At 60.4% G+C, this 57671-nt stretch carries 48 protein-coding genes, 1 tRNA gene and 1 riboswitch (1 of these 50 cut by a window edge); of the genes, 23 read left to right on the top strand and 26 right to left on the bottom strand.

The window, feature by feature from the left end; all coding sequences use genetic code 11:
- Positions 1-1837 carry the 3' portion of a hybrid sensor histidine kinase/response regulator gene (locus tag HPDFL43_RS02985; RefSeq protein ID WP_007200082.1) on the top strand. The gene continues 1664 nt to the left of window position 1, outside the view, so only the last 1837 of its 3501 coding nucleotides appear in the window; its start codon lies beyond the left edge, outside the window; the stop codon is at positions 1835-1837.
- 49 nt (positions 1838-1886) lie between these two features.
- Here the strand turns inward: HPDFL43_RS02985 and HPDFL43_RS02980 are convergent, their stop codons facing one another.
- From HPDFL43_RS02980 to HPDFL43_RS02970, 3 genes are all read right to left on the bottom strand, one after another.
- Entirely contained in the window at positions 1887-2555 is a 669-nt protein-coding gene (locus HPDFL43_RS02980) for a response regulator transcription factor (protein WP_007200081.1), read from the bottom strand.
- A 69-nt stretch (positions 2556-2624) separates the two neighbouring features.
- A complete protein-coding gene (locus tag HPDFL43_RS02975) occupies positions 2625-2933 on the bottom strand; it encodes a hypothetical protein (RefSeq protein ID WP_007200080.1) in 309 nt (102 codons plus the stop codon).
- A 171-nt stretch (positions 2934-3104) separates the two neighbouring features.
- The gene (locus HPDFL43_RS02970; RefSeq protein ID WP_040449563.1) at positions 3105-3569 is read right to left on the bottom strand and encodes a hypothetical protein; all 465 of its coding nucleotides are present in this window, start codon (positions 3567-3569) and stop codon (positions 3105-3107) included.
- 142 nt (positions 3570-3711) lie between these two features.
- Here HPDFL43_RS02970 and HPDFL43_RS02965 point away from each other — a divergent pair, with 142 nt between their 5' ends.
- Both HPDFL43_RS02965 and HPDFL43_RS02960 read left to right on the top strand, forming a co-directional pair.
- The gene (locus tag HPDFL43_RS02965) at positions 3712-4059 is read left to right on the top strand and encodes a DUF952 domain-containing protein (RefSeq protein ID WP_007200078.1); all 348 of its coding nucleotides are present in this window, start codon (positions 3712-3714) and stop codon (positions 4057-4059) included.
- The gene (locus tag HPDFL43_RS02960) at positions 4056-5138 is read left to right on the top strand and encodes a quinone-dependent dihydroorotate dehydrogenase (RefSeq protein WP_007200077.1); all 1083 of its coding nucleotides are present in this window, start codon (positions 4056-4058) and stop codon (positions 5136-5138) included. Before HPDFL43_RS02965 ends, HPDFL43_RS02960 begins: the two co-directional genes overlap by 4 nt.
- On the opposite strand, the gene HPDFL43_RS02955 is transcribed toward HPDFL43_RS02960, so the two are convergent.
- A complete protein-coding gene (locus HPDFL43_RS02955; protein ID WP_007200076.1) occupies positions 5111-6487 on the bottom strand; it encodes an MATE family efflux transporter in 1377 nt (458 codons plus the stop codon). The genes HPDFL43_RS02960 and HPDFL43_RS02955 overlap by 28 nt on opposite strands.
- A gap of 133 nt (positions 6488-6620) precedes the next feature.
- Between HPDFL43_RS02955 and HPDFL43_RS02950 the strand changes: the two genes are divergently transcribed.
- Positions 6621-7526 carry a histone deacetylase family protein gene (locus HPDFL43_RS02950; RefSeq protein ID WP_040448985.1) on the top strand — a complete coding sequence of 302 codons (906 nt, stop codon included), beginning with the start codon at positions 6621-6623 and terminating at the stop codon, positions 7524-7526.
- Between the two features lie 8 nt (positions 7527-7534).
- Here the strand turns inward: HPDFL43_RS02950 and HPDFL43_RS02945 are convergent, their stop codons facing one another.
- The 3 genes from HPDFL43_RS02945 to HPDFL43_RS02935 all read right to left on the bottom strand — a co-directional run bounded on the left by HPDFL43_RS02945 (position 7535) and on the right by HPDFL43_RS02935 (position 10494).
- Positions 7535-7801, bottom strand: a complete 267-nt coding sequence (locus HPDFL43_RS02945; protein ID WP_007200073.1) for a DUF6460 domain-containing protein — start codon at positions 7799-7801, stop codon at positions 7535-7537.
- Between the two features lie 65 nt (positions 7802-7866).
- Entirely contained in the window at positions 7867-9480 is a 1614-nt protein-coding gene (locus tag HPDFL43_RS02940; RefSeq protein ID WP_007200072.1) for a cisplatin damage response ATP-dependent DNA ligase, read from the bottom strand.
- A 3-nt stretch (positions 9481-9483) separates the two neighbouring features.
- On the bottom strand, positions 9484-10494 hold the full coding sequence (locus HPDFL43_RS02935; RefSeq protein ID WP_040449561.1) for a ligase-associated DNA damage response exonuclease: 1011 nt from the start codon (positions 10492-10494) through the stop codon (positions 9484-9486).
- A gap of 104 nt (positions 10495-10598) precedes the next feature.
- Here HPDFL43_RS02935 and HPDFL43_RS02930 point away from each other — a divergent pair, with 104 nt between their 5' ends.
- Genes HPDFL43_RS02930 through pdeM form a run of 3 tightly spaced genes read left to right on the top strand, consistent with a single transcriptional unit; the run spans position 10599 to position 14974 of the window.
- Positions 10599-11636 (top strand): class I SAM-dependent methyltransferase, encoded by a 1038-nt coding sequence (locus tag HPDFL43_RS02930; protein WP_007200070.1) that lies wholly within the window; start codon positions 10599-10601, stop codon positions 11634-11636.
- Between the two features lie 57 nt (positions 11637-11693).
- Positions 11694-14234 carry a ligase-associated DNA damage response DEXH box helicase gene (locus HPDFL43_RS02925; RefSeq protein WP_007200069.1) on the top strand — a complete coding sequence of 847 codons (2541 nt, stop codon included), beginning with the start codon at positions 11694-11696 and terminating at the stop codon, positions 14232-14234.
- Positions 14235-14245: 11 nt separating this feature from the next.
- Positions 14246-14974, top strand: a complete 729-nt coding sequence (gene pdeM / locus HPDFL43_RS02920) for a ligase-associated DNA damage response endonuclease PdeM (protein ID WP_007200068.1) — start codon at positions 14246-14248, stop codon at positions 14972-14974.
- 10 nt (positions 14975-14984) lie between these two features.
- On the opposite strand, the gene HPDFL43_RS02915 is transcribed toward pdeM, so the two are convergent.
- The 4 genes from HPDFL43_RS02915 to HPDFL43_RS02900 form a co-directional block, all read right to left on the bottom strand.
- Positions 14985-15440, bottom strand: coding sequence for a DUF3429 domain-containing protein (locus tag HPDFL43_RS02915; protein ID WP_007200067.1), 456 nt, complete (start codon positions 15438-15440; stop codon positions 14985-14987).
- Positions 15441-15453: 13 nt separating this feature from the next.
- Positions 15454-16257, bottom strand: a complete 804-nt coding sequence (locus HPDFL43_RS02910; protein WP_425348851.1) for a TIGR02186 family protein — start codon at positions 16255-16257, stop codon at positions 15454-15456.
- 32 nt (positions 16258-16289) lie between these two features.
- Positions 16290-17216, bottom strand: a complete 927-nt coding sequence (locus tag HPDFL43_RS02905) for a sulfite exporter TauE/SafE family protein (RefSeq protein WP_007200065.1) — start codon at positions 17214-17216, stop codon at positions 16290-16292.
- A gap of 276 nt (positions 17217-17492) precedes the next feature.
- On the bottom strand, positions 17493-21341 hold the full coding sequence (locus HPDFL43_RS02900) for a peptidoglycan-binding protein (RefSeq protein WP_040448984.1): 3849 nt from the start codon (positions 21339-21341) through the stop codon (positions 17493-17495).
- Between the two features lie 332 nt (positions 21342-21673).
- Between HPDFL43_RS02900 and HPDFL43_RS02895 the strand changes: the two genes are divergently transcribed.
- From HPDFL43_RS02895 to HPDFL43_RS02870, 6 genes are all read left to right on the top strand, one after another.
- The gene (locus tag HPDFL43_RS02895; protein WP_007200063.1) at positions 21674-22075 is read left to right on the top strand and encodes a MerR family transcriptional regulator; all 402 of its coding nucleotides are present in this window, start codon (positions 21674-21676) and stop codon (positions 22073-22075) included.
- Between the two features lie 521 nt (positions 22076-22596).
- Complete coding sequence (locus tag HPDFL43_RS02890) at positions 22597-24393, top strand: acyl-CoA dehydrogenase C-terminal domain-containing protein (RefSeq protein WP_007200062.1); 1797 nt, start codon at positions 22597-22599, stop codon at positions 24391-24393.
- A gap of 90 nt (positions 24394-24483) precedes the next feature.
- Entirely contained in the window at positions 24484-25656 is a 1173-nt protein-coding gene (locus HPDFL43_RS02885) for an acyl-CoA dehydrogenase family protein (protein WP_007200061.1), read from the top strand.
- Positions 25657-25659: 3 nt separating this feature from the next.
- Complete coding sequence (locus HPDFL43_RS02880; protein WP_007200060.1) at positions 25660-26313, top strand: glutathione S-transferase family protein; 654 nt, start codon at positions 25660-25662, stop codon at positions 26311-26313.
- A 33-nt stretch (positions 26314-26346) separates the two neighbouring features.
- Positions 26347-27555 carry an acetyl-CoA C-acetyltransferase gene (locus HPDFL43_RS02875; RefSeq protein WP_007200059.1) on the top strand — a complete coding sequence of 403 codons (1209 nt, stop codon included), beginning with the start codon at positions 26347-26349 and terminating at the stop codon, positions 27553-27555.
- A gap of 15 nt (positions 27556-27570) precedes the next feature.
- A complete protein-coding gene (locus HPDFL43_RS02870; RefSeq protein ID WP_007200058.1) occupies positions 27571-29784 on the top strand; it encodes a 3-hydroxyacyl-CoA dehydrogenase NAD-binding domain-containing protein in 2214 nt (737 codons plus the stop codon).
- Positions 29785-29895: 111 nt separating this feature from the next.
- On the opposite strand, the gene HPDFL43_RS02865 is transcribed toward HPDFL43_RS02870, so the two are convergent.
- Entirely contained in the window at positions 29896-30705 is an 810-nt protein-coding gene (locus HPDFL43_RS02865; protein ID WP_007200057.1) for a class I SAM-dependent methyltransferase, read from the bottom strand.
- Between the two features lie 200 nt (positions 30706-30905).
- On the opposite strand from HPDFL43_RS02865, the gene HPDFL43_RS02860 reads away from it, so the two are divergent.
- The 4 genes from HPDFL43_RS02860 (at position 30906) to HPDFL43_RS02845 (ending at position 34035) form a co-directional block, all read left to right on the top strand.
- A complete protein-coding gene (locus tag HPDFL43_RS02860) occupies positions 30906-31523 on the top strand; it encodes a 2-hydroxychromene-2-carboxylate isomerase (protein WP_007200056.1) in 618 nt (205 codons plus the stop codon).
- A gap of 249 nt (positions 31524-31772) precedes the next feature.
- The gene (locus tag HPDFL43_RS02855) at positions 31773-32444 is read left to right on the top strand and encodes a S24 family peptidase (protein ID WP_040448982.1); all 672 of its coding nucleotides are present in this window, start codon (positions 31773-31775) and stop codon (positions 32442-32444) included.
- Between the two features lie 150 nt (positions 32445-32594).
- Positions 32595-33008: a tellurite resistance TerB family protein gene (locus HPDFL43_RS02850; RefSeq protein ID WP_007200054.1), complete on the top strand. Its 414-nt coding sequence runs from the start codon at positions 32595-32597 to the stop codon at positions 33006-33008.
- Positions 33009-33162: 154 nt separating this feature from the next.
- Positions 33163-34035, top strand: a complete 873-nt coding sequence (locus HPDFL43_RS02845; RefSeq protein ID WP_040448981.1) for a sterol desaturase family protein — start codon at positions 33163-33165, stop codon at positions 34033-34035.
- Here HPDFL43_RS02845 and HPDFL43_RS02840 read toward each other — a convergent pair.
- Positions 34002-34712 (bottom strand): transporter substrate-binding domain-containing protein, encoded by a 711-nt coding sequence (locus HPDFL43_RS02840; protein ID WP_245271090.1) that lies wholly within the window; start codon positions 34710-34712, stop codon positions 34002-34004. The genes HPDFL43_RS02845 and HPDFL43_RS02840 overlap by 34 nt on opposite strands.
- A 154-nt stretch (positions 34713-34866) precedes the next feature.
- On the opposite strand from HPDFL43_RS02840, the gene HPDFL43_RS21575 reads away from it, so the two are divergent.
- Positions 34867-36975 (top strand): glycosyltransferase family 2 protein, encoded by a 2109-nt coding sequence (locus HPDFL43_RS21575; protein WP_169743218.1) that lies wholly within the window; start codon positions 34867-34869, stop codon positions 36973-36975.
- Here HPDFL43_RS21575 and HPDFL43_RS02825 read toward each other — a convergent pair.
- Positions 36941-37014 (bottom strand) — tRNA-Gly (locus tag HPDFL43_RS02825). The two genes, HPDFL43_RS21575 and HPDFL43_RS02825, sit on opposite strands and share 35 nt — an antisense overlap.
- A 195-nt stretch (positions 37015-37209) precedes the next feature.
- On the opposite strand from HPDFL43_RS02825, the gene HPDFL43_RS02820 reads away from it, so the two are divergent.
- Positions 37210-38010, top strand: coding sequence for an ion transporter (locus HPDFL43_RS02820; RefSeq protein ID WP_007200050.1), 801 nt, complete (start codon positions 37210-37212; stop codon positions 38008-38010).
- Positions 38011-38015: 5 nt separating this feature from the next.
- Here HPDFL43_RS02820 and HPDFL43_RS02815 read toward each other — a convergent pair whose 3' ends face one another.
- Positions 38016-39104 (bottom strand): 2'-deoxycytidine 5'-triphosphate deaminase, encoded by a 1089-nt coding sequence (locus HPDFL43_RS02815; protein WP_007200049.1) that lies wholly within the window; start codon positions 39102-39104, stop codon positions 38016-38018.
- 80 nt (positions 39105-39184) lie between these two features.
- Positions 39185-39262: riboswitch (SAM riboswitch) on the top strand.
- A gap of 46 nt (positions 39263-39308) precedes the next feature.
- On the opposite strand from HPDFL43_RS02815, the gene HPDFL43_RS02810 reads away from it, so the two are divergent.
- Positions 39309-40493 carry an O-succinylhomoserine sulfhydrylase gene (locus HPDFL43_RS02810; protein WP_040449555.1) on the top strand — a complete coding sequence of 395 codons (1185 nt, stop codon included), beginning with the start codon at positions 39309-39311 and terminating at the stop codon, positions 40491-40493.
- Here the strand turns inward: HPDFL43_RS02810 and HPDFL43_RS02805 are convergent.
- On the bottom strand, positions 40482-41105 hold the full coding sequence (locus HPDFL43_RS02805) for a CDP-alcohol phosphatidyltransferase family protein (RefSeq protein WP_007200047.1): 624 nt from the start codon (positions 41103-41105) through the stop codon (positions 40482-40484). The two genes, HPDFL43_RS02810 and HPDFL43_RS02805, sit on opposite strands and share 12 nt — an antisense overlap.
- Positions 41106-41288: 183 nt before the next feature.
- Here HPDFL43_RS02805 and apaG point away from each other — a divergent pair, with 183 nt between their 5' ends.
- A complete protein-coding gene (apaG, locus tag HPDFL43_RS02800) occupies positions 41289-41681 on the top strand; it encodes a Co2+/Mg2+ efflux protein ApaG (RefSeq protein ID WP_007200046.1) in 393 nt (130 codons plus the stop codon).
- Between the two features lie 2 nt (positions 41682-41683).
- Positions 41684-43135 (top strand): TrkH family potassium uptake protein, encoded by a 1452-nt coding sequence (locus tag HPDFL43_RS02795; RefSeq protein WP_245271123.1) that lies wholly within the window; start codon positions 41684-41686, stop codon positions 43133-43135.
- 39 nt (positions 43136-43174) lie between these two features.
- On the opposite strand, the gene HPDFL43_RS02790 is transcribed toward HPDFL43_RS02795, so the two are convergent.
- From HPDFL43_RS02790 to HPDFL43_RS02770, 5 genes are all read right to left on the bottom strand, one after another.
- On the bottom strand, positions 43175-46612 hold the full coding sequence (locus tag HPDFL43_RS02790; protein WP_007200044.1) for an efflux RND transporter permease subunit: 3438 nt from the start codon (positions 46610-46612) through the stop codon (positions 43175-43177).
- The gene (locus tag HPDFL43_RS02785) at positions 46609-48012 is read right to left on the bottom strand and encodes an efflux RND transporter periplasmic adaptor subunit (protein WP_084594552.1); all 1404 of its coding nucleotides are present in this window, start codon (positions 48010-48012) and stop codon (positions 46609-46611) included. The genes HPDFL43_RS02790 and HPDFL43_RS02785 overlap by 4 nt, the downstream gene beginning before the upstream one ends.
- Positions 48013-48109: 97 nt before the next feature.
- The gene (locus HPDFL43_RS02780; protein ID WP_040449552.1) at positions 48110-49102 is read right to left on the bottom strand and encodes an Hsp33 family molecular chaperone; all 993 of its coding nucleotides are present in this window, start codon (positions 49100-49102) and stop codon (positions 48110-48112) included.
- A 127-nt stretch (positions 49103-49229) separates the two neighbouring features.
- Positions 49230-50153, bottom strand: coding sequence for an ornithine carbamoyltransferase (gene argF / locus HPDFL43_RS02775; RefSeq protein ID WP_007200041.1), 924 nt, complete (start codon positions 50151-50153; stop codon positions 49230-49232).
- Between the two features lie 14 nt (positions 50154-50167).
- Positions 50168-51355 (bottom strand): aspartate aminotransferase family protein, encoded by a 1188-nt coding sequence (locus HPDFL43_RS02770; protein ID WP_007200040.1) that lies wholly within the window; start codon positions 51353-51355, stop codon positions 50168-50170.
- 489 nt (positions 51356-51844) lie between these two features.
- Between HPDFL43_RS02770 and HPDFL43_RS02765 the strand changes: the two genes are divergently transcribed.
- Complete coding sequence (locus HPDFL43_RS02765) at positions 51845-52369, top strand: GcrA family cell cycle regulator (protein WP_007200039.1); 525 nt, start codon at positions 51845-51847, stop codon at positions 52367-52369.
- Positions 52370-52449: 80 nt separating this feature from the next.
- Here the strand turns inward: HPDFL43_RS02765 and phoB are convergent, their stop codons facing one another.
- From phoB to pstC, 5 genes are all read right to left on the bottom strand, one after another.
- Entirely contained in the window at positions 52450-53133 is a 684-nt protein-coding gene (gene phoB / locus HPDFL43_RS02760; protein ID WP_040449551.1) for a phosphate regulon transcriptional regulator PhoB, read from the bottom strand.
- A 27-nt stretch (positions 53134-53160) separates the two neighbouring features.
- Positions 53161-53883, bottom strand: a complete 723-nt coding sequence (gene phoU, locus HPDFL43_RS02755) for a phosphate signaling complex protein PhoU (RefSeq protein WP_007200037.1) — start codon at positions 53881-53883, stop codon at positions 53161-53163.
- A gap of 58 nt (positions 53884-53941) precedes the next feature.
- Complete coding sequence (gene pstB, locus HPDFL43_RS02750; RefSeq protein ID WP_007200036.1) at positions 53942-54757, bottom strand: phosphate ABC transporter ATP-binding protein PstB; 816 nt, start codon at positions 54755-54757, stop codon at positions 53942-53944.
- Positions 54758-54826: 69 nt separating this feature from the next.
- Complete coding sequence (gene pstA / locus HPDFL43_RS02745) at positions 54827-56188, bottom strand: phosphate ABC transporter permease PstA (protein ID WP_425348850.1); 1362 nt, start codon at positions 56186-56188, stop codon at positions 54827-54829.
- Complete coding sequence (gene pstC / locus HPDFL43_RS02740) at positions 56179-57639, bottom strand: phosphate ABC transporter permease subunit PstC (RefSeq protein WP_040448971.1); 1461 nt, start codon at positions 57637-57639, stop codon at positions 56179-56181. The genes pstA and pstC overlap by 10 nt, the downstream gene beginning before the upstream one ends.
- Positions 57640-57671 lie beyond the last annotated feature (32 nt).

Below are 57671 nucleotides of genomic sequence, written 5' to 3'. Positions count from 1 at the left end.
GCAGACCATCAGCCGCTATCTTGGAAAGGAGCGGACCGAGCGTTCGTTTCATTCCCATGAGCGGGCCATCGGACGCTGGATCAATGATGATGACCCGGCCGATATGGGGCTGTTGCGGTTTGCCGAGCAACTGCTTGGCAGCGCCATCGGCTCGGCCTCGGCGCGGCTTGTGCTTTCGCTGCTGTTCGAACGTGCCGATGACATGCCCGGCGATACGGCGCGGCTGCTCGACGAAGCCTCGGAAGCGCTGCAGTACAACCGGGATCTGCTGCAGACAGCTTTGGGCCAGATGGATCAGGGCATCACCGTGTTTGACAGCTCCAACCGGCTGACGGTTTGGAACAAGCGGTTTCGCGGTCTGCTGGAACTCCCTGAAAATGTCGGCCAGGTCGGGTTTCCACTGGAAAGCATCATTGCCATCCTCGTGGCCCGTGGCGACATCGAGGCCGGTCAGGAACAGGCTGCACTGGCCAGGTTCCTGGTGATGGATGAAACCTTCTCGCTGACCATTGGGCCCGACCGCCGGATCATCGAAATCCGCTCCAATCCGATGCCTGACAGCGGGATCGTGACGACCTATGCCGACATCACCGAGCGCGTTGCGGCTGATATGGCGCTCAAACAGGCCAATGAAACGCTGGAACAACGGGTGAGCGAACGCACCGCCGAACTCACCCGGGTCAACCAGGAACTGGAGAAGGCACAACTGACCGCCGAAGAAGCCAATATCGGCAAGACCCGCTTTCTCGCTGCTGCCGGGCACGACATCCTGCAACCTCTCAACGCCGCGCGGCTCTATTCCTCAACGCTGGTCGAGCGGCTGGGCGATTCCGACAATCAGAAACTCGTGCAGAACATCGATTCCTCGCTCGAATCGGTCGAGACCATTCTCGGTGCGGTGCTCGACATCTCAAGACTCGATACCGGCGCCATGAAGCCGCAACTGGCGAGCTTCCCGCTCAATGACCTGCTGACGCGGGTTATGACCGATTTTGCTCCCGTGGCACGCGAGAACAACCTGCGCTTCACCGTGATGCCGACGAGCGTCTATGTCCGTTCTGATCCCAACCTCTTGCGCCGGCTGATCCAGAACCTGGTCTCAAACGCCATCAAGTACACACGCCATGGCCGGGTTCTGGTCGGGGTGCGCCGGGCCGGCGACAAGGTTTCCATCCATGTGCTGGACACCGGGATCGGCATCCCGTCGACCAAGTTCCGCACCGTGTTCAGGGAGTTTGCGCGGCTCGAGGAAGGTGCGCGCACCGCTTCAGGCCTTGGTCTCGGCCTGTCGATTGTCGACCGCATCGCACGGGTTCTCAATCACTCGGTGGACATCGCCTCACAAGCCGGCAAGGGCACGCGCTTCCGCGTCGAGGTGCCGATTGAAACCAATGTAAAGCGCATGAAGTCCGCTCCGAAACGTGGCGTTGTCGACAACAACGGCTTGAACCTGAACGGTTTGCGGGTGCTGTGCATCGACAATGAGCCCAAGATTCTCGAAGGCATGACGCTTCTGCTGACGGGATGGGGCTGCGAAGTGCTGGCGGCGGCATCAATGAAGGCAAGCAAGGATCTTGCTGGAACCGAGAAAGCCCCGGACGTGATCTTCGCCGATTATCACCTGGATGACGGCACCGGCATCGACACCATCGTTGAGATCCGCAAGCTGTGGGACAAGGAAATACCCGCCCTTCTTGTCACCGCTGACCGGACGCCGGAGGTCCGGGCGCGCGCCGATTCAGAACGGATCGCGGTTCAGAACAAGCCGATCAAGCCGGCAGCGCTCAGGGCATTTCTCAATCAGGTCTCGATCAGCCGCCGCAGCGCGGCCGAGTAGGATTTGTCCCACCCGCATGCCGCAACCGTCTTCGCTGCGACAGGCGCAGTCAGGATGCGGATCCCTCGTTCTGATTGAGCACTTCGGCTCCGATTTTGGAGAGTTGAATGACCGCCTGGGTGCGGCTGTCGACACCGAGTTTCTGCAAAACGGCGGAGACATGCGCCTTGATGGTCGCCTCGGAAACGCTGAGCTCATAGGCGATCTGCTTGTTCAGCAAACCCTCAGCCAACATTCCGAGCACCCGGCCCTGTTGCGGTGTCAGGGTTTGAAGGCGGCCGATCAGATCCGCAATCTCGGCGTCATGTTCGGATCCGAGATCGATATCGGGCGGGGTCCAGATGCCGCCATCCAGTACGGTTCGCACGCCCTCACGAATTTCTTCGATGCTTGCGGATTTGGAAATGAAACCTGAAGCACCGAGTTCAAGCGCGCGGCGCATGGTTTGCGGGTCATCGCTGGCTGACACCACCACGACAGGCAGGCTGGAGAACTCAGCGCGAAAGGCGATCAGGCCGGAAAGACCGGATACGCCCGGCATGGTCAGATCCAGCAGGATGAGATCCGCATCGGGGTTGGCCTGGGCTTCCCGGCGCGCGCCCTCCAGATCGCCGGCCTCCAGGATTTCGATGCTCGCATCAATCCCCGACAAAGCCTGCCGCATCGCTCCCCGAAACAACGGATGATCGTCTGCGATGATGAATTTCAATTGCGTCATGCATTCTTCCCCCTCCCGGTCGCAGGGATGTGGCTGTTGCTCACATCAACGCGACTGGCTGGAAGCACTTTAGCGGCGCGTCAACCGTTCGCGCAAGAGCGGCAGGCGGAGGATGAACCAAATCGCAGTCCAGACATTTCCAAGAAAGGGGATGGGCAATATCCAGAAAAGGGCCACCGCAAGCCGACGCTCAAACCACCAGATAACCAGCGCAGACAAAACAAAGCCGAAATAAAGGTCGGCAAGTGTCACCTGTCCCCAGGGTTGGGAAATCAGCCAGGAGCCTGCCTGTGAGAATGACCCGTCGGCGATCGCGTAGACGATCATCCCGGCAAATCCCAAAGCCAGAACAGCCAGCAAAAGTTGAAGCGCCCGCATGATCCTATCCCCTTCCTGAACCGGCCAGCCAGATGGCTCCCGCACCGGTAGCATGTCCCGATGTCCTGTTCCCATTCATACGCTGCGGTGCGCAAACAGATGTGTCCGGCCCATCAATGGAGATCGAAAGCCAACAGGGCACAGCGATCGGCGGCTGGGCCGTGCAGCCACTCAAGTCTGATCAGGGACAGGTTCAGATGGAACACCAGGTTCCTTTGCGCCCTCATCAAACTCCTTGCGCAGGTCTTCCACCATGCCGAAGAAACCGCGCATCATCTTGTTCATGGCGTCGAGTGCCCGGTCGAGCTCGGCTTCATCGGGAATGGCATCCTGACTGTTGCCCGGCAGGCTCCCCGGCGCTTCAAGTTCGAGCCTTTGCTCCAGCGCCGCAACCCGGTCCGACAGGTCCGACAGGGTTTCCTCAAAGGCGCGGCGCTCATCAGCGGCCAATCTGCAAACCAGTTGACCCGCCTTTTCGGAGCAGATTGACATCTCGCCAGTCCGGGTATCCATGCGGATAAAGCCGTTTTCTGTCTTTTCCAGGGTGAAGCGGTTTGCTATCGGCTCCTGAGCAAACGCCGGACCGGCGCCAGACAGAACCACGGCGACAAGGGAATAAACGGCAAAACGGATCATGACGGCATCCTCCTGTTTGATCTCCGGCAAGGAAATGTCATGACATGCAATTGCGACGTAAGCGAGAACGGATCGCTGTGGCCAGTCTCAGGCCCGGCATGCTCTCGAACCATTGAGACACAGACATAGCGGGAATTGAACCATGCATGCCACTGTTTACAAGATTGCACCGGAAGCCCTCTGGCGTACGGCCGAGGCGGAAGGCCGGTTTGACGGCGCACCGATCGACCATGCCGATGGCTTCATTCACTTTTCGACCCGCGAACAGGCGATCGAGACCGCAAAGCGTCACTTTGCCGGCCAGACGGGACTGCTGTTGATCGCGGTTGACGCCGGCCAGCTCGGCGAAAAGCTGGTGTTCGAGCCCTCACGGGGCGGGGCACTGTTTCCGCATCTCTATGGCCCGATGGCGCTCTCAGCGGTCAAATGGGTCAAGCCGCTGCCCTTGGACGATGATGGCCTGCATCAGTTTCCGGACATGGAGCCATGAGCGAATTTCTCAGCACTCTGGCGCGCAACGCGCTGTTCACGCTGGATCCCGAAGCCGCGCACGGGCTGTCAATCAGGGCGCTGAAAAGCGGGCTGGTTCCGGGCTGCAGCGGCGACCGCGACGATCGACTCGCTGTCGAGATCGCCGGGCTGAAGTTTCCCAATCCGCTGGGAATGGCGGCAGGCTATGACAAGAACGCCGAGGTGGCTGCAGCACTGGCAAAGCTCGGCTTCGGTTTTGTCGAAGTGGGAACGCTGACACCCAGGGCACAGGACGGCAACCCGAAGCCACGGATCTTTCGCCTGCCCTCCGACCGGGCGGTGATCAATCGTCTTGGCTTCAACAATCGCGGCCATGCAGCCGCACTTGAGAACCTGGCGGGCCAAGGGCGCTCGGGCATTCTCGGCATCAATATCGGCGCCAACAAGGAGGCCGAAGACCGGGTCGGTGATTATGTGGCTGGCATTGCGGCATTTGCAGATATCGCCAGCTACTTCACCGTCAATGTGTCCTCGCCCAACACACCGGGCCTGCGCAATCTGCAGACACGCGAAGCGTTGTCAGAGCTGTTGACACGGGTTCTGGCGGAGCGCGACCGGTGTGCCGGCAACATCCCGGTTTTCCTCAAGATTGCACCGGATCTGAGCGAACCGGACCTGGACGATATTGCGGCGGAATGCCTGGCACAGAAGCTCGACGGGCTGATTGTGTCCAACACCACGCTCTCGCGCGAAGGTCTTGGCAATGATGCCAGCAAGAGCGAGGCGGGCGGGCTTTCCGGGCGACTCGTGTTTGAACGCTCGACAATCGTCCTCGCCAAGATGCGTGAGCGGCTGGGGCCCGACATGCCGCTGATCGGCGTTGGCGGGATCGACAGTGCGGAAACCGCGGCAGAGAAGATGCGGGCCGGGGCCGATCTGGTGCAGATCTATACCGGCTTCATCTATGGAGGACCGCTGTTGCCAGGCCGGATCCTGCGCGGCTTGTCAAAGATCTGCGATCGGGAGAAGCTGACGCGGCTGCATGATCTGCGCGACAGCAGGACTGCGCACTACGCATCCTTGCCAATTCCGGCCTGAACCGGCCTAAAGGCCTGATCAATGCGCCGTGGCAAAAGCGCAAGCAGGGTGAAACCGCGCGCGGCGAGAAAGATGTTGAAGGCAATCCAGAGACCGAGATTGCCCCAACGCTCTGACAGGACAACCGAAAGCCCGATGAACAGCGCCAATGAAATCAGCATCATGTTGCGCATGTCGCGCGACCAGGTGGCGCCGATATAGACGCCGTCCATCTGAAAGGCGAGCGCACCGGACAGGGCCGTCAATGCCGCCCAGAAAAGATAGTCTCCAGCTTCGACCCGCACCGCTTTAAGCGTGGTCATGAGCGCCACCATCTCGTTTCCGAAGAAGAGGAAGAACGCGGTGGTGAAACCAGCCAGACCGAACCCCCAAAGGCTCGTCAGCTTCACTGCCTTGATCAGCGCCGGGCGATGACGGGCACCAACCGCCCGCCCCGCGATCTGCTCGGCTGCGGTGGCAAAGCCATCGAGATAATAGCCCGCGACCATGAAGAAATTCATCAGGATCGCATTGGCCGCCAGTGTTGTCTCACCAAAGCCTGTGCCAAGGCGGGTGAACCAGGCAAAGCCTGCAATGAGTGCGAAAGAGCGGATCATGATGTCGCCATTGAGCGCCATCAGCTTCCCAATCGACACGCGGTCGATGATCTGTGCCCAGAACGGCTTGAACGCAGGATCAAAGCGCGCCCGTATGATCAGGAAGCCCGCTGCGCAACCGGCCACTTCCGCGGTTACAGTCGCCCAGGCTACACCCTCAAGTCCGAGGTCAAGGCCGAGAGCAAACCAGATCGAGAGCGCGATGTTCGTGCCATTGATCAGGATCTGCACCAGAAGCCCGGTCTTGCCCATGCCGCGCCCCAAAATGTAGCCAAGGATGGCGTAGTTGGCGAGCGCAACGGGGGCAGACAGCGCCCGGATCGAAAGATACACGCCGGCCGCCTCGGCCAGTTCGCCCTCGGCGCCCATGAACCGCAGGCCCAGCACCAGCAAGAGTGGCGTGGCGGCGATGATCGCGACGCCTGCGACAGCGGAAATCATCAGCGAGCGCCAGAACACCGCCTGTTCCTCTGCCGGATCCTCCCGGCCCATGGCTTGCGCAACAAGTCCGGTGGTCGCCGACCTCAAGAAATTGAATGAGGCAAAGACAAGATCGAACAGGATGGCGGCAATGGCCAGCCCGCCCAGAAGCGCTGCATCGCCCAGACGGCCGACAACAGCAGTGTCGACCAGCCCCAGAAGCGGTGTGGTCAGAAACGCGAACGTCATCGGCACCGCAATTCCGAGCACCATGGAATTGTTGACCTCAAAGGCCCTTGTCTGCGGCGGACTTGCCGCCTTTTCCGAATACATGGGGTTGTCCGTTGGCTGGCGATGATTCGCACCGTTGTTGGGGCCAAACTAGACCAGGTCCCGGTGATAGCGCATCAAATAATGCTTCGCCCGAATATGGACGAAATGGCATTCATGCCCCACATGATCTGCGATGTCAGACCTACCGATTGTCCATGCCCCCGCCTATGATGCCGGATTTGCCCCGGGTCACCGCTTCCCGATGGGGAAATACTCTCGGCTCATGGAGCTGATTGCCGAGAGCGGGCTGAGTGCACGCGCAAGCTTCCATATGCCGGTCCCTGCCTCGGCGGAATGGTTGGCACTGGCTCACAGCCGAAGCTACGTGGATCAGGTGATCGCAAGCCGGGTTCCTGCCCCCATCGAAAGGGAGATCGGATTTGCGGTTGATGAGCGGGTGAGCCTGCGTGCGAGGTTGGCGACGGCGGGCACCGTGATGGCCGCAAGGCTGGCGCTGTCAGAAGGCATCGCCTGCAATACGGCCGGTGGCAGTCATCACGCCCGGCGCGATCAGGGTGCAGGATTTTGCACCTTCAACGACGTCGCGGTGGCTTCGCTTGTGCTGCTTGCCGATGGCGAGGCCCGGAATATCCTCGTTGTTGACCTGGATGTTCATCAGGGTGATGGCACCGCCGAGATCTGCGGGGCGAATGCGGCGGTTCGCACCGTGTCTGTGCATGGCGAAAAGAACTATCCAGTGCGAAAGCAGACTTCCGACATTGATGTGGCGCTGCCAGACGGGGTGCGCGACGAGGCTTACCTGGAAACGATAGATTGGCTGCTGCCGCAAACCATCGACCGCTTCGATCCGGATCTGGTGTTCTTCAATGCGGGCGTCGATCCGCATGAGGCTGACCGGCTTGGCCGGTTGTCGCTGACCGACGACGGCCTGCGCGAGCGCGACCGGCGGGTGTTTTCGTTTTTCAGGGCGCGTAACATCCCGATCGCCGCTGTGATCGGCGGCGGCTATAGCCAGGACATCAACGCGCTCGCCCGGCGGCACCTGGGCACCTTCGAGGCAGCGGCAGAGTTTGTTTGAAACGGATGCTATTTGCGCATGTTGAGAAGGCGCAGGACGATGAAGATCGGGATCACCACACCCGCACCAAGTGCGAGATAGGTACCGAAGCGGCCAAGGGCTGCCCAACCGTTCTCCCACAGCGTGACGACGAAATCGCGGATCCAGTAATAGATATCAACGGGATACCAGTTGAAGGCCGCCATGACCACGCCGACGACAAAGGAGGCGACGAGCAGCTTCAATGCGGTTCGCCCGGGCGTATCGCCCAGAAAACGTGTCAGACCGTTGCTCATGATATCCTGTCCCGCGTTGGCTTCGCGTTTTCACATAAGCATCGCAGAGCCCTCGGGCAAGTCTGTCAGCGCGGCGTGTCGATCATCCGCTCCAGCGTTTCAAGTCGGTCGGCTTCCGCGGGCGGCTTGTCCCAGCGCAAGCGGCTGATGCGGGGAAACCGCATTGCGACGCCGGATTTGTGCCGCGACGAGCGGTTGATCCCCTCGAAGGCCACTTCAAAAACCAACCCCTGATCCAGGCCGGCGCGCACCGAACGGACCGGGCCGAACCGCTCGATGGTGTTGTTGCGGACATATTTGTCGATCTGTGCCAGCTCCTCATCGGTGAAGCCGAAATAGGCCTTGCCGACAGGCACCAGTTCGCCGGTGTCCCGCCAGACCCCGAAGGTGTAGTCCGAATAAAAACCGGAGCGCTTGCCATGGCCGCGCTGGGCGTACATCAGCACCACATCGATGAGGAAGGGATCGCGCTTCCATTTGAACCACTCGCCTTTCGGCCGCCCGGGAAGATAAGGCGCCTCCTTGCGTTTGATCATCACCCCCTCGATCACCGCAGACGGTGGCGTGGCGCGAAGGGCTGCAAGCTCATCCCAGGTGGAGAAGGAGAGCATATCTGAGCAGTCGAACCGGTCGGGGTCGAGCCCCTTGACGAAACGCTCAAGCCGCTCGCGGCGGGCATGGAACGGCAGGCCGCGCAAATCGGCTTCGCCATCCTGGAGCAGGTCATAGGCTCTGAGAAATGCCGGGTAATCGCGCAGCTGTTTGGCGCTGACTTTCTTGCGGTTGAGGCGTTGCTGCAGATCGGAAAAGCTGCCGGTCTCCACCTCCGTGCCCTGTGGCCGTGCCACCAGAAGCTCGCCGTCGATTGCGCCATCGAAGGCAAAGGCGTCGAGGAGATCGGGGAAGGCGTGGGAGATGTCGTCGCCGGTGCGCGAGTAGAGCCTGTGCACCCCGCGTTCGGATGTCGCCTGCACGCGGATGCCATCCCATTTCCACTCCGCGACAAAATCCGCCGGTTCGAGCTTGTCAAAATCGGCCTCATCGATGGCGTGGGAGAGCATCACCGGGCGGAAGGGGGCGGCGGCGGCATTGACCGGCTTGTCGCCGGTGCCTTCGAGCCAGGCAAAGAGCTCGAGATAGGGCGGTGCCAGGCCATGCCACAGCTCTTCGATCTCGTTGACATTGACGCCGCCAAAGCCCGCGAGCGCCTGCTTGATCAGGCGGCCCGAGATCCCCATGCGGAAGCCGCCAGTGACCAGCTTGAGCAGCGCGTAACGGCCAGCCGCATCAAGCCGGTCGAGCCAATCCTCGATCAGCGCCGGCCCCTTCGCACGGGAGGAAGCGATCAGGGTCTCGACCACTTCGGTGAGACCGGGCGCATCATTGCGGCCTGTTGCGACCGGGGTCTTTTCAGGCCAGGCCAGCGCGATGGTTTCCGCCAGGTCGCCGACATAGTCATAGGAATAGGCGAAGAGCTCCGCATCCATTCGCGTGGCGATCAGCTCTCGCAGCTGCGCAGGCTTTACCGAGGGAATGTCGAGATCGCGGGCAAGAGCTGCAAGCGCATAGCCGCGCTCGGGATCGGGAACCGCGCGGAAATGCTCCTGCAGCAAGGCGAGCTTGGCGTTGCGCGAGGGCGTGAAGGCCAGCATGTCGAGAAGGTCTGCAAAGCGGTTCATGGCTCAGTCCCCCTCGTCTTCATAGCCGACCAGATTGAGCGGTTTGGCGCGGATGCCCTCAAGCTCGCACCAGCGCACAAGCGCCTCTTCGCGGCCGTGGGTCACCCAGACCTCGCCGGGCGCAACGGTCTTGATCGTATCGATCAACTCGCCCCAATCGGCATGGTCGGAGATCACCAGCGGCAGTTCGACGCCACGCTGGCGGGCGCGGGCGCGAACCTGCATCCAGCCCGAGGCAAAGGTGATCAGCGGATCGGGAAAGCGCCGTGCCCATTTGTCGCCAAAGGCCGAGGGTGGGCCGAGCACGATGGCGCCGGCGAAATCGCCCTTGGCCCCGGCCGCCACGGTGGCAGGCAGCAATTCGCCCAGATCCACACCTTGGCTCTGATAATAGTCGCAGAGCTTTTGCAGCGCGCCGTGAATGTAGAGCGGCCTCATGTAACCCGCGTCACGGATCAGACGGATGACGCGCTGCGCCTTGCCCAGCGAATAGACCCCGACCAGATGGGCCCGGTCAGGATTGCGGGCCAGCGACTTGAGCAGTTTGGCAATCTCGTCCTGCGCGTCGGGATGGCGAAACACCGGAAGGGCAAATGTGGCCTCGGTGATGAAGACATCACAATTGACCGGCTCGAAGGCGGCACAGGTTGGGTCAGGCCTCGGCTTGTAATCGCCTGAGGCTACAATGCGCAGCCCGCCGGCCTCGACTTCAATCTGTGCAGACCCCAGCACGTGGCCCGCGGGGTGGAACCGCACCGTTACATCCTTGACGCGGATCTCTTCACCCAGCATCGCAGCCTGGGTCGCACCGGCGTGGTCTGCACCATAGCGGATCGCCATGATGTCGAGCGTTTGTGGTGTTGCCAACACATGGCCATGACCGGCACGGGCGTGATCCGCATGGCCATGGGTGATCAACGCCCGGTCGACGCCGCGCACCGGATCGATGAAGAAATCGCCGGGCGGGCAGTAAAGCCCTTCGGGGCGGGGAAGGAGCAGCATTTCGGGACGCATCGGCATATGCTCAAACTAGGGCGGAGCAGCCGTGAGCGAAAGGGCTTGCGTTTTGGCCGGTGCGGGCTCATAGGCGGGATCTGCACAATTGTGACGGCTCGGACATGATCCATCTCGAATTTTCCTCCGGTGATCTCAATGCGGATCGCCGCGCCCATTACGCCCGTCTCTATGCGGAAAGCGGAGATTTCGCTGCGGCTGCGGATGTGCAGGCGCAGGCGCTCGAGCTAGCGCCTGAATGGGCGGCCGGGTTTTACGAGCTTGGCAACTACCTTGAGAAAGCCGGTCTCCTGGCAGATGCGGCAAAGGCCTGGCGCAATGCACTCGAGCTTGCGCCTGCCGACGTGTTCGGCGCGGGGCTGAAGCTGTCGCTGACCGGCCAGGCCGAGGCACCTCCGGCACCCCCATCGGAATATGTCGAGGCGTTGTTTGACGAATATGCGGACCGGTTCGACAAGGCGCTGGTCGAAAATCTCGAGTACCGAGTGCCGGAACTGTTGAGCGAATTGTTGAGCGAGATTTCCGGAGGCGCGCCGAAATATGCGCGGGTCATCGATCTTGGCTGTGGCACCGGGCTGTTCGGTGAGAGGGTGCGGCATGTGTCCTCCTGGCTCGAAGGCTTTGATCTGTCGCAAGGAATGCTGACAGTGGCGGCGGGCAAGGGTGTCTATGATCAGCTTGAACAGGCCGATATCGGGATCGGGCTTGAGACCGGTCCGTTGGCTCCGACCGGCCAGGCGGATCTGGTCGCGGCTGCGGATGTGTTTGCCTATTTCGGGGATCTTTCGAAAGTGATCGACGTGGCTGCAGGGCTCTTGTGTCCGGGCGGATTGCTCGCCTTCACCTGCGAGGCGGGGCCGGATGAGGTGGACTGGCTTCTTCAGCCTTCGCTTCGCTACTGCCACGGCGCGCAGTATCTCAGGACACTTGTCGAAACTGCGGGGCTCTCCATCGAACGGTTCGAGCGCGAGACAATCCGCCGTGACAAGGGCGAACCGATCCATGGCTACCTGGTGATCGCGGCCAAACAAGCGGCAGCATCAGAAAACCTTGCAGCTGTGACCAGTCGCGTTGCGCCTGTGGATGCCCCGAGCGAGCTTTCAGACCTGGCAGACGAGACGGCAGCAGTTCGCCTCAACTAAGGCGGCCAGCACTGATCCTGACCCGCCATCTTGGTGCAATCCCTGCGCTGCACTAGATTGGTTGTCGTGAAAGCCGATTCCCAGCCCCTCGCCGCTCATCCCGGCTTTGACCTTCCCGAGCCATTCGTCAGCTGGTTTGCCAGCCGCGGATGGCAACCGCGCGCGCATCAGCTGGAGCTGCTGGCGGAAACTGCTGCGGGACGCTCGATGCTGCTGATCGCGCCCACCGGCGCAGGCAAGACGCTGGCCGGGTTCCTGCCAAGCCTGACCGATATGGCCGCGCGCGGCAAATCGAAGCCCGGAGCAGCGGGCGGGCGGTCGCTTCACACGCTTTACATTTCTCCGCTCAAGGCCCTGGCCGTCGACATTGAGCGCAACCTGGCCCGTCCGGTTGCGGAAATGGATCTGCCGATCCGGATCGAGACCCGTACCGGAGACACGCCGCAATCCAAGCGCGCCCGCCAGCGCACCGATCCTCCCGATGTCCTGCTAACAACGCCCGAGCAGGTGTCACTGCTGATCGCAAACCAGCATGCGGAGCGGCTGTTCAAGGATCTGCGCTTTGTCATTTTCGACGAGTTGCATTCGCTATCGGCCTCCAAGCGCGGGCACCTTTTGTCACTGGCGCTGGCGCGGTTGAGACGTCTGGCGCCGGGACTGCAGACGATTGGTCTTTCCGCCACGGTGGCAGACCCCGAAGAGCTGCAGCGCTGGCTGGTACCGCAGGTGGGTGGCAGAGCGAACCATGCCGGGGTGATCAAGGTTGAGGGCGGGGCCAACCCGATCATCACCATTCTTGAAACCAATGACCGGATACCCTGGTCCGGGCATTCGGCGCGTTATGCGATCCCGGATGTGTACGAGACGATCAAGACCCATCGCACCACGCTGATTTTCGTCAACACCAGAAGCCAGGCGGAACTGCTATTCCAGGAGCTCTGGCGGATCAACGAGGACAGTCTGCCGATCGCGCTGCATCACGGCTCGCTCGATGCGGCTCAACGCCGGCGGGTGGAGGCTGCCATGGGACGCAATGAGCTCCGTGCCGTGGTCGCAACCTCGACCCTGGATCTGGGCATCGACTGGGGCGATGTGGATCTGGTTGTACATGTCGGTGCGCCCAAGGGTGCGAGCCGGCTGGCGCAGCGGATCGGGCGCTCGAACCACCGCATGGATGAGCCGAGCCGGGCGATCCTGACACCTTCCAACCGCTTCGAGGTGCTCGAGTGTCAGGCGGCAATCGATGCCAATTATGTTGGTGCGCAGGACACGCCGTCTGCAGGTGCGGGCGCACTTGATGTGCTGGCCCAGCATGTTCTGGGCATGGCGGCGGCGAGTCCGTTCGATGCGGATCACCTGTATGCGGAAGTGACCAGCGCCGAGCCCTACCATTCGCTCGACCGGGCGCGGTTCGAGAAGATCATCGAGTTTGTGGCGACGGGCGGCTACGCTCTCAAGAGCTATGACCGCTACGCGCGCATCCGCAAACGCGCCGACGGGCTGTGGCGGATTTCAAACCCGCAGGTGGCGCAGCAATACCGGCTCAACATCGGCACCATCGTCGAGGCGCCGATGCTCAATGTGCGCATGGTCAGCCGCAAGAACGGCCGGACCGGAGGACGCGGCGGGCCGCCGCTCGGTCAGGTGGAGGAGTATTTTCTCGAAACTCTGACGCAGGGCGACACATTTCTGTTTTCAGGCAAGGTGCTTCGCTTCGAGGGCATTCGCGAAAACGAGTGCCTGGTCTCCCAGGCCTGGAATCAGGACCCGAAGGTGCCTGCCTATGCCGGCGGCAAGTTCCCGCTGTCAACTTATCTGGCCGAGCGGGTCCGGACCATGATTTCAGATCCCGCGCTGTGGCCCGCCCTGCCCGATCAGGTGTCCGACTGGCTCAGGATTCAGCAGGATGTGTCGCAACTGCCCGGCCGCGATGATCTGCTGATTGAAACCTTCCCTCGGGCCGAGCGCTATTTCATGGTGCTGTATCCCTTCGAGGGACGAATGGCGCATCAGACGCTGGGCATGTTGCTGACGCGGCGACTGGAACGGACCGGGGCCCGGCCACTGGGTTTCGTCGCCACGGATTATTCCCTGGCGATCTGGGGCCTTGAGGATATGGGCGCGATGATTGCCAGCGGGCGGCTCGATCCCGCCGCACTGTTTGATGAGGACATGCTCGGCGACGATCTCGATGCCTGGCTGGATGAATCCTGGCTGCTCAAGCGCACGTTTCGCAATTGCGCCGTGATCTCCGGCCTGATCGAACGGCGCCACCCCGGAAAGGAGAAATCCGGACGTCAGGTCACGGTGTCGGCAGACCTGATCTACGACGTTCTCAGAAGCCATGAACCCGACCATATTCTGCTCCAGGCGACGCGTGCGGATGCGGCATCGGGGCTTTTGGACATTCGTCGGCTTGGCGCTATGCTCAAGCGAATCAAGGGTCATATCCGGCATCGGGCACTCGACAGGATCTCACCGCTAGCGGTTCCCATCATGCTTGAAATCGGCCGTGAAACGGTTGTGGGCGAAGCCCATGAGAGCATTCTGGCCGAAGCCGCCGATGATCTTCTTGACGAGGCTCGTGGCGGCAATTGAGGAACGCAGACATGCAGGGCGCAAACGCGGCGCTGACATCCCGGAGCGAGGCGCCCACGCCTGCAACAGTGGAGATCGAGGTCAACGGCACCGCCGTGATCTGCGACTGCGCCGGCGTGATGTTCATGCCCGACAGCAGCGTGCTGGTGGTTTCCGATCTGCATCTGGAAAAAGGCGCGGCCTTTGCCCGCCGGGGCATGATGCTGCCGCCCTATGACACGGTGGCGACACTCAACCGTCTTGCCGGGCTGGTTGCCCGTTACAATCCGCGCATGGTGATCAGCCTGGGCGACAGTTTCCACGACCGGGCCGGCTCGCAGTTCCTGCCGGAGGCCTATCGTGACACGCTCAAGGGGCTGCAGCAGGGGCGCGAGTGGACCTGGATCGAAGGCAATCACGACCCCGACCGCCCGGTCGGGCTTGAGGGCGCCTGGGTTCAGCAGCTGCATCTGGAAACCCTGGTGTTCCGGCATGAGCCGACCTCCGGCGCCTGTTACGGCGAAATCGCCGGGCACCTGCATCCGGCGGCACGGGTGGTGCGGCGCGGCAAGGCGGTACGTCGCGCCTGTTTTGCAAGCGACGGCAAGCGGTTGTTGATGCCGGCCTTCGGCGCGACGACGGGCGGGCTGGAATTGCGCCATCCGGCGATGCGCGGGCTGTTCGAGCCGAGCGAGCTGGTCGCGCATCTGCTCGGACGGGAGCGGATCTATTCCGTTGCCTTCAGCCGCATGAATGGCTGAACCTTACAGATCAGAAAACCAGCACAATCAGAATTGATCCAGCAACGATGGTGCTGATGACCAGACGCAGCTTTCCGAACCATGCCTGCAAGGCACCACTGCGCGCGCTTGCGACATCCCAGGCTCCCTGAAGGCCAAATCCGGCAAGCAGCAGCAGCAGCGACCAGGGCCTGTCGATCAACAGCGCCAACCAGCCTGCCAAAGATGGCGCGACGCTCAGGATCATGGTCTCGGCGGATGTCGGGGCTGCAGATGGCGCAAGTGCCGCGCCCCAGCGCACGCCGCCCATGAATGACAGGATCACCGCGCCATAGCCAAGAAATGCCTGATCGCCGCCCAGATGCGCATTTGCAGAACCGGGCATGATGGCCTGGCCCAGCGCCATCGCGACAAAGGGTACCGCGCCGAGACCTGCCAGGAACCAGGCGGTGGCGATGGCGCGAGTCTGGTGCACGTCTTGTGTCATCAAAACCGCCTGTTCAGTCCTTGCGGAAAATCAAGCTTCCAAGCCATCCCGTCAGGGTGGCGATCAGCACCGCGATCAGACCGTAGATGAAGGAATGGGTATGGGCCAGGTTGAAAATGAACTGCTCCAGACCGGTCTTGACGACCCTAAGCGGGATCATTTTCTCCATGACGAATTCGCCATTTTTGTAGAGCACGGCACGCACCCGGTGCTGGCCGATCGGAATGCTCGCCGGAAGCCGCACGGAGGCCTTGAACAGCGCCTTGGAGATAAATTGGACGCCAGTGGGATCACGCTGGTAGAGGCCGCTGGTTTGCTTGATACGGCGCAACGCATCTCGAAAATCAGTCAGCCGTGATCCATCACCTATATTGCCACTCGGGATGAGGCGCAGATTGGCTATGCCGATGTCGCGCGCCGAGAGCTCCAACAAGTTGGCGATGTCGGCCAAAGGTCTGGTACTCGACATCGAGTAGGATGCAGGGATCGGCTCAAACCGGATCGAATGGCGGTTGATCCAGATTCCGGCAACGCGTTCTTTGCGGCGCACGGTGGTCGATTTGCGCGGCCCCTCAAGCGCCACCACGACATCATAGGCGAAGGTCGACAGCAGCAGCTCGTCGGCCCGATCGATGGCACCGAAAACCGTAATGTCGGCGCCGGAGAAATCTGACGCAATGGCGATCTCGTTGGTGGAAATGCCGATATCAATCCGCTCGACAAATTTGTCGTTGATCGAGACGGTCGGATCGGAAATCTGTGCCGCGGCCGGGCGCGTGCCCGTCAGCAACGCGATCGGCAGCAGCGCAATCGACATCAGCAACAGGGACATTGACAGGAGGGCGCGCATCAGAATCCCGAGCTCCCGCTGACAACCGAATAGATTTCGTCAGGCGGCAGGACAAGCCCGATGCCCAGGCGGATCCCAACCGCGAGAACCAGAAGTGCAAGGCCTGCGCGCAATTGCTCGCCGCGCATTTTCTGGCCGACTCGAACGCCGTATTGCGCCCCGATCACGCCGGCGATCATCAACAGCCAGGCCAGCACGATATCGACCGTATAGTTGGTGGTCGCCTGCACCACCGTCGTAAACGCGGTGACGAATATGATCTGAAACAGCGATGTGCCGATCACGACATTGGTTGGGATGCGCAGCAGATAGATCATCGCCGGAACCATGATGAACCCGCCGCCAACGCCCATCACCGATGTGAGAATGCCGATCGCAAAGCCCAGAGCGATCACAGGGATGATGCTCAGATAGATCTTGGAGCGCTTGAAGCGCATCTTGAAAGGCAGCCGGTGCACCCAGTTGTGCTGGCCGGGCTTGCGCAACGGAACCGGATTGTTGTTGGCCGCGCGGCGCATGGAGTTGACGCTCTCCCACAGCATCAGACCGCCGACAGATCCGAGAAACACCACATAGAGCAGCGAGATGATCAGATCTAGCTGCCCCAGCTGCCGCAACAGGGTGAAGATCTGTATGCCGACGGTTGCGCCGCCCAGACCGCCAATCAGAAGCACAAGGCCAAGCTTGATATCGAGCGAGCCGCGCCTGAAATGCGCAAGAGCTCCCGAAATCGATGAAGCGACGACCTGGTTTGCGCCGGTAGCAACCGCAACGGCGGGGGGAATGTTGTAGAAGATCAAAAGCGGCGTGATCAGAAAGCCGCCGCCAACGCCAAACATACCCGACAGGAATCCAACCGCTGCGCCCATCCCGAGGATGACGAAGACATTCACCGACAGTTCAGCGATCGGCAGGTAGATGGTCACCTTGCGCCCCCGGGCGTCAATGGCTGGGAAATGGGTTCAAGACCGGGATGCACCCGATCAAGACGGTTTTGCGCGTTTCGTTCGTGCAAGTCAAATGACGAGCAGCGCAAAATGCAGCCATTGATGCATTGCCGTTGCGCCTATGCCTCATCTTGCAAAAATGCCAGCGAAAAGCGCATCTTATCTGACGGCGACTGTATCCGTGAACGTGCGTTCAGATCAGATCCACTTTGGTCGGGCAGATATTGCCAGGCCGGACAGCGCCCGACCTGCTTGTCAACCGTTTCGCTCGAGCAATTCCTTGACCAGCCGGTCGTCAATCTCACCGGTCGGCTCCATGCCGATCGAAGACTGGAACGCCTTGATCGCTGCGACCGTTCGCTTGCCCATGACACCATCGGGCGCGCCGGCATCGAAGCCATTGTTGTTGAGGATTGCCTGGATGTTTCGGATCGCCTTGCCCATGTCCACAGAAGCGGTTTCGGTGCTGTCTCCGCCCCATGCCGCAGGGATCTCGACCGCATTGGCTTCGGCGTTGATCGGCTGTGCAGTCCAGTTGGCAACGGCTTCGCGCGCGGCTTCGGCCTGTTCGGGCCGGAGGGCATTGAAGACTTCGTCACGCTTGACGCCTGCATCCTTGTCACCGTCATTGGCGGCAATGGCGAACCACTTGTAGGACTGCACGAGATCACGGGTTACACCGTCACCGCGGGCATAGAGAATGGCGAGGTTGACCTGGCTGTCACGCACACCGATCTCGGCGCCGCGTTCAAACCATTCCGCAGCGTTGGTGAAATCCGGTGCGGGGCCTGCAGTTGCATAGAGCACAGCCAGATTGTGCATGGCGCTGGCATTGCCCAGCTCAGCGGCCATCTGGTACCACTTCTTGGCGATGGAGAGATCGCGCTCGACCCCGCTGCCCTTCTCATAAAGGTTTGCGAGACGGTATTGCGACGGCGCATGGCCCAGATCGGCAGCACGCTGATACCAGCTGGCCGCCCTTTCAAGATCGACGGTCACATCCCGGCCTTCGGTGAAGCGTGCTCCGATTTCATAAAATGCGAGGGGGTTTGACGCAGCCGCTGCAGCCTTGAGCGCGGCCGGGGCCGCCCCCTCAGGAAGCGCATCGAGCTCTGCGATCAGGGCTGATGATTCCTCGCTTTGGGCGGGGATCTCGGTATTCGAAACAGCATCCTGCGCCACTGCCGCAGGGCCAATTGCTGCGGTCTCCTCAAGCGAAGTCACATTTGGCAGATCGTCCGTCTCCGCCCCCTGGGGAGCAGGCTCGATCACCCGGACCTCGGGAAGCCTGGTTTCAGCCACCTCTTGGGATGCCTGAAGGTCGGCCAGACCGGTTTCGTTCGCCACAGGGGCATCGGATGTCTCAACCGGCGCAGCAGGCTCAATGATGGCCGGTTCGGTAACTGCCACATCCTTGCCGCCACCCGACAGGAAGCCAGTGATAAGCGGATAGGACATGACTGCAAGCAGGACCGCACCGGCAGCCATCAGAATCGGGCGGCGGCGCGATTTCAGGACGGACATGAGGCCACCCTTCTTACCGGCCCGGCTTTTGCCAATGGTCTCCACTTCAGCCGCAGCGGCCATTGCCGCACGGCGCGCAGAGGCCAGGAAGTCCGCCTTGTCAGATCCGTCTTCTCCAGCACCGCCGCGTTGACGTTCGGCAGCCTGGGCCTCACGAACCTTTTTCAGGATCCGGTTGATATCCGGTGCGCCTGAACCCGGCTCAAGCGGCATGTTGGCGGTTTCCGGATCAATGTCCATCGCGGGATCGAGCGACGGGGAATCGTTTTCAGCGAATTGCGGCTCGGTGACCGTTTTGGCTGGCTGCTTGCCTGGGCGTATGCGCGCCGCCAAGCCAGAGAGAAAGGATTTCTGGTCGCTGCCTGCCGCGTCATCGTCCTGGGCATCGGCGGCCTCGCTTACGGCGTAGGCAGCAGCAAGAGCGGCAGCTTCGGAGGGCGACTGCTGGGATGGACGCGCAGGCGCTTCGCTGCGGGGCGCAGCATGCTCCACGGGATCCGAATGCCGCTGCATGGCATTCTCTGAGAGGCCGGGCATCGACGCTTCAACGCTCGACCGTGCATCGGCCACAGCCTCACGCATTTCGCCCAGACCTGCTGAACGGACCGATGTCGGAAGCGAATCGAGTTTTTCCAAGCGGCCGGCGATCTTGAGCAGCGTTTCCTGTACCGCTTCGAATGCCCGCATGGTGCGGTCGTCGCTCTTGCGGCTGATCCCCTCAAGCGCCTTGAGGTCGTCTGCCAGAGCGGTGATGACCTCTATGTTGGCGATCGTCTCAGGCGACTGGGCGCTCCCGGGCTGGCCCGAATACGCGCTCACAGCCGCTTCAGCGGCCTGCCGGGCAGCTTCGACGATGAACTCGTCGCTGGTTGCCAAATGCTCCTCGATAGAGGCGAAACGCTCATCGAAGGCGCTGGATGCGGCTGATTGCGGCGCGGAGCTGACAAGCCGGGACAGGTTTGCGATCTGGTCCTCCAGACCACGCAACGCGTCGTCACCAGGCCCTGAATGGCCCGCGCTCGACATATCGAGACGGTTGGCGATGTCAGCAAGGCGTGCCTCGAGGTTTTCGATGCCGGGGATCGCCACTGGTGCAACTTCCATCGACCGGTCAAGGCGCGCGGATATCTCCGCCAACTGTGCCTCAACGTTTTCAAGCCCGCCGGAAGGATGCATGGCATGACCAGCAGCATTGACCTCCGCCTGCTGCAGTCGAGCAGCGATCTCGGCAAGCCTGGCGTCGAGCGTTTCCAGGCCTGGCAGTGGATCGATGTTGCGCGATTCCGATTGCTCGGCGCGACCGATCAACGCCTCAAGGCGACCGATAACGGCGTCCGGCACGCCGGCTGCCTGCGGCTGGCTCAAGGACAGGTTGTCGATCTGGGCAGTCAACTGGTCGAGCCGTGTGAGCAGAGACTGGTCGATGCCGCGCGTGTCAAGCGCCTCGATCTTGCCCGAGATATCGGCGAGGTGGCTCGACAGCTCTGGCATGGCATGGTTTTGCGCGCCGCTTTCCAGCAGGCTCTGAAGACGTTCAATCCGGGCATCGAGGCGGGCGACGGCTTCCTCATCGGCGAGCTGGGCCACACGGGCGGCCAGGCTTTCGATCCGTGCGCCAATATCTGCACCACCGGAGCCGGCCCCCGGCTCAAGCTGGTCGATCTTTTGAGACACCGATGCAAGACGGGCCTCAAGACGGTCGAACGGAGCATTGTCCATTTCTGGCTTCATCGGTGCGGGAATTGCAGCGATGGCACGGGTGATTTCATCAAGACGCATGCCCAGCTGATCGAGCTGGCGCGGAAGCTGGGGATCGCCAACGCCGGTTTGCTGCGACATAGCTTCGATCGCGGCGGCCAGTTCGCTGATCTTGTTTTCGATGGCCTGAACCTGGGCCGTTTCCGGCCGCGTGGACAGCGCTGCCCGAATGTCATCTACGCGGTAGGCGAGATTGACCAGTTCCTCGCGAAAGCCACCGACATCGAGCGCGGAAACCTGATCCTCCATCGTCTGCCAGCGGTTCTCCAGCGCCTGGACGCTTTCTTCGCGGGCAAGCCGGTCAATCATCGAACGCATGGAATCGAGCTCAAGCCGCAGCGAATCGGTGCCTGAAGCCTGCGAGCCCAGAGCATCGATCGAAGCTGAAATTCCTGCGAGATCCCGGCGCAAGTCGTCCGGAAAGGCCTGATCGCGGGCGTCTTTGCGCAAGCCGGTCATTTCATTGCGCAGAGCGACCATTTCACGAAGCAAGGTCTCGCTGAGTTCGGAGGTGGGCGCGGGACGCGGTGCAGATGCTGATTGCTGAACGGGGCCGCGCTGCGCAGCGGCCTGAGAAGCCTGGCGGCCATTGCCGCGCGGAACATCCTGGAGCGCGCGCTGACGTGCGCGAATGCCATCGATCAGGCCAGATCCGGCGCCGTAGGCAGGGTTAGCTCCGGATTGGTGAGCAGTTCCCGCACCCGCGCCGCGACCAAGCATGCCTTCAATTCGCGCTTCCAACCCTTCAATCGTGCGATTGAGGGCATCCAGAGACGTGTCACCGACACTGTTCCGGTTTGAATATGATCGCGATCCGTTCATTTTCGCTTCCGCTTCGCCTTGTTCGGATTGAGCCCCTTGCTTCAACCCGGCTGCTGCAACTCTAACCGGCGGTCCTCGGTCTGCACCATGAAAGCCATAGCAATTGGCTCTCAGGCTTTACCGTCGGGATCCCGAAACAAGTGTCCGGAAGTGCTGCTCTCAACGCGCACATTCATCGAAACGTGGTAAACAACCCGTTAACCAAGGTTACTTTTCTTGTCGACAGGCTTGATGAACACCGCGACTTGACGGTGCAAAAGGTTTAATGGCACACCGCAAACGTCGCTTGCGGCGCACCCGACCAACGACAGCCTTGGCGAACCATAAACGACATGACGGATACCAGCGCGGACCAGGACGAAGCGGTTTACAAGATCGGGGACCTTGCCGAAGAGTTCGGCGTGACCTTGCGGACCCTTCGGTTTTACGAAGACAAAGGCCTGCTCAAGCCAACGCGTGTGGGCGTGACACGCCTGTTTACAAAGCGGGACCGGGGCAGGCTCAAACTAATCTTGCTGGGCAAGCGGGTGGGCTTCTCGCTGGCCGAAGTAAAACGCATGATCGATCTTTATGATCCGCGTGGCCAGAACGTGACGCAGCTCAAGGTCGCGCTCTCAAAGGGCGAAGCGCAGATGAAGGTGCTCGAAGACCAGCGCGACAGCATCAACACGGCGATCTCCGAGCTGGAGCGGACGATTTCGGTGGTCCGCGAAATGCTGAAAGAACCAGAGTAACCCTCTGACTGGCCGCGCGGCACTGATCCGCCCTCGCTGAAAACATCTCCTTTCCATGTCGCCCGCATCCCAGGCTCCTGCCGCAAGCGGGCTGAGCTTAGCTTTTATGAGCTGGTCTGATCTCCGGCCGTTTCCTGCGCGCTACATCGCTGCGGCCGTTTGTTGTTTGGAGCTCCATCTTTGGAACCGGTCGCGGTCTTTGCCGCAGATGAGCGATTTCCACATCGGCTCAGTGGATCAATCCGCCAGGAGGGTGGAACTTGCCGACCGGTCCACTCAAGCGTCGACCTTCATATCTCCGAGCGCTTTCCAGGAACATGCAAGCCGCGATTTTCAACTTTTTTCTTCAAAAAAATCACGAAAATCCCCGTATTGGGGCTATTTCCACATCACAATAGATAAATATCCATTGATGCGGCATTTTTTTACGTTTACGCAAACGTCAAAATTTTGTATGAAGAGCCTCACAGGCTGATGCGCTATTCTGCGCCAGGCCATGAACGAACAAGGGATGAGGAAACATGCCAGTCTTCAAGGCGCCCGTCGACGATACGCTTTTCATTCTCAACGATGTGCTCGGATATGAGCGCTACATGAATCTTCCCGGTTTCGCCGATGCAAGCCCGGACATCGTCGAAGCCATCCTGCAGGAAGGCGCACGGCTGTCTGAAGAGGTCATGCTGCCCCTCAACCAGGTTGGTGATACGGAAGGCTGCACCCGGCACGACGACGGCACGGTGACGACGCCGAAGGGCTTCAAGGAAGCCTACAAGCAATATTGCGAGGGTGGCTGGCTTGGACTGGCAGCACCCGCTGAATTCGGCGGCCAGGGCTTGCCCTACGCGCTGCATGTGGCCGTTGGCGAGTACATGTCTTCTGCGAACCTGTCGTTCATGATGTATCCCGGCCTGACCCAGGGCGCGATCGCAGCGATCCACGAGCATGGCTCGGATGAGCAGAAAGCCAAGTATCTGCCGAAGATGGTGGAAGGGATCTGGACCGGCACCATGAACCTGACAGAGCCGCATTGCGGCACCGATCTGGGCCTGTTGCGCACCAAAGCCGTGCCGCAGGGTGATGGCAGCTACAAGATTTCCGGCCAGAAGATCTTCATCTCGGCGGGCGAGCACGACATGTCCGACAACATCATTCATCTGGTTCTTGCCCGAATTGAGGGCGCTCCGGAAGGCGTGAAGGGCATTTCGCTGTTCATCGTGCCGAAGTTCATGGTTGGCGACGACGGATCGCTGGGCGACAGAAACCCGGTCTCCTGCGGCTCGCTCGAAGAGAAGATGGGCATTCACGGCAACGCCACCTGCGTGATGAACTACGACGAGGCCACCGGCTATCTGATCGGCGCTGAAAATGCCGGCTTGAAAGCAATGTTCGTGATGATGAACGAAGCCCGTCTCGGCGTTGGCCTGCAAGGCCAGGCGATGGGTGAGATCGCCTATCAGAACGCAGTCGTCTATGCCCGCGAACGGCTGCAGGGCCGCTCGCTGTCCGGCCCCAAGGCGCCGGAGAAGAAGGCCGATCCGATCATCGTGCATCCCGATGTGCGCCGCACGCTGATGACCATCCGCGCCTTCAACGAGGCCGGCCGTGCCTTCATGCTGTGGACCGCACTGAAATCGGACATTGCCCACCGCTCCGAAGTCGAAAGCGAGAAGCAAGAGGCGGACGATCTGCTGACTCTGGTCACCCCTGTGGTCAAGGGCGTGCTCACCGACAAGGGCTTCGATCACGCAGTGATGGCGCAGCAGATGTTCGGCGGTCACGGCTATATCGAAGAATGGGGCATGAGCCAGTATGTCCGCGATGCCCGCATCGCCATGATCTATGAGGGGGCGAACGGTATTCAGGCGCTCGATCTGGTGGGCCGCAAGCTCGGCCAGAATGGTGGCCGCGCCGTTATGGCGTTCTTCAAGGAAATTGGCGATTTCTGCGAAGAGAATCGCGGCAATGAGGAACTGGCACTTTACACCAAGGGCCTGAAGAAGGGTCTCAACGACCTCCAGGCCTCAACCATGTGGCTGATGCAGAACGCGATGGCCAAGCCCGACAATGCCGGTGCTGCCTCTACCGACTACATGCATCTGTTCGGTCTCGTTTCTCTCGGCTACATGTGGGCCCTGATGGCCAAAGCCGCCGTCGAAAAGCGCGCCGCCGGCGCCAACGGCAAGGATGAATTCCTCGCCACCAAGCTGCTGGTCGGAAAATTCTACATGGAACGGATCATGCCGGAGACGGTTTTGCGCAAGGCGCGCATCGAAACCGGTGCTGACACCATGATGGAACTGGCAGAAGCCGCTTTCTAACCGGCAAGCGCCGAAGCTGGAGGCTTCGGCGCTTGCCGCGCATGCTGCCGGACGGGCTGAACCGTCCGGCGTCATTTTCGGGAGGACAACATGGCCACCATGCCATCGGAAGTGCTTGGCGTACCCCGTCCGGACTGGATGGAAGACGATGTCGCAATGCTCGCAGACATGGCCAGCCGCTGGCTGGAAGCCGAGGTCGTGCCGCATTACGACCGCTATGAAAAACAGGAGATGGTGGATCGCAGTGCCTGGGAAGACGCAGGCGCGGCCGGTCTGCTATGCGCCGCGATGCCGGAGGAGTATGGCGGATCAGGTGGGACCTATGCCCACGAGGCGGCAATCATCGAAGCACTCGGACGCACCGGCACGGACGGATTCGGAATCGCATTGCACAGTGCCATCGTCGCACCCTACATCCTGCATTTCGGCTCCGAAGAGCAAAAGCAGAAGTGGCTGCCCAAAATGGCGACGGGCGAGTTGATTGGCGCTATTGCCATGACCGAACCGGGCGCCGGCTCCGACCTTCAGGGCATCAAGACATCGGCCAAGAAGGACGGCAATCACTATGTCATCAACGGCTCCAAGACCTTCATCACCAATGGCCAGCACGCCAATCTGATTATCGTGGTAAGCAAGACCGATCCGGCGAAGGGAGCCAAGGGCACCTCGCTTATGGTGGTCGAGACCGACGAGGTGGAAGGTTTCCGGCGGGGCCGCAATCTCGACAAGGTGGGGCTTAAATCCAACGATACGTCCGAATTGTTCTTCGACGATGTGCGCATTCCCACCGCCAACATGCTTGGCACCGAGGAAGGCCAGGGCTTTGCACAGCTGATGACTGAACTGCCGCAGGAACGGCTGCTGATTGCCAATCAGGCGATCTCGATGATCGAACGGGCACTGGCCATCACCATTGACTATGTCAAGGAGCGCAAGGCTTTCGGAAAGGCAATCATCGATTTTCAGAACACCCAGTTCAAGCTGGCGGAGCTGAAATCGGAAGCGGTGATGGCGCGGGTGTTCGTCAACCACTGTGTCGGCGAGCACCTGAAAGGCCAGCTCAGCACGACCACAGCATCGATGGCCAAGTACCTGACCACGGATCTGCAATGCAAGGTGGCCGATGAATGCGTCCAGCTGCATGGCGGCTATGGTTACATGAACGAATACCCGGTGGCGCGGATGTTCCGCGATGCCCGGGTGCAGCGGATCTATGGCGGCACCAACGAGATCATGAAACTTCTGATCGCAAGGAGCCTGTGAGAGATGTCCCGTTTCACTCTTGATTGCTTTCTCGAAAGTGGCAACGCCTACAAGGCCGCGCTCATGCTCGAACTCAGCGGTGCTGATTGGGAGGCCCGCCGGGTGGCGTTCTTTACCGGTCAGACACGCTCGCCCGAATTCCGGGAAATGAACATCATGGGCGAGGTGCCGGTGCTCACCGATCACCGGCCTGGCGGAGACCTGGTGTTGAGCCAGTCCGGTGCGATCCTCGACTACCTTGCCGGTGTGCTGGGCCAGTTTGGCGCCACAGATGAGAGCGAGCGAAGCGAAATCCTGCGCTGGCTGCTGTGGGACAACCACAAGCTCACAAGTTACACCGCAACCTACCGGTTCATGAATCATTTTCAGAACAAGACCGATGATCCGGTGACGCAGTTCTTTCACGCACGCGCGGTGGGCGCATGGAAGGTGCTGGATGCGCATCTTGCCAGCCGCGACTTCGTGGTTGCTGACCGCCCGACCATCGCTGATCTGTCGCTGTGCGGCTATCTGTTCTGGCCAGGCCAGATTGGCATGGATCCGGACGCCTATCCGAACATACAGGCTTGGCTCGGGCGTATCGCTGCTCTGCCCCGCTACAAACGACCTGAAGATCTGATGCCGAGCGGGATGGATCCTGCGACGGCAACTGCTTGAACATCACAGAACACAAACACCCTGGAGACACCGATGGCTGATGTATTTGTTTATGATCATGTCCGCACCCCGCGGGGCCGCGGCAAGAAGGACGGAAGCCTGCATGAGGTTCCTTCTGTCCGCCTCGCCTCACGCATGCTCGAAGCGCTGCGCGACCGCAACGGACTTGCGACCGAAAAGGTCGATGACGTGGTCATGGGCTGCGTCGATGCAATCGGGGAAGCCGGCGGCGACATCGCCCGCGCGGCCATTTTCGAAGCCGGTTATGCGACCGAAGCGCCGGGGCTCCAGATCAACCGTTTCTGTGCCTCAGGCCTCGATGCGATCAATTTCGGCACTGCCAAGATCGCCCAGGGCGCTGATGATATCGTCATCGCCGGCGGCGTGGAATCGATGTCACGCATCGGCATCGGCATGCAGGGTGGTGCCTGGTTCATGGACCCGTCGGTCAACATCCCGTCCTATTTCATGCCGCAGGGCATTTCCGCCGATCTGATCGCCACCAAATACGGATTCTCCCGTGACGATGTCGATGCTTACGCTGTCGAAAGCCAGAAGCGCGCCGCCCATAGCTGGGAGAAGGGTTACTTTGACAAGTCGGTGGTGCCGGTCAAGGACATCAACGGCCTGACCATTCTCGACCGTGACGAGCACATGCGCCCGGGCACCGACATGCAGGCGCTGGCGAGCCTCAACGCCTCGTTCGGCATGATGGCGGAGATGGGCGGCTTCGGCGCCGTTGCCATCCAGGCGCATCCGGAAATCGAGAGCGTCAACCACGTTCACCACGCCGGCAACTCGTCAGGCATTGTTGACGGTGCCGGCCTAGTGCTTCTGGGCTCCAAGCGTGGCGGCAAGACCATGGGGCTCGAGCCCCGCGCCAAGATCCGCGCCTTCGCCAATATCGGCTCGGACCCGGCGCTGATGCTGACAGGACCGGTGGATGTGACCGAAAAGCTGCTCAAGCGCGCCAAGATGAAGATCGAGGACATCGACCTGTTCGAACTCAACGAAGCCTTCGCCTCGGTGGTGCTTCGCTTCCAGCAGGCTTTCGACATTCCGTCCGACAAGATCAACGTCAATGGTGGCGCCATCGCCATGGGGCACCCGCTGGGCGCCACCGGTGCGATGATCCTCGGCACCGTGCTCGACGAGCTGGAGCGCCGCGACCTCAACACTGCCCTTGTCACGCTGTGCATCGGCGCGGGCATGGGCACCGCGACGATCATCGAACGCGTCTGATTTCGGAGAACCATCATGAGCAATGAAATTTACACAGTCGACGTCGACAATGACGGCATCGCGCTCGTCACATGGGACATGACCGACCGGTCGATGAATGTCTTCACCCAGGCAGCACTCGAGCAGCTTGACGCGCTGGTCGACCGGTTTGTGGCCGATGACGCCGTCAAGGGCGTGGTGTTCACATCGGGCAAATCCACCTTTTCAGGCGGTGCGGACCTGACGATGATGAAGACCATGCTGGCCGGCATGGCGGAAGAAAAACGCACCAATCCGGACAACGCCCAGCAGATGCTGTTTGATCAGGTGGGCCGTATGAGCTGGCTCTACCGCAAGATCGAAACCTGCGGCAAGCCGTGGGTCTCGGCGATCAATGGCGTGTGCATGGGCGGCGCGTTTGAATTGTCGCTCGCATGCCACGGCCGCGTGGCCGCAGACTCGCCATCGGTCAAGATGGCACTGCCCGAGGTCAAGGTCGGGATCTTCCCCGGCGCCGGCGGCACCCAGCGGGTTCCGCGCCTGACCAATGCGCAGGACGCGCTGCAGATGATGACCACCGGTCAGTCGCTGACACCGTCGCGGGCCAAGGCAATGGGTCTGATCCATGAAGTTGTCGAACCGAAGAAACTGATCTCCGCCGCCAAGGCGATGATCAAGGGCGGGCTTTCGCCGGTCGCGCCCTGGGACGTCAAGGGCTTCAAGCTGCCTGGCGGTCAGGTTTGGTCGGCGCAGGGCGCGCAACTCTGGCCTGCGGCTTCGGCGATCCTGCGACGCGAAACCCAGGACAACTACCCCGCCGCCAAGGCGATCCTGCAAAGCGTTTTCGAAGGCCTGCAGGTTCCCATCGATACGGGGCTGAAGATCGAGCAGCGCTATTTCAGCCATATCCTGCAAACGCCTGAAGCGCAGTCGATGATCCGCTCGCTGTTTGTCTCGCTTCAGGAGATCAACAAGGGCGCGCGCCGTCCCGAGGGCATCAAGCCGACCAAGTTCCGCAAGATCGGCGTTGTCGGTGCGGGCTTCATGGGCGCGGGCATTGCCTATGTGACGGCGAAGGCCGGCATTCCGGTGGTCCTGATCGACCGCGATATGGAAGCGACCGCCAAGGGCAAGGCCTATTCGGAAGAGCTCGTCAAGAAGGGCATCCAGAGAGGCAAAACCACCAAGGAAGCGGGCGAGAAGCTGTTGTCGCTGATCACCACCTCCACCGATCATGCCGATCTGGCGGATGCGGACCTGGTCATCGAGGCCGTGTTCGAAGACCGCGACGTCAAGAAGACGGTCACGGAATCGATCGAGGCACAGATCCGGCCGAGCACGGTGCTGGCATCAAACACCTCGACCCTGCCCATCACCGGTCTCGCGAAGAACTCGAAGCGGCCGAAGAACTTCATCGGCATCCACTTCTTCTCGCCCGTCGACAAGATGATGCTGGTGGAGATCATTCTGGGTCGGAAAACATCGGACAAGGCGCTCGCAGTGGCGCTTGATTATGTTGCCGCGATCAAGAAGACGCCGATTGTCGTCAACGACACACGCGGCTTCTTCGTCAACCGCTGCGTTCTTCGCTACATGAACGAAAGCTACAACATGCTCGCCGAGGGTGTGCCGCCGGCAATGATCGAGAATGCCGCCAAGATGGCCGGCATGCCGGTCGGGCCGCTGGCGCTCAATGACGAGGTCGCCATCGATCTTTCGCTGAAGATCGTCCGCGCCACAATTGCCGACCTGGGCGAGAAGGCCGTCGATCCGCGCCATCTGGAGCTTGTCGAAACGATGGTCGAAAAGGAAGGCCGGCTCGGCCGCAAGAACGGCAAGGGCTTCTACGACTATCCGGCCAAGCCGGCGAAGAAGCATCTTTGGCCGGAGCTGAAAACGCTCTATCCGCAGCTCGATGCCGCCAAGGTCGATGTACAGGAACTCAAGAACCGCTATCTTGCGGTGATTGCCCTGGAAGCGGTCCGCACCGTCGAGGAAGGCATTGTCACCGATCCGCGCGAGGCGGATCTCGGCACCATTCTCGGCTTCGGCTTCGCGCCGTACACCGGCGGGGCACTGAGCTACATCGACAGCATGGGCGCTCAGGCCTTTGTCGACATGTGCAAGGTTCTGGCACGCAAGTACGGCAAGCAGTTCCGCGCACCGAAGCTGCTCGTCGACATGGCCGCGAAGGGTGAAACCTTCTACGGACGGTTCAATCCCTACAAGGATGAAAAGGCTGCAGCCTGATCAATGTTCCGAAACACTGCTGACCAAAAACGGGCCTTCGGGCCCGTTTCCTTTTGCGTTTAGATGTCAGTTTGAAAATCGCGCCAGACCTTTCAGCCTCGGGCTCTTGTCTCAAGCCTTTTCAGTGACCAGCGTGTAGCAAAGCGGCAATTGGGCCTCCCGGGCGACATAGATGTCGTAGTCGACCTCCCGGTTGGAATGCGGGTATTCGGTCAATTGCCTGATCTGCAGGCCGGCCTCGACACAGCCTGTAATGATCTCGCCCATGGTATGAAAATGCCAGTAGGAGGGCGGCGCCTTGGCGGTTTGCGATCCGTCATAGACAATCTCTTCATCGGTGATGAACGGCTCGGTCCGGAAATAGGAATAGGCGGGCCGGTGCGGATCTTCCGCATGGGGTTCAAACATGTCGAGCACCGGGTGGGTTTCATACATCACCAGCCGCCCGCCTGGTTTGAGCAGCGAGGCCACACTGGCCAGAAAACCGTCCAGATCCGGCATCCAGTTGATCACCCCGATGGTGATCAGGGCGAAGTCGAACGCGTTGCTGAGATCCTCCGGCAGCGCGTAGACATTGGCATTGACGAAACGGCAATTGTTTTTGTGCGGCGAGACCGTACGCAGCTGTTCGGCCAAAGACAGGAAGGCGGAAGACTGATCAATGCCCACGGCTTCGCGCGCGCCGAGCGCCAACATCGAAAGGGTTTCGCGGCCGTTGTTGCAGCCGACCTGAACCGCTCGCGCGCCCTCAATTCCCTGTTTCCGGAGGAGCTGATCGATCACCGGATCAAAGGTCGCAAAAGCGGGATCCTTGAACCCCTGGATTTGCCGCGCCCATTCCGGACTTGCCTGATGCCGGGCGGCGGAGGCATCCCATGCCAGCCGGTTGGCCTGGGTTGTCATGTCTGTATCAAGGGTCATTGCCAACACCTCCTGAATTTATCCGCTGGTTTGGGTGACCGGTAGCCGAGGTTACAGCCATTGCAAGAGTGACGCGCTGGTAGCGTTTTTGGTCTCAAGCGACCAGTGCAGCGCTGCATCAACGGCCGGGAAACATTACGATTTGCCTTGCCGGAAGCGTTTTTTGTCGACACTGTGACTGGCAAAGGGAGGCCGAGCGGATGCGTGAGATCGACTATTATTTTTACAGTGCGTCGCCATTTACCTATCTCGGCCACAACAGGATCTGTGATCTGGCGGAGCAGCACAAGGTGCAGCTTAACTACAAACCGGTCAATCTGGCAGCGATCTGGGACATTTCAGGCGCGGTGCCGCCTGGGAACCGGCCACCGGTGCGGCAACGACTGCGGTTAATCGAGTTGCAGCGGCTTGCCCATTGGCGCGGACTGCCGATCAAGACCATCCCCAAACACTGGCCCGTCGATCCCGCGCTGGCTGACAAGGTTGTCATATCGCTGGTCACCGACGGGCATGATCCCCGCTACTTCATTGGCAAGGTGCTTGCGGGGGTCTGGGCCCATGATGATGACATCACCGATGAGGCGGTGCTGGCATCCTATCTCTCACAGGTCGGCCTGGATCCCGGTCCTCCATTGATCGATGCCAAGACCGAAGAAATGGCAGCTATTCGTGAGCGCAACACGCGCGAAGCAATCGCCGCGGATGCGGTCGGCGTGCCGACCTATGTCTACAATGGCGAACCGTTCTGGGGCCAGGACAGGATTGAAATGCTGGAACAGGCGCTGGTGACAGGCAGACAGCCTTTCAGGCCCGGCTGATTGAGAAATGGCCCCGTCGTGGGCGTATATCCGCAAGAGGATATTTTTCCTAGGCCGCTTTACTCGTTAGGCTCCCCTCATGTAAAAAGGGAAAACCGGTCCGTGCTTGCATGTGTCCGGGGGCTGCACTTTCCGCTCGACGATCGGGTTCGGGATCGCGGCAGCCATTGACACTCGAACCTCTGGCGCACCCCGAATGGCTGATCCGGCCTGGCGATGCGGCGGAACTGAAACAGCGGGATGACGCCCATGCTCTCGCATGAACGGATCTGGTCCGCGCTTGATGCGCTTGCTGAACGCCACGGGCTGACAGCTTCGGGACTGGCGCGGCGCGCCGGTCTTGACCCCACAGCCTTCAACAAGTCCAAGCGCCGAGGTGCCGATGGCCGTGACCGCTGGCCCTCGACCGAGTCACTGGCCAAGGTTCTGGATGCGACCGGTTCGTCGCTGAATGATTTCATGAGCCTCGTCGTAGGCGGTCAGCGCAACGATGCAAGTGCCATTCCCGAGGGCGCGTTTCCGCCGCAGGCAGGGTCAATCCCCTTGCTGGGCTTTGCCCAGGCCGGGTCTGGAGGTTTCTTTGATGATGGCGGCTTTCCCGCGGGCCAGGGTTGGGATGTGGTCGATTTTCCGGCGCAACCATCGGAACGGCCGGGTGTCTACGCGCTCGAGGTGCAGGGCGACAGCATGTTGCCGCTTTACCGCGATGGCGACATCCTGATTGTCGAACCCGGCGCACAGGTCCGCCGCGGCGACCGGGTGGTGGTGCGCTCTGGCGAGGGCGAGGTGATGGCCAAGGTGCTCAACCGTCTAAGCCCGAGATCGGTGGAGCTGATCTCTCTCAATCCGGACCACCCCAACCGCAGCTTCGAGCTTTCGGAGATCGACTGGATGGCGCGGATCATCTGGGCAAGCCAATAGAGTCATCCAACCCAAAACCGGCAAGCCGGATCAGACTGCATACCGCCTTTCGCCAATGCCGCTGCGGCGAATTGGCTGACCCGCGCATCGGCGCTTGTACCGCAAAGCGGGACTTTCTATTGTCGCACGAAACCAACAGAGAATCAGATCATGACCAGCTCCGTTCAGACCCACGACGCCCTGATATACCTGATGGTGACCATGTCTGCCGTCGACAAGGCCATGAACGATGCCGAACTGGCCCGGATTGGCCGCCTGGTCACCTTTCTTCCGGTGTTCAAGGGGTTCGACGAGGACCGGCTGATCGAGGTGACACGGTCGGCTGCAGAACTGCTTCAGGGGCCTGAAGGACTTGATATCGTGCTCGAAGTGGTGCGTGACGCCCTGCCCACACGCTTGTATGACACGGCCTACGCGCTGGCGGTGGAAATCGCCTCTGCGGATTACAATGTCCAGCAGGAGGAAATCCGGTTGTTGCAGATGCTACGCGACCGTCTGGGCCTCGACAAGCTGACCTGCGCGGCCATCGAACGCGGCGCCATCGCCCGGTTCCGCAACGCCTGATCCTCGCCGGTCTCAAGCAGCAGTGCGCTGTCGGTGATCCAAGGTATGGTGCATGGCTTGGGATCCCGGCCGGGGCTGCAGCGCTCACTTCAACGTGTTTCGCAAACACATGCACGTTGTGGCATGAAACTGTGACACTTGAACGGAGGTGATGATGGAAATTCTCGGCTTGTCCGAACCGGTCGTCCGGTTGATGTCGTTTGCCTCGATATTCATCATCCTGGCGGCGATCGAATTGCTTGCCCCCCGGCTTGAACGTGATGAGATGCGCGGCGCGCTCAAGTCTCGTCGCTGGATGACCAATCTCGCCATGGTGGTGCTGTCTTCCGTGGCGCTGCGGATCATATTTCCCGCCGCGGCCGTCGGAACCGCGATCTGGGCAGAGAGCAACGGGTTGGGCTTGCTTCCCATGACCGGAATACCGCTGTGGTTTGCGGGCCTGGTTGCGTTCGTGGTTCTCGATTTCGCCGTTTGGCTCGAGCATGTGGTAAGCCACAAATGGCCATGGCTGTGGCGCATCCACCGCATGCATCATGCCGATACCGGCTTTGACCTGACGACAGCGCTCAGGTTCCATCCGCTGGAGATCGTGCTGTCGATGCTGTGGAAGGCTGCAATCATCATTGCGCTTGGAGCCCCGCCTATCGCTGTGCTGATCTTCGAGATCGTGCTCAATGGCGCGGCGATGTTCAATCACGCCAATATCAAGCTTCCCAAGCCGGTCGACGCACTCTTGCGGCTGATCATCGTTACACCCGACATGCACCGGATCCACCACTCCTCAGACCTGCGTGAGACCGACACCAATTACGGATTCAACCTCGCGATCTGGGACCGGCTCTTTTCAACCTATACGGAGACGCCCCGGCTTGGTGAAACAGGGCTCGAAATCGGCCTCAAGGAATGGCGCGACGACCGGCCGGCCCGGTTGGGATGGGCACTTGCCCTGCCGTTCAGATATCCGCCGTCCGCGCGTCCAAGCGAGACAGCCGATCAGAAGAGCCCGTTGGGGAACCAGCGCAGATAGAGTTCGGCAAACCGCCCGTTGCGATTGAGTGCTGCGAGCGCATGGTCAAAGGCCACTGCCAGACGCGCATTGCGCGGGCTCACGGCGATTGCCAGACCTTCACCCAGATGCGCCTGGGAGATGTAGGGGCCATCAAGAAAACCACAGCACGTCTCTGCCGACTGACTCGCCAACCAGAACGAGAGCTGCAAGCCGTCGCCAAAAACGGCATCAATGCTTTCGGTCTTCAGCGCGTTAAGCATCCATTCGTGACGTGAGAAGGTCACCGGCTTGATATCCGGGAACCAGTCTCTCAGCATCGCTTCGTGAGCTGTGCCGTCGATGACCCCAACCCGCTTTTGTGACAGCGTCTGCGCGCTGGTTTCTGCGCCTGCACTGTCCCTGCGCGCTGCAAAGCGTGCCGGCAGTGTCAGATAGGTTCGCGTGAAGCGATACTCCGCCGCACTTTCAGGCGTCATTGCGATGCCTGAAATAATGGCTTCGGCCTGCCCGGTTTTCAATGCGTCTGGCAGTTCATTCCATGGCAGTGCCTGAATCTGGCATCGGGCGAGAACCTCCAATTCGGTACAGATGGCACGGGCGAGGTCGATGTTGAAACCCGCAAGACGACTTGTCTGATCGAGGAAGCTGAAAGGCGGAAAGTCCACGGTGGCGATGAAACGGATGCGTGGAAACATCTGAATATCAGGCGCAGCAATGCGTTCCCGCGGGTCCATATAGTTGGGAACAGACACCTCGTCATTGGCCAAAGCTGGTGCGAAGTGCGCAAGAATCGCAACCAAAATGCACGCAAAGCGCGAAACACACTTAAATCTTAGGGATGTATTTTCAGTGTTTTTCACTACCATAGATTTATCGTCTCGCTGCAACTGTAGTGTGTTTACCAGAGTCATGCTCCCAAGCAAAACACCCAATCGCCGCTTGAGTGACAAACCGCCACCGCAGTTGCAGCTGGTCAGCCATGCCGAGCCCCGGCCACAGCTGACTGACCCGGACAGGCCGGTCAACACCGAGGCGCTGTATGATTGTGAGCACCGCTTTTTCACAGGCTGCGGAATCGGAAAACCGCATGTGGAAGAGGCACGACGGGCGGCCGCCGCCAATGGCACCACGATCGAAAAGGAACTCATAGCCCGCCGTCTCATACAGCCGGAACTCTACTACCGTTGGCTGGCAGATGAGCTCGGTCTTGATTATGTCGATCATATCAATCCGGACGAGGTTGTGCATCTTGCCTCAACCGATGTTCTCTTGCGCAGAGACGGGCCGCTTCGACTCTCGCGCGCAAATGGCCAAGTGACCGCGATCACGCCTGAAGCCAAACGGCATGAAGCCGATGCCGCGCGCCTGCGTGCCCGCCCTGCCTTGCGCAGGCACCTCGTCGTTGCATCACCCTCAACCATTCGCCGGGCAATCTGGGAGTCGGGCCAGGAGCAGCGCGTTCGGGAAAGCACTTTCCGTCTCGATCAGGATCATTGCGAGCACAGCGCCCGGCATGTCCTCACCGGGATGCAGGGCTTTGTGCTCGCACTCATGCTTTGCCTTTGCATCGCCGCATTCCTGATCTGGCCTCTTTCTGCATTGACTGTTCTGCATGTGGTGCTGACGATGCTCTTCTCAGCAGGCATCCTCCTGAGGCTGTCAGCGCTGGCGATGGCGCTACGCCGCCCGGACACAGTGCGAGGTGGATCAGACATAGAAACACGAATGCCGATCTACACACTGCTGATTCCGCTTTACGACGAGGCGGCCATGGCGCCTGCACTGGTCGCGCGGATTGACGCCCTGCGATGGCCCAAGAGCCTGCTCGATGTGAAATACATCTGCGAAGCCGGCGATGAGGCCACGATTGAAGCACTTGAAGCTCAAGACCTTGGGCCCGAATGCGAAATCGTGAGGGTTCCAGCCTTTGGGCCACGCACCAAGCCAAAGGCACTGCAATATGCTCTCCGTGGCGCTCGTGGTTCACTGATCGCTGTCTATGACGCTGAAGACAAACCGGCTCCGGGGCAATTGCTTGAAGCCTGGGCCACATTCCGCGCGGGCGATGACCAACTGGGCTGCCTGCAGGCCCCGCTTGCGGTTGCCAATCTCCGCTCAAACTGGATTTCAGGTCTGTTCGCACTTGAATACAGCGGCCTTTTCCGGGTTCTAATCCCGTTTCTGGCGCGCACCGGAATGCCCATCCCGCTTGGAGGCACGTCAAATCATTTCAAGCGCGCTGCACTTGAAAACACTGGCGGATGGGATCCGCACAATGTCACCGAGGACGCCGATCTGGGACTGCGTCTGCATGCCTACGGCTACCGCACCGGAATTCTCAAATGTGCAACCGTGGAGAGCTGCCCTGTTCAACTCGACGTCTGGAAACGGCAGCGAACCAGATGGCTCAAGGGCTGGGCGCAAACCTGGCTGGTTGCCATGCGAAATCCCGTAGCAACGTGGTCTTCACTGGGACCTGCGGCTTTTGTGGTGTTTCAGTTGTTGATTGCGGGCATGCTTATCTCTGCTTTGGTACACCCACTGATGTATCTGTTTATTGCCTTTTCGTTTGCATGGATTGCAAGCGGCCACGCCTCAGTGGTCTCTGACATGCACGCCGTTCTGCTTTGGATGGATGCGGTCAACATTTTTGGCAACTACCTGCTTTTCCCGGCAACTGGCTGGTTCGCCTTTACCGCTTACGAGCGCTCACACTTAAAACGCCACTGGCTATTGATGATCCCGGCCTACTGGCTGTTGATTTCTCTGGCCGGCTGGAGAGCACTGACACAACTGCTGGCCAACGCGCATTTGTGGGAAAAGACACCGCACGATGCCGAGTCATCCGCGAAGACTCAACAAGACCCCTTGCCGACATGCGAAGCTGTTCCTGAAAATCAGAGACCCAGACAGAAAATCCCAATGGAGCGGGTGAAGGGAATCGAACCCTCGTCGTAAGCTTGGGAAGCTTCTGCTCTGCCATTGAGCTACACCCGCAGCAGCTTGATCCATGGCGGCGTTCGGACAAACTGTCAAGCGCCTGCGCTTGGCGCTGTGTTGCCAAACCGCCGGTGGGCTGATCAGACCGCCGATCCTTTCGCAACGCCAAAAGACCTGACCGACGCCCGCTTGACTGGAAACCGGCGCGACCTCATATGACAGGCGCTCTCCTGCAACTCCATGAGACCTCCAATGGACCGATTGAAAGCCTTCCTGTCCTCGCGGCGCTTTGAAACCGTCATCAGTGTTCTGATCGTCGTCAACGCGATCACACTCGGACTTGAAACAGTACCCGCGGCCATGGAACAGTTCGGCGGCCTCCTCCTCATTCTCGATCGCGCCATTCTGGCCGTGTTCGTCGTTGAGGTGCTGGCTCGGCTGCTCGCCTGGAGGCTCGATTTCTTTCGCGACCCATGGCGGATTTTCGATCTTCTGGTTGTGGGGGTGGCGCTGTTGCCCGCGACCGGAAACCTGTCCGTGCTCAGGGCACTGCGCATTCTCAGAGTGCTGCGCATCATCGGCATGGTGCCCTCGCTCAAGCGCGTGGTCGGCGGTCTGGTGGCCGCCCTGCCCGGCATGGGGTCGATCATGCTGTTGCTCACATTGGTGTTCTATGTGTTCTCTGTGATGGCAACCAAGCTTTACGGGAACACTTTCCCGGAATGGTTCGGCTCGATCCCCGCTTCAGCCTACTCGCTGTTCCAGGTGATGACGCTTGAAAGCTGGTCGATGGGCATCGTTCGGCCGGTGATGGAGGTGCATCCGATGGCTTGGGCGTTCTTCATCCCGTTCATTGCCTGCACCACCTTCACCGTTCTCAACCTGTTCATCGGCATCATCGTTTCAGCCATGCAGGAAGAGCACGAAGCCGAAGCGACTGCCGACCGCGAAGCCATGGCGAGCGAACAGGGCGAGATGCTCAAGGAACTCAGGGAAATCCGCAAGGAGATTGCGGAGCTTCGCGCCGAGCAGGGACGCCAGCCGTCTGCGTAGTCATATCAGGCGCGAAAATGCTTGGAGAGTTTCAGGCCCTGGGCCTGATAGTTCGAGCCCATGCCTGAGCCATAGAGTGCTTCAGGGCGCTCAAGCATCCGCTCGTAAACCAGCCGGCCGACGATCTGTCCGTGTTCAAGGATAAACGGCACCTCGTGGCTGCGAACCTCAAGCACGGCACGGCTGCCCGCGCCTCCAGCCTCCGAATGGCCAAAGCCAGGATCGAAGAACCCTGCATAGTGGACGCGGAACTCACCGACCAAAGGGTCGAAAGGGGTCATCTCGGCCGCAAAGAGCGGCGGTACGTGCACCGATTCACGGCTCACAAGAATGTAGAATTCATCGGGATCGAGAATGAGATCGGCCGAGCCGCGATTGTGGATCGGCTCCCAGAATTCGAAGACGTCCTGAGCAGCGCGCTTGTCGACATCGATCACCGCCGTGTGGTGCTTGCCGCGATAGCCAACCAGGCTGTCCGGCCCTTGACCGGCCAGATCGATCGACAGCGCGATGCCCCCGCCCGAGACATTGGGATTGTCCGAGGCGACAAGCGTCTCCGCCTTGTGCAGGTCCAGCAACTCGGTCTCGTCCAGCAAGGCGTGGCCCTGGCGGAACCGGATCTGCGACAGGCGCGATCCGGTGCGCGCGACAATCGGGAATGTGCGCGGGCTGACTTCAAGCCAGAGCGGACCGTTGTAACCGGGGGCGATCTTGTCGAACTCCTGGCCGAAATCGGTCATCACCCGGGTAAAGATATCAAGCCGCCCGGTGGAGCTTTTGGGGTTGGCCGAGGCCGAGATTTCACCGGGCAGCGCCAGGCTTTCGAGCAGCGGCACTATGTAGACGCAACCGGTCTCGAGCACGGCACCATCCGACAGGTCGATCTCGTGCATGCTCAGCCGTGCAAGCTTGTCTTCGACCGCATTGTTCGGGCCGGGCAGAAAACTGGCGCGGACCCGGTAAGCCTTGGCGCCAAGCCTGAGATCAAGGCTCGCGGGCTGTATCTGATCGGCATCAAGCGGCCGACCGGCAGCAAGCTTTCCACCGTCAAACAGCGCGCGGATTGCGCGATCGGAAAGAATACCAGCGCTCAATTTGTACCTGCTCCATTTTGCCCGTGGGACTTGATGACAAGCCGCGGCGATTGACGCAAGCGCCTCAAGGCAGTAAAGGAAGCTTATCCCGTGGTGATTTGGCCGACCGGCTTGCAGCCACGTTAAACAAGTCGCTAAAAGGTCGGGTTGCAAAACCGGCTGGCGACTTCGCAAGCCGGTATTTTTGTGTTCTGGACCAAGACAATGACAAATAATCGACAGTTACGCCCCGCAACCCAACTCGTTCACGGCGGAATCAATCGCTCAGGATTTGGCGAAACGTCCGAAGCGATCTATCTCACTCAGGGCTTCGTCTATGACAGTTCGGAAGCCGCGGAAGCCCGGTTCAAGGGCGAGGATCCCGGCTTTATCTATTCGCGCTACGCCAATCCGACCACCGACATGTTCGAAAAGCGCATGTGCCTGATGGAGGGCGCGGAAGACGCCCGGGCCACGGCTTCGGGCATGGCCGCGATCTCGGCTGCGCTGCTTTGTCAGCTGAAAGCGGGAGATCACGTGGTCTCGGCACGGGCGCTGTTCGGCTCCTGCCGCTGGGTGGTGGAAACGCTGTTGCCGCAATACGGCATTGAATCGAGTCTTGTCGATGGCCGCGACCTCGCCAATTTCGAAGCTGCGATCCGGCCCAACACCAAAGTGTTTTTCCTCGAAAGCCCGACCAATCCGACGCTCGAAGTAGTCGACATTGCGGGCGTGACGCAGCTCGCAAACCAGATCGGAGCGACGCTTGTGGTCGACAATGTGTTCGCCACGCCATTGCTGCAAAAACCGCTGGAACTGGGCGCACATGTGGTCTGCTACTCCGCCACCAAGCACATTGACGGTCAGGGACGCTGTCTGGGTGGCGTTGTGCTGTCGAGCAAGGAGTGGATCGACGAAAACCTGCACGACTTTTTCCGTCACACCGGCCCGTCATTGTCGCCATTCAATGCCTGGACATTGCTCAAGGGGCTCGAAACCCTGCCGCTTCGGGTGCGCCGCCAGACTGACAGCGCCGGCCGTCTGGCAGATTTCCTCGCCGATCATCCTGCCGTAGCGAAGGTGATCTATCCCGGACGGGCAGATCATCCGCAGGCTGATGTCTGCGCCCGGCAGATGAGCGGAGGATCAACTCTTGTGGCGTTCGAACTCAAGGGTGGCAAGAGCGCCGCTTTCGCCATGCAGAATGCGCTTGAAGTGGTGCGGATCTCCAACAATCTTGGCGACAGCAAGAGCCTGATCACCCATCCGGCAACGACCACGCACAAAAACCTCTCGGAGGAAGCCCGCGACGAACTTGGAATTGGCCCGGGCGTGGTGCGGCTGTCGGTCGGCATTGAGGACGTAGAGGATCTGGTCGAAGACTTCGATCGGGCCTTGTCAGGTCTCTGATACCGGTTCGGCAAAGACCGCGCGGGCCTGCATGATCCGGGAAAGCGCGGTGTAGAGACAGATTGCTGCAAACACCCAGGCCACCGGCGCAAACCAGCCGGGCCACAGGCAGAATACGCCAAAGACGAAGAAGGTCTCGCTGGCTTCGGCGAGACCGGTGGTGAAATAGATCGATTTCACGCCTCGGGCATCGGTCGAGAGTCCACGTTTTTCTGCGACGATTGCATAGGCCAGGAAACTTGCGCCGTTGACGTAGAAAGAGAAAATCAGCGCCGCGCCGGCAAGCCCGTTTGTGGCGGGATCATAAAGCACAAACCCCAGCGGGATTGCGCCATAGAAAACAAAGTCCAGGGTGATATCGAGATAGCCGCCGAAATCGGTCCTGCTGGACGCGCGTGCGACCGACCCGTCGAGACCATCGCCGATGCGGCTGATGATGATCAGCACCAGCGCGGCAACCATCTCGCCCGAGGCAATCAGGCCGGCTGCCACAAGGCCGATGAGACAGGCCGCGACTGTCACGTGATCGGCCCGGACGCCGCGGGCAGCAAGCCATGTTCCACTCCGGTCTAGTCCGGGCTGAATCAGTTTTCGTGCGGCGCCATCCAACATTTTTCTCTCTCCAATCGAGCCAGATCGTGATACCGCGATGGTGGACGTCCGTCACGTGCGGAGCAGTGCTACGGCAATCACAATCAGGTCAACGCTCACAGGGGGCTATTCCGCACGAAGGATGGCCCAAACACGCTTGACGCAAGCGTAACACTGTAGAATGAGTGGCATCAGGAGCAGATCATGTACCGCGCGTTGACACGTGATATCGAAGTAACGGTTGAGCCGTATTATCTCGAGGACCAATCGGACCCCGAGGACAGTCGCTATGTCTGGGGTTACCGGGTGGTGATTTCCAACCGGTCCGACAGGATTGTCCAGTTGCGCAGCCGTCACTGGCAGATCACCGATGAGAATGGCATGGTGGATGAAGTGCGCGGCCCCGGCGTTGTTGGCGAGCAGCCGGTGCTGGGTCCCGGCGATACCTATGAGTATTCCTCCGGCTGTCCGCTCGACACGCCCTCGGGAGTAATGGCTGGCAGCTATCAGATGCAATCGGCCGAGGGCGAGTTCTTCGATGTGGAAATCCCTGCTTTCTCACTTGATCTGCCAGGCATGGCAAGAACGTTGAATTGAACGTGCTAGCGGAATTCCGGCCGGTCATGCTGGTGACCGGGGCGCTGGTGTCGACGCTGGGCGTCGCCATGCTTCTACCCGCACTTGTAGATCTTGCTGCCGACAATGACGACTGGATGATCTTCGCAAGTTCGGCGATGGTAACGATGCTTTTTGGCTTCGGGCTGTTCATCGCCAACCGGGGCGCCCCAAAGGGGCTGTCGACCCGGCAGGCGATGCTGATGACGGTAGTGTCGTGGCTGGCGCTGGTGGCGTTCGGTGCGCTGCCGTTTCAATGGTCCGGCATCGTGCCGAGCTACACCGATGCCTTCTTTGAATCGATGTCCGGCCTGACCACAACCGGGGCGACGGTGATCACCGGCCTCGACACTGCCCCGCCCGGCCTGCTGTTCTGGCGCGGGCTGCTGCAATGGCTGGGCGGGCTTGGGATCATCGTGATGGCAATTGCGGTTCTGCCGATGCTGCAGATCGGCGGTATGCAGCTGTTCAAGGCGGAGGCCTTCGACACGGCGGAGAAAATCCTGCCGCGGGCGACCCAGATCTCGACCTCGATCACGCTCGTCTTCATCGGCATCACCGGCGTCTGCGCCATCGCCTACATGGCGGTCGGGATGGCCGCGGATGATGCGGTGATCCATGCCATGACGACGGTTGCGACGGGCGGCTTCTCGACCAAGGATGCCTCAATCGGGCATTTTGCCAATCCAGGCGTCGAGTGGGTCGCCGTCCTGTTCATGATCCTTGGGTCGATCCCCTTCATTCTCTACGTGCAGATGCTGCAGGGACGGTTTCGCCCGATCTTCGTCGATCAGCAGGTCAAGGCGTTCTTCGCCTTTCTCGGAGTGGCAGTACTGGCTGGCTGGATGATGGCCCATTTCAGCCAGTATCATCTGGGTCTCGACGGGCTCCGGCACGCGGCTTTCAATGTTATCTCGATTGTCACCGGAACCGGCTACTCCTCCACTGACTACGGGCTTTGGGGACCGCATGCGGTCGCCTTTTTCTTCATCATCATGTTTGTCGGCGGATGTGCCGGCTCGACTTCCTGCGGCATCAAGATATTCCGCTTTCAGGTGTTCTTCGAGGCCGTTGGCCAGCATATCGCCCAGGTGATGTACCCCCATGGCGTGTTCCGCGCGCAGTTCAACGGCAAGCCGATCGAAGGCCGGGTGATCTCCTCGGTGATGAGTTTCTTCTTCCTGTTCATAGCCTCCTTCGTGGTTCTGGCCATCCTGCTCAGGCTGAGTGGCCTTGATGCCATCACGTCGCTTTCAGGCGCGGGCACGGCGCTCGCCAATGTCGGCCCAGGACTCGGCGAGATCATCGGGCCGGCAGGCAACTTCCAGTCGCTCAATGATGTTCAAAAATGGTTGCTCTCGGCCGGAATGCTGCTGGGGCGGCTTGAACTGTTCACCGTTCTGGTGCTGCTCCTGCCACGGTTCTGGCGTTCTTGAACCTTCTTTGTTTCAAGCAGCTGCCTTCAGCAGACGCCCCTATGCCCGCTGCAGCCTCTGACGACGGCCATAGATGAAGGTGAGCGCCCGGGTAACGTCGTCACCGATGCCAACCAGGGCCGGCACCAGAAACAGCACCAGCAGCGTCGTCATCGCCAGGCCAAAGACAATGGTGATTGCCATGGGCAGCAGGAACTGAGCCTGGAGGCTTTTTTCATAAAGCAGCGGCAGCAACCCGCCGATGGTTGTCAGCGAAGTCAGTAGCACTGCGCGCAGACGGTCACGGCTTGCGCCGATGGCGGCTTCAGCGATCGTATCGCCGGCGGCGCGGCGTTCCTCAAGCCGGGCCACCAGGATGATGGAGTCATTGACAAGGATACCTGCGAGGCCAAGCAATCCGATGAAGGACAGGATGGTGAGCTGGTAGCCCAGAACCCAATGGCCGAATATAGCACCGACGATGCCGAAAGGAATGATCAACAAGACCGCAACAGGGCGCCAGTAGCTGGCAAAGACCCAGGCGAGAATGATGTAGATGACACTGAGCGCAACCGCGACACCAAGTTTGAGATCAGCAAAAGCGTTTTCCTGTTCCTCGGAGCGGCCGCCGAAGGAATAGGTGACCCCGTGATTGGCCGCGATCAGATCGAGCCCGCCGCCGACGGTCAGCTGTTCGACCACCCCGCCAGTTGTGGTGACAGCGGTATCGATGTCACCGGTGACGGAGATTGTGCTTTTGCCGTCGCGGCGCTGGATTGCGGAAAAGCCCTGCCGCTCGGTCATGTCGACCACCTCTGACAGAGGCACAAAGGTTCCGCTGGGGCTTCGAAGTTCAAACTCCCTGAGCGCTTGCGAGCCCGGTGACGCAGGGGCCTGAACAAGACGCACAGTGACCTCGTCATCACCGCGCGGGAAACGAAACGGAATCGCGCCATCAAAGGCATTGCGGATCTGGCGGCCGACTTCCTCGATCGAGAAGCCGAGAGCGGCCCCATGGGGGGTCAATTCCATCACCAGTTCGGGTTTGCCCCAGGGCAGATTGTCATCGAGCCCGGTGACACCATCAATTGCGGACAGGAGTGCAACGACATCGGCCGAGGCGGCCTTCAGGTCGGCCACCCGTTGGCCCTGCAGTCGCACTTCGATATCGCGGCCGGGTGGCCCGCCACGGGCCTGAGCAATCGTGAAACGGGTCACACCCGCGACGTCCGGCGACGCCTGCCGCCAGGCGTTGACAATATCCGGTGTCCGGATGTCACGCTCTTCAGATGTGGTGAGCTGCACCCGGATGCGGGCAGTCGCGCTGCCCGATCGGCTGGAGGCGCCATAGGTGGTGAACACGGCGCGGATCGACGATGCCTCCTCACCCGACAACGCCTCATCGGCGCGGCGCAGTGCTGTCTCATAGCCGGCGATGGCGGCAAGCGCCTGCTCTTCGGGCAAGCCTGCATTGAAGACCACGGTGCCGGTGATGTTCTCGGCTTCCGGCGACGGGAAAAACACGAACTCGACCTGGCCAGATCTGGCCAGACCGATTGCCAGCACCATCACCATCGACAGGGCGATCGACAACGTGACATAGCGCCAGTTCCAGGCCAGTTGCACCAGCCAGGAGAAGGGACCATCGCGGAGCCTGTCAAACCTGCGATCGAAGCCACGCCGAAAGCGGCTTTCGCCTGCATGGCGCTCAATCTGGGCGCCAGCGCCGGCAGCAGCTGCGATCTTGCGGCTGTTGCGGCGGCTCAACGCCAAAAGCATCCATTCCAGCATTGCAGCCAGAATCAACGAGACCGCCACCACGAGCGCCATCCGCAGGAACGAGGGAAGCTCAGCGAAGCTGCGGGCTGCTGCGCGCAAACCGTTGTCATCGGCACCCAGCGCCAGATCGACAGCAAGCCGACCCGTCAAGCCGGTCAGAAACACGACAAGAACCAGGGCAACCAGGAACTGCCGCCACCACGACCAACCCGGCATCCTGCGCCCGGCAAGCGAGTTGGCCAAGTGACCGGGCAGCACCAGAAAGCACTCAAGCAGGCTGGCGATCAGGACCGCGACCACAACCAGCGGCAACACACCCATCATCTGGCCGATGGTGCCGCCGATCATCAGGATCGGGGCGAAGGCTGCCAGCGTGGTCGACATCGCGGCCAGAACCGGAACCAGCATCATCTGCACGCCGTTCTCGGCGGCCATGTGCGGATCGTCTCCCATCTCCAGCCGGGTCGCCGTGTGCTCACCGACAACGATCGCATCGTCGACAATGATGCCGAGCATCATAATCAGCGAGAACAGCGAGATCATATTTATCGTCTGGCCGCTGATATACATGAAGCCGATGGTGGCGAGCATCGCAACGGGGATGCCGGCAGCGACCCAGAAAGCGATGCGGGCATTGAGAAACACGAACAGGATCGCAACAACCACGAGCAGCCCGCCAAGCCCGTTCTTGACCAGAAGCCAGATCCGGGCGGAGAGCGCGTCAGCGGCCACTTCATAGGTGGCGATCTCGACGCCCGGCGGCAGCTGCGGTGTGATTTCGTCGATATAGGCTGACAGGATCGCGGCGGTCTGAAGTGTATCGGCGGTCGGCGCCCGGCGGACATCCAGCTCGATCGCGGTGGATCCGCCGGCCAGCCCCCGGGTTGCATCCGGATCAAAGCCGTCGTCGATTTCGGCAATGTCCCCGAGCAGAACCTTTTCGCCACCCGCAAAGGACTTGACCTCGACATGCGAAAGCTCGCGTGCGCCCTGCGCATCGGCGATTGTGCGCAGTTGCCGGTCGACGGTGCCTTCCACTGTGCCCGACGGCAAGTCGCGGCTGTTGGCGGCGATCGACCTGGAGACCTCCGAAATGGTGGTATCAAGCCGCCTCAACTCGATCTCGGGCACCTCGATGCGGATCTCGGCATCGCGCAATCCGGTAAAATCGATCTTGTCGATGCCGCGATCGATCAAATCATCGCGCATGCGTTTGGCCCAGGCGCGTTTGACCGATTCATCTGCGGCGCCAAAAACCGCAAGACGCGCCACGGAATCAAAGAACACCGCACGGGTAATGGTCGGCTCCTCGGAATCCTCGGGCAGGTTGTTGACTGCTTTGACTGCAGTTTCAACATCCGTCATGGCCTGAGACATGTCGGTGCTTTCGGTGAACTCGAGGCGTATGGAGGCCGACCCCTCGGCCGCGGTCGAGGTCATCTCATCCACGCCGGAGATGTAGCGCACCTCAGGCTCGACCAACGCAAGAATGTTGGTCTCGACATCCTCGGCGCTGGCACCAGACCAGGTGATGGCGATGGTGATCGCAGGACGGTCAATGGTGGGGAAGAACTGGGTGTTGATGCGGGCAATTGAAAACGCACCGAACAGGATCATCAACACCATGAGCAGATTGGCGGCGTTGGGATGACGCACAAAGGTTGCGACCAATCCGCCGTTGCCCAGAATGCCCCCGCCCGGAAGGCCGGCAGCGCTCATTGGCCGGAGTCCATCGTTTGACCTGGTAGCGCCGGAGACGCCGGCTCCGCAGCGGTCTCGCCTGGAGCGTCCGTTTGGGTGGGCTTGCGGACTTTTACGCCTTCCGAGGCTTCGGTCAGCCGGGTGACCAGCACCTCTTCCCCATCTGCAAGGTCACCTTGAATGATGGCATCTTCGCCATCCCAGGCAATCAGCTGAACATCACGGCGCACCAATGCGCCATCCACGACCACGAAGACGTGGTCGGAAGATCGGATCGCGGTTTCGGGCAGACGAAATGTGGAACGCCAGATACGATCCGGCACGGTAAGCGCAACAAAGGCCCCGGGCCGCAACTGCACAGGATTGCCGGCTGCTTCAATACGAGCGAAAACCTCGACACCGCCCCGCTCTGCAGCCACACGTGCGCCGATCCGGTCGATGGTCGCCGGCCAGACATAATCCGCGCCGCCCACGCTCCAGCTCACTTTAACCTTGCGTCCAAGCAGCGGGTCATCGCCGGTCGCCATCCGGCCATATTGGGCGTTGGTCAGAGTGAAGCGTGCTTCAAGCGCAGTGTCATCATAGATGGAGGCGACCATTTCATTTGCGTTGACCGTTCGCCCTGCTTCGATGCTCTCATCGGAGATCACGCCATCAAAGGGGGCCATCACCGCCGTATCTTCAAGCTTGCGCTGTGCTTCGCGTACTTTCCATTCCAGCCGCGAGGCGTTGGCTTCCTGCTGGGCGCGCTGGGCTTCGGTGATGAGAATGTTGTTGCGACGCTGACTGACGGCCTGGTCGCGCTGGGAAAGGATCAGCCTGCGGTCGTCGACCTGCTTGTCGGTCAAAGTGCCCGAACCTGCCAGCGACAGGGCCCGTTCAAGATCAGATTTGGCGAGGTCCAGCTGGGATTGCGCTGCTTGCAGCTGCTCGCGTTCGGAGGCCAGGCGGGCGTTCATTTCGGCAATTGCCGCTCGTGCCGAGGCAAGATTGGCGCGGGCTTCAACAAGCGCGCCTTCATAGAGAAACGGATCGATGCGCAACAAGACAGTTCCGGCAGCAACCCGGCGCCCGGCGACAAGATCAGGATGAATTTCGACCACATCGCCGCTCACCCCTGCACGCAGTTCGACGCTGCGGCCGGTGTCGACCTGGCCATAGAGCCTGATCACCGGCCGGTTGTCAGCCAACACCGCGGATGTGGTGTCAACCGTATAGACCAATGGTGTGAAAGGCTTGCGGACCGGGTCGATCCGCGAATTCGCCAGGTACTGCATGCCGGCCCAGCCGCCAGCGAGGACCAACGCCATCAGCGCCATCTGCGCGATTGGTCGCAGAAAACCACGACGACGAGTCTCACCCCCCGCCGGCTGCCCGGCAGTCAGGTGTTTATCGCGATTGTCCGCCCTGTCGAGCATTTCCAGCCTCCGTTGCCTTCAAAGAGGTAACGTAAAGACTGGACATGGCAAATTAAAGTTTTGTCATATTGCGGCTTGCGGGTGCAATCCTCCGGCTTCAGCCGCCGAATTCGTCGGGGTCGAACTTGTAAGCGGTCGAGCAGAATTCGCACTGCACGGTGATTGCGCCGTCTTCCACACTGTCGGTAAGTTCCTCGGCGGAGAAACCGCGCAGGACCTCACCAAGCCGCTCACGCGAACAACTGCAGCGGTCAAACACCGGCACCGGCGGGTAGACCCGCGCGCCACGCTCATGAAAAAGACGATAGAGCAGGCGTTCGGCACCCACTTCCGGGTCGGTCAGTTCGCCGGCATCAACCGTGGCGACGAGCGCCTTGGCTTCCGACCAGCTGTCGTCCTCGTGATGGTAGAAGTCCTCCACACCCTCCGGCGCATCGCCGCCTGGAAGGTCGGGCAGGCGCATGCGGTCGGGTGCTTGCGGCAGGAACTGCACCACAATGCCGCCGGCGCGCCAGCTTTGGCGCGGGTTGCCCTCGGCATCCCGGTCAAACAGTTCGGCTACCGACAGGCGGACAAGGGTGGGGATCTGCTCGGACTGGCGGAAATAGGTCTCCGCCATCGCCTCCAGAGACTCTCCATTCATCTCGACGATGCCCTGATAGCGCTGCATATAGGCGCCCTGGTCGATGGTGAAGGCCAGCACGCCATTGCCCAGCAGCTCAGCCGGAGTGATCATGCCTGCCTCTTGCGCCGCCTGGAGCCGCTCGCCATCAAAGCGGGCATAGGCGCGAAGATCACCCGGCGTGCTGAAATCAGCGACCAGCAGATCAACGGGTCCGTCACCCTTGGTCTGAATGATCAGCTTGCCTTCGAATTTAAGCGATGTACCAAGCAGCACCGTCAAGGCGATGGCTTCGGCAAGCAATCGTGCAACCGGCTCGGGATAGGCGTGCCGGCCCAGAATGGTGTCGATCATCGGGCCAAGCTGAACAATGCGGCCGCGCACATCCAGGCCATCGACTTCGAACGGCAGCACACTGTCATCTCCGGCGAAGCCCGGCTCTCCGAGGGTACGGATTTCGGTTTCCATGTTCATTCCCGACTGTTTGGCACAATTCTCCGGTGGCACGCGGTCCGTGCCCGGGTGTTTGGCCGAATTCCAAACGGCCTATGTAGGCATTCGCCCGGCGATCCGCCAGAGGCTCAACACAGCGCCGCTACAAAGCGCCCATGCACCAGCGCATGATTGCCTTTTGGGCATGCAAACGGTTTTCCGCCTCATCGAACACCACCGATTGCGGTCCATCCATGACCTCGTTGGTGACTTCCTCGCCGCGGTGGGCGGGCAGGCAATGCATGAACAGCGCGTCCTTGTTGGCCTTGGCCATCAAGTCTTCATTGACCTGGTAGGGCAGGAAGACATTGTGGCCACGCGCCTTGTGCTCCTGATTCATCGACACCCAGGTGTCGGTAATGATGCAATCCGCACCGCTGGCGGCACGCTCCGGATCGGCGCTGAGATCAATCTCGGCACCCTGAGCCCGTGCCCAATCGACAAATCTCATGTCAGGCTCGGACCCCTCCGGTGTGGCGATCTGCATGCGATAGCCGAAACGTCCCGCGCCTTCGACCAGCGAGTGCAGCACATTGTTGCCATCGCCTGTCCATGCCAGGGTCTTGCCCTTGATCGGGCCACGATGTTCCTCAAAGGTCAGGATATCGGCCATGATCTGGCAGGGATGTGTGTCATCGGTCAGCGCGTTGATCACCGGCACGGTGGCATGTTCGGCCAGTTCCAGCATGCGCTCGTGATCCATGGTGCGGATCATGATGATGTCGACATAGCGCGAGAGCACCTTGGCGGTATCGGCAATGGTTTCTGCACGGCCAAGCTGCATCTCGGTGCCGGACAGGAACAGGGTCTCGCCGCCCAATTGACGCATGCCGACATCAAACGACACGCGGGTACGGGTGGACGGTTTTTCGAAGATCATCGCCAGCATCTTGCCTGCAAGCGGACGATCACCGCCCGAGGAGGATTTGGCGGCACGTGCTGCATCAATCATGGCGCGCAGTTCTGCGGCGCTGACAGCAGAAAGATCAAGGAAATGCCGGGGCGCGGCGGCTGTGGTCTCAGTCATGATAAAGGGTCCAGTCAGCTGGATTTGGGAGATAGCATTTCGAGCGCCGCCTCGATCCTGTGGAGCGCTTCGCGGACTTCCTCGACAGACACGATCAACGGTGGCAAGAGCCGCACGACATTGTCACCCGCCGGCACCGCTAGCAAATGCTCGTTGCGCATCGCCGTGACCAGATCCGCATTGGACTTGGCGCATTTGATGCCGGTCAGAAGCCCGATGCCGCGGATGTCTTCAATCAGGTCCGGATAGCGGTCCTTGAGAGAGGCGAGGCCCTGGCGCAACACCAGCGTGACATCGTTGACATGGGTAAGGAAACTGTCCTCAAGCACCACATCGAGCACGGCGTTGCCAACAGCCATGGCCAGCGGATTTCCGCCATAGGTGGTGCCATGGGTGCCCAGCGTCATGCCGTCCGCCGCCTCGGCCGTTGCCAGGCAAGCACCGAAGGGGAAGCCGCCGCCAATGCCCTTGGCCACGGCCATGATGTCTGGTGTGATGCCTGCCCATTCATGGGCAAACAGCATTCCTGTGCGGCCAACGCCGGATTGAACCTCATCCAGGATCAGCAGAATACCGTGCTCGTCGCACAGGTCCCGCAGACCGCGCAGGCATTCCTTTGGCAGCGGGCGAATGCCGCCCTCTCCCTGCACGGGCTCAACCAGAATGGCAGCGGTTTCGTCATTGATCGCGGCCTTGATTGCCTCGTGATCGCCGAACGGAACCTGATCGAAGCCTTCAACCTTGGGGCCGAAGCCCTCGAGGTATTTTGCCTGGCCGCCGGCGGCGATGGTGGCCAGCGTGCGGCCATGAAAGGCGCCTTCAATGGTGATGATGCGATAACGCTGCGGCTGGCCATTTACATAGAAATGCCGCCGCGCTGTCTTGATCGCGCATTCCAGTGCTTCCGCACCCGAATTGGTGAAGAACACCTTGTCGGCAAAGGTCGCCTCGGTCAAACGCTCGGCGAGCCGGGTCTGATCGGGAATTTCCTGCAGATTGGAAAGGTGCCAAAGCTTGTCGGCCTGGGATTTCAGCGCCTCGACCAGATGCGGATGAGTGTGGCCAAGCGAGGTGACCGCTATGCCTCCGGCAAAATCGAGATAGCGTTCGCCCGCCGGTGTCTCCAGCCAAACGCCATGCCCGCGCTCAAACACGATGGGTGAGCGGCTATATGTTTCGTAAAGCGGCTTGGCGTCAGCCATGCGCCCGTCTCCCATATGAACCCGGCCGGAATTGTGAATGCCGGAACTTGATGATGGCGTGTGCCAGAAGGACCGTCAAAAACCTTGCCGGAAAACCAAAACGCCGCCCTTCCGGGGCGGCAGGCGCACTATTTACAATTCACTGTGTGCTGTCAATGAGACTGCGGTTTCCCGTAGTGTTACGACGGTGTGGCAGGTGTTTTAGCATTCCGCTGGCTGCCAAAACTCGAACCGGTCACCACACCGCAGATCCGAACCCGACTGTGGTGCTGCGCTGCCGGTAAGTTGGGGAAAACCAAAAAAACGAATCACCTGGAATCCGCTGACTCTTGTAACCGAGTCTGCGTAGCTCTACGTTGAGCCTACGAATTAGACGTTCGCGGCGGACACTAATTTCCTCAATGTAACCGAGTGCTACAGCTCCGGCCATCCGGAGCAGCGAAGAGGGATTCTGCCATCCCAAGACACGGGGTAAATGGAGAGAGTGGCATGAACTGGACTGATGAACGAGTTGAAAAACTCACGAAACTCTGGGCGGACGGGCTCAGCGCAAGCCAGATTGCGGCGCAACTCGGCGGCGTAAGCCGCAATGCGGTGATCGGCAAAGTGCACCGGCTCAACCTTCCAGGCCGCGCCAAGAGCGGTGGACAGTCTTCGGTTCGCACCAAACGCACCACTGCAGCACCGCGGGCGCCAGCTTATGCTGGCCGGAACGCAGCGCAGACAACACGTACAGTCAGCCGTTCCAGCGGCGGAGCGGCTCTCAAGCAGGACGTCGAAGCGGTGGCTGTGGAAGACCTCGACACCAGGCCGATGGAAGACGTTGTGGTACCGATTTCGCGCAGGCTCACTCTGGTGGAGCTTTCGGAGCGGACCTGCAAATGGCCGATCGGCGATCCATTGCTCGAAGACTTTCACTTCTGCGGCAATGACTCAGGCGATGCCTCGCCCTATTGCAGCTATCACGCCAAACTGGCGTTCCAGCCATCAAGCGAGCGCAGGCGGGCCCGCTGAACCAGATCGGTTGAAAACGAGCAAAAGCCCGGATCAAATGATCCGGGCTTTTTCATTTTGCAAACTGGATCATGCCTTGATCAGGCTTCAATCGAGTAGCCAGCGCCACGGACCGTGCGGATGATGTCGCGCATTCCGGAAAGATTGACAGCCTTGCGCAGACGGCCGACATGCACATCCACCGTGCGCTCATCGACATAGACATCATGTCCCCAGACACCATCGAGCAGCTGCGCGCGTGAATAAACACGGCCTGGCGAACTCATCAGGAATTCCAGAAGCCTGAATTCGGTGGGTCCAAGCTTGATGTCACGGGCACGGCGGCGGACTCTGTGGGTCTCGCGATCAAGCTCGATATCACCGACCTTGAGCAGGCTGGAGATCACCTCTGGGCTCGCGCGCCGCAACATTGCGCGCACCCTTGCCAGCAATTCCGGCGTCGAGAACGGTTTCACCACATAGTCATCAGCGCCGGTGGCAAGACCGCGGACACGCTCGCTTTCCTCGCCACGCGCCGTCAGCATGATGATCGGCAGACGCTCCGTCTCCGGCCGCGCGCGCAGGCGGCGGCAAAGCTCGATGCCGGAAATGCCAGGTAGCATCCAGTCAAGGATCAGAAGATCAGGCACGCGTTCCTGCAAGTGGATCTCGGCTTCATCACCGCGCAAGACGGCATCGACCTCGTAGCCCTCAGCTTCCAGATTGTACTGCAGCAGGACGGAGAGAGCCTCTTCGTCTTCCACCACGGTTATTCTGGGACTCATCGCCATTGCTTGATGATCTCCCTGAAACTACGCCGCGCCCGGCTCGGGCGCAATCACGCTGGCGGAGTCGTCGTCTTTCGGCCGGTCGCCAGCAAGCTGTTCGCCAGTGGCCACGTAATACACGGTTTCAGCGATGTTGGTGGCGTGATCGCCAATTCGCTCGATGTTCTTGGCACAAAACAGCAGATGCGTGCAGGCCGTGATGTTGCGCGGATCTTCCATCATGTATGTGAGAAGCTCCCGGAAAAGCGAGGTGTAGATCGCGTCGATTTCCTCGTCGCGTTCACGGATCGAATTGGCCAGATCCGGCGAGCGCGTCGAGAAGGCATCAAGCACTTCCTTGAGCTGCGTCAGCGCCAGTTCGGCCAGGTGCTCCAGTCCGCGCACCAGCTTGCGCGGCTGCGCCATGGTGTGCACCGCGATCACCCGCTTGGCGATGTTCTTTCCCAGATCACCGACCCGTTCGAGATCCGAGGCGATCCGGATGGAACCAATGATTTCACGCAGGTCGGACGCCATTGGCTGGCGCTTTGCAATCACCAGAACTGCCTTGTCGTAGATTTCGCGTTCGCCATTGTCGAGCAGCAGGTCCTCGGAGATCACCCGCTGTGCGGTGGCCGAATCCGCGTTGACCAAGGCGGCAACAGCATCGGCGACCATGCGCTCGGCGATGCCGCCCATCTCGGAAAGGCGGCGGTTGAGAAAGCGCAGGTCATCATCATAGGCCGAGACGGTATGTGCATCGGGCATTGCTTGATCCTTCAATCCAAATGTTGCGACGTGACCGGCAGTCGCAAGAAGCCGTGATTTAGCCAAACCGCCCAGTGATGTAGTCCTGGGTCAGCTTTTCATCGGGCTTGGTGAACATCTTGTCGGTCGGACCTTCTTCGATCAGCTTGCCAAGGTGGAACATGGCCGTGCGCTGTGACACACGTGCGGCCTGCTGCATCGAGTGGGTGACGATGACAATGGTGTAGTTGACACGAAGCTCGTCGATCAGTTCCTCGACCTTTGCCGTGGCAATCGGATCAAGCGCTGAACAAGGCTCGTCCATCAGGATCACTTCCGGGCTGACCGCAATGGCGCGCGCGATACAAAGCCGCTGTTGCTGACCACCTGAAAGACCGGTCCCTGCTTCGTGAAGGCGGTCCTTGACCTCTTCGAACAGCCCAGCCTTGATCAGGCTGCGCTCGACAATCTCGTCCATCTCTGCGCGGGTCGAAACCTGGCCATGGATGCGTGGTCCGTAGACGATGTTCTCATAAATCGACTTGGGAAACGGATTGGGTTTCTGAAACACCATACCGACGCGCGCCCGCAGTTCGACCACGTCAATCATCGGGGCATAGATGTTTTCACTGTCGAGTGTGATGTCGCCAGTGACCCGGCAAATATCAATGGTGTCGTTCATGCGGTTGAGACAACGCAGGAAAGTGGACTTGCCGCAGCCGGACGGACCGATCAAGGCGGTCACGCTGTTCTGCCGGATGTCGAGATTGACATCGAAAAGAGCCTGCTTCTCGCCATAGAAAACGCTAACGTCATTTCCACGCATCTTGATGACAGGATTGTCAACCGATGCGTTGACCGCGTCTTCCGTCGCCGCTTCAGACATGATGTTCATCTCCATGTTCCTTTATCCGTTCCGGATCCTTCGAACCCTATTGATTGTAGCCTGATGTCCTTCCAGCGCCTACCATCGGCGTTCGAAGCGACGGCGAAGCAGAATGGCAACAGCATTCATGATGACCAGGAACACCAGCAGCACGATGATTGCACCAGATGCGCGCTCGATAAAAGCCGGGTCACCACGCTGGGTCCAGTTGTAGACTTGAACCGGAAGCGCTGATGCCGGGTCGAAGAACCCCTCAGGCGGCGCGCCGGGATATTCGCGAACAAAGGCCACCATTCCGATCAGGAGCAGCGGTGCCGTTTCACCGAGCGCCTGGGCCAGGCCAATGATTGCGCCGGTCAAGATGCCAGGGGCTGCGAGCGGCAGCACATGGTGGAAGATCGCCTGCATTTTCGAGGCCCCGATACCCAGCGCGGCATCGCGGATCGACGGCGGGACCGCCTTGAGCGCGGCGCGCGTGGCGATGATGATCGTTGGCAATGTCATTAGCGTGAGCACCAGGGCGCCAACCACCGGGGCTGACTGAGGAAGGCCGATAAAGTTGATGAACAGCGCCAGTCCGAGGATACCGAACACAATCGAGGGAACAGCCGCGAGGTTAGCAATGTTCACCTCGATCAGATCGGTCCAACGGTTCTTCGGCGCAAACTCCTCGAGATAAATCGAAGCGGCGACACCAATGGGCAGTGACAGCGCCAGCACAATCAGCATCATGTAGGCCGATCCGAGGATCGCCACACCAAGACCGGCGGCTTCAGGCCGCGTATCAGACGCGTCGGGTGCAGTGAAAAACGACCAATTGAAGCGCAAATCCATGATGCCGGCATCTTTCAGCCTATCGGCAAGGACCAGCTGTTCAGGCGAGATATTCCGGTCGAGCGCGGCGCTTTCCATCGTCACCCGCCCCTTGAAGTAGCCATCGATGCGGCCGGACGCGAGAAGATCAAAGGAAATGGTCTCACCGATCTGATCCGGGTTGGCCAGAACAAAGCGGCGCAGGTCAGCCGGAGCTTCCTTGGACACCAGCGCTGCCGCCTCCTTGGCGTTGACGCCTTCGGCGGCAAATCCACGCTCTTGCATCATATCCTGCATGGCCGTCTTTATGAGCGGCTGGATGGTGAAGGTGGTGATCTTCTTCAGATCCTCCGGCGCGCGATTGCCATTCTTGTCCAGCTTCGCCGGGTCAAGATAGACGTCCAGCGAGATGTAGGTCTGGTTGAAAGAGGACAGACCATTCGACAAGATGGACGCCATGAGACCGACGAGGGCAAGCAGGCCGAATATCACGGCAGCCAAGCCCATCATGCGGAAGCGCTTCTCAGCCGCATTGCGTTTGCGGGTGCGCTCCCCAACCTTCAATAGCGAGCGTCCGGTTGCGGCACTGGCCGCAGAGTGATCGGCGGGAAAATCGGTCAATCGTATTGCTCCCGGTATTTGCGCACAATGTAGAGCGCCAGAACGTTGAGGCCGAGGGTGAAGACAAACAGGGTCAGGCCAAGCGCGAAGGCCACCAGGGTTTCCGGGCTGGCAAACTCGGTGTCTCCGGTCAGCTGGCTGACGATTTTCACAGTTACCGTTGTCATTGCCTCGAAGGGGTTGAGGTTGAGCCGTGCGGCTGCACCTGCGCCCATCACCACGATCATGGTTTCACCAATAGCCCGGCTGGCGGCCAGCAAGAAGGCGCCGACGATGCCCGGCAAGGCAGCCGGCAGGATCACCTGTTTGATCGTTTCCGACTGGGTCGCGCCGAGGCCGTAGGAGCCGTCGCGCATTGCCTGAGGAACCGCATTGATGATGTCGTCTGACAGGGACGAGATAAAGGGGATCAGCATGATGCCCATAACCAGACCGGCGGTCATCACTGAAGACGAGGACGTTCCGATACCGAGCGGCTGGGCAATCCAGTCGCGCAGGAAGGGTCCAACCGTGATCAGGGCAAACAGTCCGTAGACGATTGTGGGAATGCCGGCGAGAACCTCAATGGCAGGCTTGGCGAAGCTGCGAAGGGCACTGCCCGAATACTCCGCCAGGTAAATGGCGATCATAAGGCCAATCGGAACCGCCACAGAAAGCGCGATGAAGGACACGTAAAGCGTGCCCCAAAGCAAGGGCAGGAAACCGAAATCGGAACCGCCGCGGAATTGCGGATTCCAGACGGTCGAGAAATAGAACTTGGTAGCCGGGTAGAGCTGGAAGAACTGGAGCGATTCGAACAGCAGTGATGCGACGATGCCCACAGTGGTCAGGATCGCGACCAGCGAAGACCCCATCAACAGCGCCTTGATGAATGTTTCGGTTATGTTTCGAGCGCGCAGTTTGGGGGATATTCTCCGCCACGCCCAAAACCCCAAAGCGAGTGCCGTCAGGATCACTGCAATGCTGCGAACAGCCGAAGCCGCCTTGTCGGCCGCGCGGTAGGACTTGGCCGCCTCGAAAACTGCAGGCTCCACATTCGAACCCAGCGCGACGCCGACTTCGGCAAGCCGGGAACGGACATTGGTCAGGTCAGCGCGCATGTCGACAAGATCGTCTTCTGAAAGATCGCCTTGCGCGGTGAGCAGCCCGAGCCCGTCGGCAATCCTGCGCACGTCCACCATGACCAGGCTTTTGGCGCCGCCTTCGGGAACGACAGAATCTGGAATTTTGCCGCTGATGCTGCCTTCGATCACAATGGGCTGCACGAATAGCCAAGCAGCCATCAGAAAGAGTGCAGGAACGGCCGTAAACAGCGCGACCGACTCTCCATAATAACTTGGCAGTGAGTGAAGCTTCACTCCGTCCCGTTTCGCCGCCTGCAATGCCCGCCGCCTGCCGAGTACATAGCCAATCGCAGCCAATACGAGCACGATGAGAACGATAGTGCCTGGAGTCATGTCGAAGTTGCCCTGTTCGCGAGGAAGGGCGG

This window comes from Hoeflea phototrophica DFL-43 (assembly GCF_000154705.2).
GTDB lineage: Bacteria > Pseudomonadota > Alphaproteobacteria > Rhizobiales > Rhizobiaceae > Hoeflea > Hoeflea phototrophica.
The sequence above is the reverse complement of the archived record's forward strand: the minus strand, read 5'-3'. Positions and strand labels throughout refer to the sequence as shown.

What these genes read in the sequence shown, in the direction of transcription:
- HPDFL43_RS02980 (WP_007200081.1), bottom strand. Translation starts at nt 2,555, where the DNA reads ATGACGCAATTGAAATTCATCATCGCAGACGATCATCCGTTGTTTCGG.
- HPDFL43_RS02975 (WP_007200080.1), bottom strand. Translation starts at nt 2,933, where the DNA reads ATGCGGGCGCTTCAACTTTTGCTGGCTGTTCTGGCTTTGGGATTTGCC.
- HPDFL43_RS02970 (WP_040449563.1), bottom strand. Translation starts at nt 3,569, where the DNA reads ATGATCCGTTTTGCCGTTTATTCCCTTGTCGCCGTGGTTCTGTCTGGC.
- HPDFL43_RS02965 (WP_007200078.1), top strand. Translation starts at nt 3,712, where the DNA reads ATGCATGCCACTGTTTACAAGATTGCACCGGAAGCCCTCTGGCGTACG.
- HPDFL43_RS02960 (WP_007200077.1), top strand. Translation starts at nt 4,056, where the DNA reads ATGAGCGAATTTCTCAGCACTCTGGCGCGCAACGCGCTGTTCACGCTG.
- HPDFL43_RS02955 (WP_007200076.1), bottom strand. Translation starts at nt 6,487, where the DNA reads ATGTATTCGGAAAAGGCGGCAAGTCCGCCGCAGACAAGGGCCTTTGAG.
- HPDFL43_RS02950 (WP_040448985.1), top strand. Translation starts at nt 6,621, where the DNA reads ATGTCAGACCTACCGATTGTCCATGCCCCCGCCTATGATGCCGGATTT.
- HPDFL43_RS02945 (WP_007200073.1), bottom strand. Translation starts at nt 7,801, where the DNA reads ATGAGCAACGGTCTGACACGTTTTCTGGGCGATACGCCCGGGCGAACC.
- HPDFL43_RS02940 (WP_007200072.1), bottom strand. Translation starts at nt 9,480, where the DNA reads ATGAACCGCTTTGCAGACCTTCTCGACATGCTGGCCTTCACGCCCTCG.
- HPDFL43_RS02935 (WP_040449561.1), bottom strand. Translation starts at nt 10,494, where the DNA reads ATGCGTCCCGAAATGCTGCTCCTTCCCCGCCCCGAAGGGCTTTACTGC.
- HPDFL43_RS02930 (WP_007200070.1), top strand. Translation starts at nt 10,599, where the DNA reads ATGATCCATCTCGAATTTTCCTCCGGTGATCTCAATGCGGATCGCCGC.
- pdeM (WP_007200068.1), top strand. Translation starts at nt 14,246, where the DNA reads ATGCAGGGCGCAAACGCGGCGCTGACATCCCGGAGCGAGGCGCCCACG.
- HPDFL43_RS02915 (WP_007200067.1), bottom strand. Translation starts at nt 15,440, where the DNA reads ATGACACAAGACGTGCACCAGACTCGCGCCATCGCCACCGCCTGGTTC.
- HPDFL43_RS02910 (WP_425348851.1), bottom strand. Translation starts at nt 16,257, where the DNA reads ATGTCGATTGCGCTGCTGCCGATCGCGTTGCTGACGGGCACGCGCCCG.
- HPDFL43_RS02900 (WP_040448984.1), bottom strand. Translation starts at nt 21,341, where the DNA reads ATGAACGGATCGCGATCATATTCAAACCGGAACAGTGTCGGTGACACG.
- HPDFL43_RS02895 (WP_007200063.1), top strand. Translation starts at nt 21,674, where the DNA reads ATGACGGATACCAGCGCGGACCAGGACGAAGCGGTTTACAAGATCGGG.
- HPDFL43_RS02890 (WP_007200062.1), top strand. Translation starts at nt 22,597, where the DNA reads ATGCCAGTCTTCAAGGCGCCCGTCGACGATACGCTTTTCATTCTCAAC.
- HPDFL43_RS02885 (WP_007200061.1), top strand. Translation starts at nt 24,484, where the DNA reads ATGGCCACCATGCCATCGGAAGTGCTTGGCGTACCCCGTCCGGACTGG.
- HPDFL43_RS02880 (WP_007200060.1), top strand. Translation starts at nt 25,660, where the DNA reads ATGTCCCGTTTCACTCTTGATTGCTTTCTCGAAAGTGGCAACGCCTAC.
- HPDFL43_RS02875 (WP_007200059.1), top strand. Translation starts at nt 26,347, where the DNA reads ATGGCTGATGTATTTGTTTATGATCATGTCCGCACCCCGCGGGGCCGC.
- HPDFL43_RS02870 (WP_007200058.1), top strand. Translation starts at nt 27,571, where the DNA reads ATGAGCAATGAAATTTACACAGTCGACGTCGACAATGACGGCATCGCG.
- HPDFL43_RS02865 (WP_007200057.1), bottom strand. Translation starts at nt 30,705, where the DNA reads ATGACCCTTGATACAGACATGACAACCCAGGCCAACCGGCTGGCATGG.
- HPDFL43_RS02860 (WP_007200056.1), top strand. Translation starts at nt 30,906, where the DNA reads ATGCGTGAGATCGACTATTATTTTTACAGTGCGTCGCCATTTACCTAT.
- HPDFL43_RS02855 (WP_040448982.1), top strand. Translation starts at nt 31,773, where the DNA reads ATGCTCTCGCATGAACGGATCTGGTCCGCGCTTGATGCGCTTGCTGAA.
- HPDFL43_RS02850 (WP_007200054.1), top strand. Translation starts at nt 32,595, where the DNA reads ATGACCAGCTCCGTTCAGACCCACGACGCCCTGATATACCTGATGGTG.
- HPDFL43_RS02845 (WP_040448981.1), top strand. Translation starts at nt 33,163, where the DNA reads ATGGAAATTCTCGGCTTGTCCGAACCGGTCGTCCGGTTGATGTCGTTT.
- HPDFL43_RS02840 (WP_245271090.1), bottom strand. Translation starts at nt 34,712, where the DNA reads ATGTTTCCACGCATCCGTTTCATCGCCACCGTGGACTTTCCGCCTTTC.
- HPDFL43_RS02820 (WP_007200050.1), top strand. Translation starts at nt 37,210, where the DNA reads ATGGACCGATTGAAAGCCTTCCTGTCCTCGCGGCGCTTTGAAACCGTC.
- HPDFL43_RS02810 (WP_040449555.1), top strand. Translation starts at nt 39,309, where the DNA reads ATGACAAATAATCGACAGTTACGCCCCGCAACCCAACTCGTTCACGGC.
- HPDFL43_RS02805 (WP_007200047.1), bottom strand. Translation starts at nt 41,105, where the DNA reads ATGTTGGATGGCGCCGCACGAAAACTGATTCAGCCCGGACTAGACCGG.
- apaG (WP_007200046.1), top strand. Translation starts at nt 41,289, where the DNA reads ATGTACCGCGCGTTGACACGTGATATCGAAGTAACGGTTGAGCCGTAT.
- HPDFL43_RS02790 (WP_007200044.1), bottom strand. Translation starts at nt 46,612, where the DNA reads ATGAGCGCTGCCGGCCTTCCGGGCGGGGGCATTCTGGGCAACGGCGGA.
- HPDFL43_RS02785 (WP_084594552.1), bottom strand. Translation starts at nt 48,012, where the DNA reads ATGCTCGACAGGGCGGACAATCGCGATAAACACCTGACTGCCGGGCAG.
- HPDFL43_RS02780 (WP_040449552.1), bottom strand. Translation starts at nt 49,102, where the DNA reads ATGGAAACCGAAATCCGTACCCTCGGAGAGCCGGGCTTCGCCGGAGAT.
- argF (WP_007200041.1), bottom strand. Translation starts at nt 50,153, where the DNA reads ATGACTGAGACCACAGCCGCCGCGCCCCGGCATTTCCTTGATCTTTCT.
- HPDFL43_RS02770 (WP_007200040.1), bottom strand. Translation starts at nt 51,355, where the DNA reads ATGGCTGACGCCAAGCCGCTTTACGAAACATATAGCCGCTCACCCATC.
- HPDFL43_RS02765 (WP_007200039.1), top strand. Translation starts at nt 51,845, where the DNA reads ATGAACTGGACTGATGAACGAGTTGAAAAACTCACGAAACTCTGGGCG.
- phoB (WP_040449551.1), bottom strand. Translation starts at nt 53,133, where the DNA reads ATGAGTCCCAGAATAACCGTGGTGGAAGACGAAGAGGCTCTCTCCGTC.
- phoU (WP_007200037.1), bottom strand. Translation starts at nt 53,883, where the DNA reads ATGCCCGATGCACATACCGTCTCGGCCTATGATGATGACCTGCGCTTT.
- pstB (WP_007200036.1), bottom strand. Translation starts at nt 54,757, where the DNA reads ATGAACATCATGTCTGAAGCGGCGACGGAAGACGCGGTCAACGCATCG.
- pstC (WP_040448971.1), bottom strand. Translation starts at nt 57,639, where the DNA reads ATGACTCCAGGCACTATCGTTCTCATCGTGCTCGTATTGGCTGCGATT.